Here is a 57671-nt window from a genome sequence, read left to right on the forward strand (position 1 = left end):
TTGCTCTACCAACTGAGCTACGGGCCCTCAAGGTTGGTGAAGCGCGTTTTAATGGCACAGGCGGCATCGGTCAACACCTGTTTTCCATATTTTGGCTCTTTTTGCGCATTCAGCCCCAAAAACGCGAAAGCCGCCCCATGAAGGGACGGCTTTCGGTTGCGATACTTCAAATATCGCGATTATTGCGCGTCGGCAGCAACCTGCATTTTGACGATCTGATCCGGGTCGGCAACGCTGCCATTGGCCCAGGGCGCACCCTTTTTGATCATGTCGACATATTCCATGCCCTCAGTCACTTCGCCCCAGATGGTGTACTGGCCATCAAGGTGCGGTGCATCGGCAAAGACGATGAAGAACTGGGAATCCGCACTGTTCGGATTGGCCGAACGCGCCATGGAAACGGTGCCGCGAACGTGACGTTCATTTGAGAACTCGGCATCAAGTTTCTGGCCGGAACCACCGGTTCCGTTGCCTTTGGGATCACCGGTCTGCGCCATGAAACCTTCGATCACACGATGGAATTTCAGCCCATCGTAAAAGCCTTCACGGGTGAGTTCCTTGATCCGGGCAACATGTTTCGGTGCCAGATCCGGGCGAAGCTGGATCACAACGCGGCCATCTTTCAGGTCAAGATAAAGCGTGTTTTCCAGATCCTGAGCGACAGCGTCGTTTCCATTGGACATGGTGATAAATCCTAGTACGAGAGCGATAATTGAAAATAGACGAAAAAGACGCATGGCCTGCGTTATTCCTTTTCTTCTGCCAGCTTTTCGTGCAGCCGTTTCAGCACGTTTGCCGGCACAAATTCAGTGACATTCCCGCCCAGACGGGCGATTTCCTTCACAAAACGCGAAGAGACAAACTGTTGTTTGTCCGATGCCATCAAAAAGACGGTTTCAACTTCCGGCGACAGCCGGGCGTTCATCCCGGCCATCTGGAATTCATACTCAAAGTCCGATACCGCCCGAAGACCACGGATAATCGTGCTGGATCCGTTTTCCTGGGCAAACTGCATCAGAAGCGATGAAAATGGCTTAACTGAGGTACGGGCGGCAACTTCACCGCCCGCAGCCTTGAGTGCACCTTCAACCAGTGCACAGCGTTCATCGACCCCGAACATCGGACCTTTGCCGGCGTTGATCGCAACGCCGACAATCAGTTGATCGACGATCCGGGTCGCACGACGAATGATATCCATATGCCCCTGGGTTACCGGATCAAAGGTGCCCGGATAAATCCCGATACGCGATACGGTAGAAGACGTTTCAGTCATCGAACTTCCCGTTATTCGTCGCGGTCCGCTTCATCAGATGCCGGTGCCTCAGCCGCATCTTCATCAGATGCCTCCGGGGCCTGGTCGGCGGTTTCAACGGCACCTTCGGCACCCTCGATCACACCTTCCTCGCCATCGATGATCTCATCATCTTCATCACCAAGGTTTGACAGACGTTCGACTGCGACGACCTGTTCGTCTTCGGCAGTACGGAACAGCGTCACACCCTGGGTCTTACGCCCGGCAATACGGATGTCATGGGTCGGCATACGGATGACCTTGCCACCATTGGTGACCATCATCAGCTCGTCGCCTTCTTCGATCACGAAGGACGCAGCGACGTTACCGTTACGTTCCGACATCTCGATATTGGCAAAGCCCTGACCACCACGGCCGGTCACACGATATTCATAGGCAGACGTCCGTTTGCCATAACCGTTTTCCGTGACCGACAGGATCATCTGATCGCCAGCGAGAATTTCCTGATAGCGTTCTTCGGACAGCAGTTCGAGCGGAAGGTTATCAGCCGTGATTTCCTCGCGACGCAACTTGCCGGTGATAGAAAGGTATTCACCGCGCTCTTCCATCGAAACATGGTTGCCAAACAGAACCGACATCGCGATGACTTCGTCCTGATCGGCCAGACGGATGCCACGCACACCAACCGAATTACGGCCGGTAAAGACGCGTACGTCACCGACACGGAAACGAATGCACTTGCCCTGACGGGTTGTCAGAAGGATGTCGTCATCATCGGTACAGGTCTGAACCGCGATCAGCTTGTCACCACGTTCTTCTTCAAGCTTCATGGCGATCTTGCCGTTTGATTTCACATTCACGAAATCGGCAAGGCTGTTACGGCGGACGTTACCGGTCGAGGTGGCAAACATCACATGCAGGTTCGGCCATTCTTCCTCATCGGGAAGCGGCAAGACCGTGGTGATATATTCGCCTTCTGACAGCGGCAACAGGTTCACAAGCGCCTTGCCGCGCGATTGCGGCGTCCCCATCGGCAGGCGCCAGACCTTCATCTTGTAGACCATCCCCTCGGAGCTGAAGAACAGAACCGGGGTGTGGGTATTGGCAACAAACAGCTTGGATACGAAATCTTCCTCGCGGGTTGCCATGCCCGAACGGCCTTTACCACCGCGACGCTGTGCGCGATAGGTCGACAGCGGAACACGCTGGATATAGCCGCTGTGCGACACGGTCACGACCATGTCTTCACGGGCAATCAGGTCTTCGATGTCATGTTCGAATTCTGCTTCCTGAATTTCGCTGCGACGCGGGTCGGCGAATTCATTGCGCATTTCGGTCAGTTCATCCTTGAGGATCGTCAGCTTGCGCTCACGCGAGGCAAGGATATCAAGGAAGTCCTTGATCTTCTCACCCAACTCGGTCAATTCGCCCGCGATCTTGTCGCGTTCGAGACCGGTCAGGCGATGCAGACGCAGTTCAAGGATTGCACGTGCCTGTGCTTCGGACAGGCGATACATGCCATCAGTTGAACCAACCTGGTTCGGATCGGCAATCAGTTCGATCAGCGGAACGATATCGCCCGCTGCCCAATCACGTTCCATCAGCTGTTCACGCGCAACAGTCGGATCGGCTGCATTACGGATCAGTTTGATAACTTCGTCGATATTCGATACCGCAATACCCAGACCCACCACGACATGGGCACGATCACGCGCCTTTTTCAGAAGGTGGATGGTACGACGGGTAATGACTTCTTCGCGGAATTCGACGAAGGCCTGAATGATTTCCTTCAGGTTCATCAGTTCCGGCTTGCCACGGTTCAGCGCCAGCATGTTGACACCGAACGAGGTCTGAAGCGCAGTAAAGCGGAACAGCTGGTTCAGGACGACGTCGGCATTGGCATCACGCTTAAGCTCGATCACCATGCGCACGCCCGAACGGTCAGACTCGTCACGCAGATCGGAAATGCCTTCAAGCTTCTTGTCACGGACCAGTTCGGCGATCTTTTCCATCAGGGTGGCCTTGTTCACCTGATAGGGAACTTCGGTCACGATGATGGCTTCGCGGTTGGCACGGATTTCCTCGACATGGGTACGTGCCCGCATGACGACAGAACCACGACCGGTCTTGAATGCCGAATGGATGCCCGAACGGCCAAGGATAAGGCCACCGGTCGGGAAATCCGGACCGTGGACAAATTCCATCAGACCTTCGACGGAAATATTGGGATCATCGACATAGGCCATGCAGCCATCAATGACTTCGCCAAGGTTGTGCGGCGGAATGTTGGTTGCCATACCAACCGCAATACCACCGGCACCGTTGACCAGCATGTTGGGGAAACGGGCCGGGATAACGGACGGTTCCTTGGTGGTTTCGTCATAGTTATCGCGGAAATCAATCGTATCCTTGTCGATATCATCCAGAAGGAAGTGCGCGGCCTTGGCCATGCGGGCCTCGGTGTAACGCATGGCGGCGGCCTTGTCGCCATCCATGGACCCGAAGTTGCCCTGCCCGTCAATCAGTTGCAGGCGCATAGAGAAATTCTGCGCCATACGGACCATGGCATCGTAAATCGCGCTGTCGCCGTGCGGGTGATATTTACCCATCACGTCCCCGACCACACGGGCCGATTTGCGGAACGGCTTGTTATATTCAAACCCGTTCTCGTGCATGGCGTACAGAATACGACGATGTACCGGCTTCAAACCGTCTCGGACGTCAGGCAGTGCGCGGCTGACGATCACGCTCATCGCGTAATCGAGGTAGCTGCGGCGCATTTCTTGTTCGATGGAAACCGGGAAGATATCGCGGTTCTCGGGATTGGTCTCTTTGGTGGACAAAGGCCGTGACCTCTTAAACGCTTGATCAGAAATGATTCAATCGGCGTGACATACACCTATTTGAAGGCACATGCCGGACCAGAAAGGCGGAAAGTATCAGGTTTGTCCCGCACAAACAATATTGACAAATCCTATCGCGCAAGGTTGGGCAATAAAGTTCAAAATTTCGCGAAAATTCGCGGTTTTTCCAACTTATAAAACCGTCACTTTCCGCCCGATTTGTCGCCTTTGGGAACTTCCATCACCGGTGTCATCGGATCAGACTTCAAAACCGGCCCATCAACATCCTTCGGTTTGCGGCCAAAACGCATCTGTGATGCGGCAATCCCGCCCAGAATGACCGCCAGGGCAATCAATGCGTTGGGCTGGGGCACTTCGCCCAGCACAATAAAACTGATGACCACACCAACGGCTGGCACCAGATAATTGTTAAACACAAGGAAGCTGGCCCCGGCCACCGCAATCAGTTGCAAAATCAGGAACATGGCAATGCCAGTCGGAAACATGCCGAGATACATGATGGCAAGTGCCCCTTCAGGGTCCCAATCCATTGTCCAGGGCTGATCGACAATCAGGGTAAAGGGCATCAGCATCAAGGCGGCAAATGTCAGGATCACGGCCGTCGATCCGATGCGTGGCTGATCACGCAGATTGCGCGCGACAAGCGATGAGATCGCATAACCGATTGCTGCAACCAGAATGGCCAACTGAAACAGGAATTCTCCCCCCAGCCCGGAAAGTGTTTCCGGCCCGACCAGAACAATCACGCCAATCGTTCCCAAAATCACCCCGACGACCTTGCCGGTCGAAAGCTTTTCATCATGGGTAAAGAAATGCGCCAGCACCACCGTGGTTAGTGGCACGGTCGACATCAGGATCGCAGCCAATCCGGCATCGACCTGTGTTTCGCCAAAACTGATCAAAAAGAACGGAATGGCATTGCCAATCAGCGCCACCATAAAGGTCGAAATCCAGGCACCCCGCCCCTTGGGCAGTTCGGATTTACGAATAGCTGCGAAACACCACAGGACAAGGGCGGCAAAGGACAGACGGCCACAGGCCACCACCAGCGGCGAATAGGCATGCACGCCGATTTTGATGAAGGTGAACGAACTTCCCCACATCAAAGCCAGCAGCAACAGCAAGCCGTATTCACGAATTCCCGGACGTTTCATTTTATCAGCCCATTTTTGCCATACTTATTGGGCCTTATCGCGATCACGAACAGACCAGATCAAGCGTTAAGACCCATACGCTTTTTAATCAAGGAAATACCTTTTCACAGATTTTGCCCCAATAACAGCACGCTGCAGGCCGCTGAATGCAGTTTGCGAAATTCTCGCATAGATGCCCTGCCTTAAGGCAGATCAAAGCGTTTCAGAGATAAAAATGAAAAAAAGTCACCATCGACTATAGAATATTTGTTGCGAATGAATTGCAATTGCATTACATTACGCATAACAAAAAAATCGGGATATGAGATGATGAGTTATGTTGATCAGGAATTGACGGTCGAAGACATGCTTGCCGACCCGATCGTTCAGACATTAATGCGCTATGACGGCGTCTCTGCCAGTGATGTTCGTCACACGATCGAGCAGGTAAATCAGAATCGGCCAGAAAATCCGGTTGAGGACGCACATGCCGACGCATGGGCAACGACCAATCCGGTTAAACCAGGGCTACACAACACGGCGGCGTAACGCACCTGCCCACCTTGGCCGGTGCTATCGGGTGTTCAACGCCCAGTCATATTCATAGTCGGCGATATCAAATTCCGTGATATCGCCCAGAGCTTTCGTCAGCTCCGGCCCGGCGAATTTCCTCAGATGCGCGATGAATTCCGCATCGCTTTTCCCGAAATCATCCCGATACCAGTCATACAAGCTTGAAAGCACAAGGCCGCCATCGGCATTGATGCGCACCGCACGCGGATGATTGATGAAATCACGCGCCGCCTGATCAAGCTGCGCTTCCAGTTTGTCCGCATCAAAGACATCCGGTGCCAATGCCGGGCAACCGATGGAGGCACAATTGACGACATAATGAATGCGTGCATCGCGCCAGATCGGGCGCAGGATGCGGTGTTCGATATCATTGAGGCTAAGCGTCCTGCCCTCGACCGTGATCAGCTTCTTGCCCCATGGGCCAGAAGACAGCAACGATGAAAACAGCCCCGGCGAGATATCGATATCGCGGATGCTTTCGACCGGATAATGGTCCAGAACCACCTTAACGGTCAGCGCATTATACAGGTTCACCCAATAGGCAAATTGTTGATCGCGGTTAAGCGCATCGACGTTGACCTTGGTCATGGCATCAACATAACCCGCGACCATCCCTGCCCCGCCATCACGACTGGCCGCTGCATAATCAAAGCTGGTCACCCCCGGCTCATGATGGGTGACATAGCGATCCAGCACCGACTGCCAATCGCCATGGTCAATCTCGACCGAACTTTGTGGGTCATGGGCCTGCCAATCCAGCCATAAATCGGCATCCGGCGCAGCGTGCACGGGGCGCACCGGTACAACAACCGCGACAGCAATCAGCAAAAAAGACAGGGCAACACTTAACGCACGCATGATCACCAAACCAGATTTCAACAGATTTGATCCCACCTTACCCGCTGCGGGCGAAACTGGCGCATCAAACCAGCGTGATCACTATCATATCGCCCTATCATCCCCTTGATCGGCTTATATACATCTAACCCCAAGTTGGGTTATACTGCGCGTTATGATACAGGCAGGTGCAATACAGGTTATCCCCGGCAGTGGCGGGCAACTTGGTCAGATTATTGCCACACGCGCCCTGCTCGGCTCCGGGAGCCAACCGCCGACCAACGGGTCGGGCGGAACAGTTGCGTCTGCGCCGCAAACACTGCCGGCCGCCGTGGCACTTGTCCCGCTTTCGAGCACCATCGCCGCCACACAAGCTCCGGCAACCGGGCCTTCGGCACGGACCGAACAAGCAAACCCGTCGCAATCCTCCAGCACAGGCGACCGCCAACCGGCACCGCCACCATCACCGGCGCCTGCGCAATCCGCACCGGTCAACAGTGCGGCCTCGGTGGTTACGATCATCCAACAGCTTGATCCGCGCGATATCAATGGTGCCGCGCCAGACGATGCGAACACCCAAAGCCCGACACAGCGCCAGCAGGAAGAACGCGAAGCCACCCCGGAAAATGCACGTCAACCCACCTCAAACCCGGCCCTCCTGACCGCGTCGGAGCGCGAGATTGTGCGCGAACTCAGTGCCCGTGATGCGATTGTCCGGACAGAGGAAGAAAGCCACCAAACACTTGCCGGGGCCAATGCCGGCATGATCAGCTATAGCTATACCGCAGGCCCCGACGGGCGGCTTTATGCCACCGGCGGCAAAGTCAGCATCCGCCCCATTCAGGGGCTTGATGGTGTGGCCGCCATCGCCAATCAGGCTGCCATATCGCGTGCGGCATCGGTGCCCGGAAGTTCGGCGGCTGATTTCAATGTCGCCAAAGGCGCATCAAAGAACATCTCGGCAATGATCGCCTCACAAGCCAGTGCCGCGGCAGAAAGCTATCGCATGGCCCTTGGCCTTAATGCTGCGCCGGGCAAAGTCGATCTCAGCGGCTAGGCAGATCCCGCTCCGTCATTCCTGCGCAGAGCCTGTACCCGCGAAGGCGGGTACGGGAATCCATTATCAGCCATGACATAGAGATTCCAGCCCGACGCTCTGCGCCGTCCGGAATGACCAACATCCATGAAAAAAGCGGCCCCAATGGAGCCGCTTTTATTGTGTCGTGCGGTTACGCTTAGGCGTAATGCCAGAACACATCAAAGCCCGGACTAAACACCGTTACCGGACCTTCGCCGGTTTCGATCTTCTCGGCGAACTTGGCCGGTTCCGCCCGTTTTTCCAGCGTGATCTGATCGCCATTGATCGGCAGGCCGTAATATTGCGGCCCATGTATCGACGCAAAGCCTTCAAGCTTGTCGAGCGCCCCTTCTTCCTCAAACACATGCGCCAAAAGCTGCACAGTGTTATTGGCGGTAAATATCCCGGCACAGCCACACGGGCTTTCCTTGCGCTCGTCGGTATGTGGTGCTGAGTCTGTGCCCAGGAAGAAGCGCACATCACCCGATGTGGCCGCCGCCCGCAGCGCCAGGCGGTGCTTTTCACGCTTGGCCACCGGCAGGCAATACATATGTGGATGAATGCCGCCGACCAGAATGGCGTTGCGGTTAATGATCAAGTGGTGCGTCGTGATCGTCGCGCCCAAATTCTTGTCATTGGCTTTGACATACTCGACACCGTCTTCGGTGGTGATGTGCTCCATCACCACACGCAGTTCCGGCAACCGCTTGCGCAGCGGATCGAGAACCCGGTCGATAAACACCGCTTCACGGTCAAAGATATCGATTTCCGGATCGGTGACTTCGCCGTGTACACACAGCGGAATACCAAGCTCGGCCATCCGCTCCAGTGCTGGCATGGCATTATCGAAATTGCGCACACCACTGTCCGAGTTGGTCGTCGCCCCGGCCGGATAAAGCTTCAGTGCCGTGATCACCCCGGCCTTGTAACCTTCCTCGATATCATCTGGATTGCTACCCTCGGTCAGATACAACGTCATCAGCGGCGTAAAATCATGACCCGACGGGATGGCGGCCGTAATCCGGTCGCGATAGGCCACGGCATCGGCGGTCTTGACCACCGGCGGCACCAGATTGGGCATGATGATCGCACGGGCAAAATGCTCCGACGTCTCGCCAATCACACCTTTCAACATCTCGCCATCACGCAAATGCAAATGCCAGTCATCAGGACGGCGAAGGGTAATGCGATTGGTCGACATGCGGCGATCTCCTGGCAAGCAATGAACCCGTTTGGGAAATATGGAGCGTTACCTAGCAGATTGACCACCGGTTGGAAATGTCAAACTCCGCACCACGCTGTGCCCTGATCAAATGTTTCACAGCAAAGACGCTAGCACGTCAGCGGTACGTCCACATTTAATAAAGCAGGAGAACCGACTGTGGCCTATTATACAATTACAAACACCGACAACCTGAAAATCGTCATCTCGCTTACTGACGACGAAGTCGAAGCCATTCCGAACCTAGACGAAGGCGAAAAACTCGATCTAGCAAATGGCGGGAACATTACCCGCCAAACAGACGACGACGAGTATTACTACAATAAGGACAACAAGAATAATTTCTTTGACCGCGACACATTCAACGCAGCGATTGAACCGCAAGATAGCAGCGATTAGAGCGATTAGGTTGCTTACGCGAGCCAAACTGCATTTCAGACACTTAGAAGAAGCAAAAGGGCTAGGCATTTCTGCCTGTCATTTTTAGATGCTCTGTGCCGCAGTCATCAGGCCAGCGAAAGCACCGGCCCCTCAAGCAGATCCATCAGTTGCCCAAAATATCCGCCAGATCGTGCGGGCGACGTCGGATCAGAGGTGATGGCCACCGCAAGGTCCTTTTCCGGATGTGCCGCGATGATCTGGCCGCCATAGCCGCGTGCGATGACGAAGCCGCTGCGGCTCAGGAACCAGCCATAGCCATACGCGAGCCCCGAATAAGGTGATCGCGTGTGGGCTTGGGTTGATTGGTCTATCCAGTCGGCCGGAATGATCTGGTCGCCATCGAACCGGCCTTGATCCCGCATCAGGGTCGCAATGCGCAACATCCCGCGCGGGGTCATTGCCATCTGGTTCCCGCCGAAATAATAGCCTTGCGGGTCCTGTGTCCAAGATGGAATTTCAATGCCGAGCGGCCGACCAAGGACATCGCGCGCTTGTTCCAGCAGGCTTTTTCTTGTCGCAACCGTCAGCACGGCACCAAGGATATGCGTCGTACCGGTGGAATAGATCATCCGCCCTCCCGGGCTAGCGACCATCGGCCGGCGCAGCGCAAAGGACACCCAGTTATCGGAATTGACCCAAGCGCCGTAGTTACGCCCTGATGTGCCCTCAAGCCCCGCCCGGAGCGTCACCAGATCTTCGATGGTCAGATCTTCCACACCGGGGGTGGCATCGCTTGGAATGATAGACGGCGCGATTTCACCGATGGTGGCGTTGACTGAGGGAATTGCGCCTTCCGCGATCGCGTTGCCCGTCAGCAGGCCGATGATGCTTTTCGAGCAGGACTTGATGTTCGCAACCCGATCCAGGCCCGGCCCGCGCGGTGCTTCGGCAACAATGATATCGTCACCGCGCTGAACCATGATTGCATGAAGCTGGGACATATTCGCAATTCGCGACCGGATGTCTGAGGGCGTTTGCGCGAAGGCCCTGCCCGCAAAAGGAACGGCTGCAGCACCCAGAAGGGTCACTGAGAAGGCACGGCGGGTCAGCATCGGAAGGGGTCTTTCGCTCGTCATATCTATCTGTCCTTGGCGGTCGGGATCACATGCACACTCAACCTTCCAGCCAAGCAAGCCAGAAGACGCATCTGTTATCTGGAATTAATTCGTCAGGAATGTGACATCGGATCACAATCGGGAAAGCCCCCGGTCAGGAGCCAGGGTCAGGTGCTAGACACTTACGGCAATATCCGAAAATGCTTCACCAGCAAGTCTTTGCGCAAAAGCACGCTCCAGCCCCTGCTCAAACCCGCGCGTGTAGCCTTCGGTATCAAATAGCGCTTTGGTCTGGCGATTGGCGGCAAGTTTGGTGCGGATATCGGACAGCATGTCGGGATTTTGCGCGAGCTTGAGGATGAGTTCCTCATAGGCCGCGGGTGTATCCGTGATCAGTTCCGGCAGGCCGACAGCCGACAGCAGGCTGGCCGCAACACGGGCGGCGAACTGTTTGCCGGCCAGTGTCACCACCGGCAATCCGGCCCAAAGCGCGTCGCTGGCGGTCGTATGGGCGTTGACATTGAAGGTATCGATAAACAGATCGGCATGACGCAAGCGCGCCAGATGTTTGGATTGCGGCATATAGCCGGCAAAGATCAGACGGTCACCCGAGATACCCTGCTTTTCCGCCGCCGCACTCAGGTTCGCCTTGGCGACATCATTATTGCACCAAAGCCAGAGCACGCTGCCCTCCACCTTCGCCATCACCCGCATCCAGATGGCAAATTCGGTTGGCATGATTTTGTAATTGTTGTTGAGACAACAAAACACAATGCCATCTTCGGGCAGGCCAAGCTCGGCCCGTGTCATCGCCTTTGTCGAAATTTCGCGGGTATTGTCATTGGGCTGATAACAGTCGGGAAGATAGATGATCTTCTCGTGATAACCGCCGCGCTGTTCGGGCGGAATGACCACCGGGTCGGCAACGATATAGTCGATGAAATCGCATCCAAGCGTGCCGGGATAGCCAAGATAACTGATTTGCAGTGGTGCCAGACGGGCGGCAAACGGCTCCAGCCGGCTGTCGCGGGTATAGCCCTTTAGATCAATGGCGATATCAAGGTTTTGCGCCCGCGCAAGCGTGATCAGATCACTGTCGGACATATCGCGCACATCAAAGAACTGATCAACGTTATCAAGCACCTGATCACGCTGCGCACCATCCTTGTTCTTGCCATAGCTGAACACGAAGATTTCGAACTTTGATCTGTCATGATGGCGCAAAATGCCTGCCATCAGAAACATGGTCGCATGATCATGAAAATCGGCCGAGAAATAGCCAAGCCGGATTCTGCGGCCCTCTGGCGACGTTGGCTTGATCGTTGAAACCGGGGCTGCTGGCGGCAACAGGCTTTTGGCAAAGTTGCGCGACCGGGCAAGCTGATGCGCCGGATTATCTTCAAACGGCAAAAGCGGAAATGGCAGGGCCGCATCGCCCGTGATGCCAAGCTGAGTGGCATGTTGCGCAAACAGATCACAGGCCCGCCAGTCGCACAGGTGGCTTTGGTCGCGCAGTTGTTCGACCATGGCCGGGACGTAGCCCGGCTTGACCGCAAGTGCGCGTTGATAGGCCTCGACCGCCTCTGGCAGGGATTTAAGGGCGGCCATGGTTTGACCAAGCCCGTACCAGGCCTCGGCCAATTTCGGTTGAAGCTTAAGCGTCTTGAAATATTGCTGCTTCGCGTCCTCAAGCAGGTCACGTTCGCGCAGCGTATTGGCAAGGTTATAGTGCGCGTCGACATAGTCGGGTTTGCGCGCAATCGCATTCAGGTAACAGGCTTGCGCCTCTGCAAGCTTGCCGGCACTCTTAAGGATATTGCCAAGATTGTTATGCGCCTCGGCGAAATCGGGGGTGCGCGCGATCACCGCGCGATAGCATTCCTCTGCCTCATCCAGTTTGCCCAGACGTTCCAGAATGACCCCAAGGTTGCTTTTGGCCGCCACCATATCGGGCTGTAGGCGGACAACGTTTCGCAAGGCCTGCTCGGCATCGGAAAGCAGGTTCAGATTGCTGCTGACTGCGGCGCGGAAGTTCCAAAGCTTGCCGGAATTGCCATACTGGCCCAGAAGCTGGCCTGTCATGGCGTGCACATCTTGCAAACGACCGGCCTGATAAGCTTGCGAAAGTTTGGCAAAAACCTCCGCCGGTGGTTCGGTCGCACCGGACGCAGCCCCCTTTACAGGCGCCGCAACCTTGACCGGACCGCTGAGTTCGGCAAGGGCCGTTTTGACCCGCTCGTTTTTGGGATAATCGGCAAGGATGGCTTCGTACAGTGCGCGCGCCTCGGCCATTTCGCCTTTGCGCATATGCGCCTTTGCGCGCTTCATTGCCTGATCAACTTTGAGCTTCGCCATGGCGCCCCATATCGCCCCGAACATTGATATTTTCGGGCAGTCTAGTCGATCACCCGCCAAAGGCAACCGGGGCAGCGGCAAAAAGGCGCGCAAAAGACAAAAGGCCAGGCATTTCTGCCTGACCTTTTCACAAATGGGGCGAGTGATGGGACTTGAACCCACGGCCCCCAGTGCCACAAACTGGTGCTCTAACCACCTGAGCTACACCCGCCATCGTGTGGCGCGGTTTATATGGCCCGAGGCCCCCAACGTCAAGCGCATATTTTCAATTTTTTAGCCCGATTTCCGCCAAGTTGTTCAAAGCACCGATTTTTGCGGGCTTGAGCATTCTGTGACGATCAAACACGCAGCATTGATAACACAAATCCCGCCTCCTACCCGTCAGAGCAACTTGCATGTGAAGACAAATGACTTAATTAGTTCAGTTCAATAACAGGCTATTGCCGCAAATGCAGGTTACCAAGACACCATATATAAAGGGTTGCTTGCCTGTCTTGGCATGGAAACGGCCAAATAATAGAAAAACAGACGGAGTATCGGAATGAAGTGGGGCATCCTTAGCACCGCCAAGATCGGCACGGAAAAGGTCATCCCGGCCATGCAGGAAAGCGATCAGCTTGAAATCCTGGCGATTGCCGGTCGTGATCTTGAAAAGACCCGTGAGGTCGCAGAAAACATGCGCATTCCGCGCGCCTATGGTTCGTATGAAGAACTGCTGGCTGATCCGTCAATCGAGGCGATCTATAATCCCCTGCCCAACCATTTGCATGTCGAATGGACGATCAAGGCGCTTGAGGCCGGAAAGCATGTGCTGTGTGAAAAGCCGATCGGCCTTGATACCGAAGATGCCAAACGCCTGATTAGCGCCCGCGACAAAAGCGGCAAGCAGGTGCTTGAGGCCTTTATGGTCCGCCATCATCCGCAATGGCTTGAAGCGCGCAAGATCGTTGAAAGTGGTCAGATCGGCACGCTCACCACGGTGCAAAGCATCTTTACCTATTTCAATGCCGATCCGAACAATGTCCGCAATAAAAAGGACATTGGCGGCGGCGGATTGCTTGATATCGGGTGCTATTGCATTGTCGGACCGCGCTTTATCACCGGCAAGGAACCCGTCCGCGTGGTGTCGCTGATGGACAAGGACCCGAAATTCGGAACCGACCGTTTGGTATCTGGCATGCTTGATTTCGGATCCGGCCTGCAGGCAAGCTTTGTTTGCGGCACCCAGTCGGCCGCCGTACAGCGTGTGCATATTCTGGGCACCGAGGGCCGGATTGAAATCCTGATGCCGTTCAATCCTGTGCCGGAAAACGAAGCCCTGATTCGCGTCGCGGGCCAGAAACAACCAGGCTTTGACGAAGCACGCGAAATCAAATTTCCGATTTGTAACCACTACACCCTGCAGGGTGAGGCAGCCACCGCGATATTTGCCGGCGAAAGCCCGGTCGATTATCCGATTGAAGACGCAATTGCCAATATGCAGATTTTGGATGCGTTTGCCCGCTCTGCCAAAACCGGCAGCTGGGAAATGGTCAAATCCTGATCATTCTTCTTACCGATATTCAACTGCACAAAAGCCGGGGAAACCCGGCTTTTTCTTTGCGCACTCAAGCGCCGGCAAACATGGCGGATTTGGCCTTAAGCCTCGGAAACATAAAATCATTGAAGGCCCGAACGCGCGGAACCGCCCGGAGATCGCGGTGCATCAGCATCCAAAGATCATTATCAAGCCCCTCAATCGCATCACCAAGGACCGCGATATTGTCAAATGCCTCGGCAAGAAACATCGGCAGCACCGCATAACCCGCCCCGGCATTGACCAGCCGCGCCACATTCAAAAGTGAATTGCTGCGCATCGCGACATGCTGATCGTGAAAATGTTTGTCGCGCCACTGGGCGGCCTTGATATGGGCAAGGCTTTCATCACAGGTGATCCATGGTCCGCCGCCATTTTTGGGATCACCCATGCCCTTTGCCGCACAAACCACCGACCGGATCGGGGCAATTTGCCGCCCGACCAGATTTTCATTGGGTGCATTGCTGGGCCGGATGGCGATATCGGCATCATGGCGGTTAAGATCATAAAACCGGTTGTCGGTCACGACCTGCACGGTGATTTCTGGATAGGCCTGCGCAAACGCCGCAAGATCATCTGCCAGCACGGCATGAAGCAACGTATCGGTTGTGGTCAGGCGTAGCGTGCCGGTTGGCCGGATATCCTGTCCGGCCAGGGTTCGGGCAAGTATGGCCATTTCGGCTTCAAGCTTTTCCGCGGTTTCGATGGCCGCCAATCCCGCTGGCGTTGGTTGATAGTCACCCTGTTGCCGCTCAAACAGCTTGGTACCGATGCGACTTTCAATATCAGCCATGCGGCGAAACAGCGTGGAATGGTGAATGCCGGTCTGTCTGGCCGCCTGCGTGATGCTGCGCGCCCACCCCACCGCCAGCACCAGTTTCAAATCATCCCATTCCAGCATGTGCAATCCTCCGAACGCGCCTTCTGCTCATTCGCATTATTGCACATACTATTTGGATTTTCGCAAATTTACTTCGCACATACACACATCAATACTGATCCCATCAACCAACGATATTCCTGATGGAGATTGGAAAATGACCAGAACTATTACCCGTGACGAGCTTAAGGCCGCCCTTGGCACCGCCACTGCCCCGACCCTGATCGAAGCACTTCCGGCGCGGTATTATGTTGATGCCCACCTGCCCGGTGCGATCAACATTCCACATGATGCGATTGATGAGGGCATCAAACAGATCCTGCCCGATCTGGATGCACCGATTGTTGTCTATTGCGCCAGCGGCCCGTGCAAGAATTCCGGCATTGCCCAGATGGCGCTGACCAAGCTTGGCTACAGCAATGTGCGCGATTATCACGAAGGCAAGAATGGCTGGCGCGAGGCGGGCCTGCCGCTTCAGGGACAGGGCACACTTGAACAAACAGCCTGACACTATCGCCCTCGCGCAACCAAAACGGGCCGACATTTCCATGTCGGCCCGATGTTCTTTCAAATGCCTTGTTTTGCGCCCACGGCTTACTTGGCAAACGCCTTTTTCATGCGCGCAATCGCCTCGGCCATTTTGGCTTCGTCCTTGCAGAAGCAGAACCGCACAAAGTTGCGCACACCGCCATCTTCACCCTGATAGAAGGCCGATACCGGAATGGCGACCACGCCGGCTTCCTTGATCATGATCTGGCAGAACTCGACATCATCGCAATCATAGCCAAGCGGGCGGAAATCGCAGGTGATGAAATAGGTGCCTTGCGAATCAAGCACGTCAAACCCGACTTCCTTAAGCCCCTTCATCAGGTAATCACGCTTGGCCTGCATTTCGGCGGTGAAGTTTTCGAAATAGGCATCATCCTTGTTAAGCCCATAGGCCACACCATGTTGCAGATCGGGTGCGACGGTAAAGACAAGGAACTGATGCGCCTTCTTGATCGGCTCCATCAGCTTTGCACAAGCCGTGATATAGCCAATCTTCCAGCCGGTCAGCGAGAAGGTCTTGCCCGCCGATCCGATGCGCACGGTGCGTTCATGCATGCCCGGGAACGTCATCAACGGTTTGTGCTTGCGCCCGTCAAAGACCAGATGCTCATAAACCTCGTCACACAGCGCAATCACATCATGCTTGATGCACAGATCGGCAATGAATTGCAGCTCATCATCGCCATAAACCTTCGAGCACGGGTTCTGCGGTGAATTCAGCAGGATCAGCTTGGTTTTTTCCGAAAAGGCCGCCGCCAGTTCTTCACGTGGCAGCTCCCAGTGCGGCGGGGTGACGCGCACCAGCTTGGGAATACCGCCCGCCAGCTTCACCATCGGAAGGTAGCTGTCATAAAGCGGCTCGATCAGGATGACTTCATCACCTGGTGCGACCAGACCAAGGATCACGTCAGCCAACCCCTCGGTCGCACCGACGGAAACCAGCACTTCTTTTTTCGGATCAACCTCGATGCCATAAAACCGTTTATTGTGATCGGCAACGGCCTGAAGCAGTTCGGGCACACCGGCCAGCGGCGGATACTGGTTGGACAGTTCCATCAATGCCCTGGCGGCGGCTTCGCGAATATCAGCCGGGCCATCTTCATCCGGCGCACCCTGCCCCAGATTGATGGCCTTATGTTTCTGGGCCAGTTCGTTCATCACTTCGAAGATCGTGATCCCGCCCGAAGCGAAAAGCGGATTGCCGACGAATTCGGTCATGAGGCGTCCTTTATATTATGGTCGTTCACCGGATGGTGGCCCCCGGTCGTATCATGGTCAGTCGAGTCCCGGTCATCAGGCATATTTTTTGTGCCCGACAACACCCTTGCATAGCAAATCCTGTCGCATGATGGCCCCGGAATGGCAAGCCCGGAGAGGTTTGAACGGGCCTGCCTGCCCTTCAAACAGGGTGTTTGCATATTTTTTGAACATCTTGCCTAAAACACAGTCACCAGCAAACCAGAAAATCTTAAAAATTTCATGGGTTTTGCTGGGTTTTCGCACAGAGAATCCTTAGAATGCCGTTGCCGGTGAAAACTGGCATGGTCCGTGCAATAGTCAGCGGGCGAAGCATTACGCTTTACAGAGTTCAACGCAACTCTCGCCAAAAAGCAGAGGGCGCTAATGAAAAAAATTGAAGCCATCATCAAGCCGTTCAAGCTTGACGAGGTAAAAGAGGCCCTTCAAGAGATTGGTCTCAAAGGGATTACCGTCACCGAAGCCAAAGGTTTCGGACGTCAGAAAGGTCATACGGAGCTGTATCGCGGCGCCGAGTACGTTGTGGACTTTCTGCCGAAGGTAAAGCTGGAAATCGTCGTCGAGGACACGCTGGTAGAGCGTGCGATTGAGGCAATCCAGCAAGCCGCTCATACCGGGCGTATCGGCGACGGTAAAATTTTCGTTTCCTCACTTGAGGACGCGATCCGTATTCGTACTGGTGAACGGGGTAACGACGCGATCTGATCGGTCACGCCTTTCGTTGAACACCATACGGTAACTGTTTATGAGTTTTAAAGGGTTGCATCATGTCTGACGCTGCTTCTGTACTTAATCTGATCAAAGAAAAAGGCATCCAGTTTGTCGATCTGCGCTTTACCGATACCAAAGGTAAATGGCAGCACACCGCACAGGATATCTGCACCATCGACGAAGACGTCTTTGTTGACGGCATCATGTTCGACGGTTCGTCGATTTCCGGTTGGAAAGAAATCAACGAATCCGACATGATCCTGATGCCGGATCCGTCGACCGCCGTTGTTGATCCGTTCACCGCGCAGCCGACCCTGATCCTTGTTTGTGACGTTATCGAACCGGCCACCGGCCAGGGTTACGAGCGTTGCCCGCGTTCGACCGCGAAACGCGCACTGGCATACATGAAGTCCGCTGGTATCGGCGACACCGCATATTTCGGCGCAGAGCCGGAATTCTTCATGTTCGACGACGTTCGCTGGAGCACCTCGCAGGAGAGCATGGCTTACGCACTTGACTCCGAAGAAGGTCCGTACAACACCGGCACCGAATTCGAAGGCGGCAACCGCGGCCACCGTCCGGGTCCGAAGGGTGGTTACTTCCCGGTACCGCCGGTTGACTCGGCAAACGACATCCGTGCCGAAATGGTCAACTACATCAACGAAATGGGCGTGCGTTGCGAAAAGCACCACCACGAAGTTGCACCGTCGCAGCACGAATTGGGTATCGCTTTCGGCACCCTGATCGAACATGCTGACGCGGTTCAGGTTTACAAATACTGCATCCACATGGTTGCTCACCAGTATGGCAAAACCGCAACCTTCATGCCGAAACCAATCTTCGGTGACAACGGCTCGGGCATGCACACCCACCAGTCGATCTGGCACGAAGGCAAGCCGCTGTTTGCTGGCAATGGCTATGCTGACCTTTCTGAAACCGCTCTGTACTACATCGGCGGTATCATCAAGCACGCCAAAGCACTGAACGCCTTCACCAACCCGACGACCAACTCCTACAAGCGTCTGGTCCCGGGCTTCGAAGCACCGGTTCTGCTGGCATATTCTGCCCGTAACCGTTCTGCTTCCTGCCGTATCCCGTACACCGCGTCTCCGAAAGGCAAACGCGTTGAGATCCGCTTCCCGGATGCCCTTGCCAACCCGTATCTCGCATTCTCTGCAATGCTGATGGCTGGCCTTGACGGCATCGAGAACAAGATCCACCCGGGCGAAGCAATGGACAAAAACCTCTATGACCTTCCGCCGGAAGAGCTCAAAGAAGTTCCGACCGTTTGCCGTTCGCTGCACGAAGCTCTCGACAGCCTCGACGCAGATCGCGAATTCCTGAAAAAAGGCGATGTGATGACCGACGACCTGATCGACGCATACATCGCCCTGAAGATGGAAGAAGTCGTTCGTTTCGAACAGGCTCCGCACCCGGTCGAATTCGACATGTACTACAGCGGCTAATCTTCCATCCGGAAGACAATGCTTACGCGAAACGCCCGGCCGATTGGCCGGGCGTTTTTCGTTTCACCGTCCCCGCCCTAACAGTTTGCTTACCCCTTTGCCGCTAAGCTTGACCTCACCTTTCGCATCGGGATTAAATCAGCTTCATGACCAAGGCAGCACCACCATCGAGTTTCGCCGAAAAGCGCAACCGTCAAAAGGCTGACAAACTGATCCAGGCGGCGCAAAGCGCCCTTGCATCAGGCAACGCCGCAGATGCGAAGGCACGCGCACAGCAGGCGCTGTCAACCGCGCCAGGCTACGGTCCCGCCTTGATGATGATGGCTCAGGTCCATCGCGCAACGGGCAATCTGAACAAAGCCGCACAGCTGCTGCAATCCGCCTGCAATCTGCCTGACAGTAAAATTGACTATTTCCGTGAACTTGCCGGCATTTTTGCCAGTGCAGGCCGGTATGATCTCGTTCAGCAAATCCTGTTTGCCGCGATCCGGAAATTCCCGACCCATGGACAGACCTATAGCGACCTTGGCGTTTACCTTATTCAGGCAGAACACATCACCCAAGGCATCACCATCCTTGAAAAGGCTGTCAGCTTTAGCCCCGATAACTGGCGTGCCCTGAACAACCTTGGCTCAGCCCTTCTCAAGGTCGGGCGCGAAAAAGAAGCACTGGAATACCTTGCCCGGGCGGAAGAGATCGGCCCGGATGATCCGGAACGCCGAACAAGCAATCTGCTACAACTCGGCGAAGCAAAACGTCACATGGGCGATCTGGAAGGTGCGCAGGAATGCTTCCGGAAAGTCATCGCCCAAAACCCTAAATCAGGGCGTGCTTGGCATGATCTGGCCGACGTCATGAAGTTCGAGCCCGACAGTCCCGAAATCAAGATGATGGTCGATATCCTCAACGATGCTGACTTCGTGCTGCAAAAGGTTGATCGGGAGATGATCGGCTTTGCACTTGGCAAGGCCTATATCGACAGCAAAGACCCAAAGCAGGCCATCCACCATCTTGATGCCGCCAATGCCTTGCGCCGTCAGGACTTCGCTGAAAACACGCCGACGCAAAAGGCCTATGATTCAAAGATCGCTTGCGGGCGGGTGCGCGCGATTGCCGATTACTTTCCGGCGGAGCTGTTCAAAGACCTGCCGCAACAAGACGACAACGGCCCAGCTCATGCCTTTATCGTTGGCATGCCACGCTGTGGCAGCACGCTGATCGAGCAAATACTAGGCAGCCATCCAGAAACATTGGCAACGGGTGAGTTGCGGACATTCCCGAAATTCAAGGATCGCCTGTTTGGCACACTTTTCCCCAATCAGCCGGAAGACCATGACAAAATCCGCAATTCTGCGCTGCTTGCGGAACTCGCGAAGTCCTATCGCGAAGAAGTCAACGCGATGTATCCGCCCACCCCGGCGACAAAGCTGATCATCGACAAGATGCTGGGGAATTTTTCGTGGGTTGGGTTGATCCTGCTTTCCGTGCCCGGTGCCAAGATCATTCATTGTCGCCGCAATCCGGTCGACACCTGTCTGTCTTGCTATTCCAAGCGTTTTGCCAATCTGCAGGTCTATACCTGCAACCAGACAGAACTGGGCGAGTTTTATCGCGCCTATGAGGACCTGATGGCGCATTGGCGCGCCGTGCTGCCAAAGGATCGGTTTATCGAGATCAATTACGAAGATCTGGTCACCAATATCGAGCCCGAAGCCCGCAGGCTGATCGACTTTCTTGGCCTGCCCTGGGATGACGCGATGCTGGATTTCCACAAGACGGAGCGCTCGGTCCGGACTGCGAGTGCGGCACAGGTCCGACAGGGCCTTTATCAGACCAGTGTTGAACGCTGGAAACCCTATGCACCCTATATCAAACAGCTGTTGAAAGCCCTGGGCATCAAACCCGATTGAGCCAAGCACGCTGACACTTCGTGGAGAACAATTCCTGCCGGCTCAGTCGTCAGTATGCAGATCGGGTTCCATATCCGGAGCATAGAGGCGATATTGCGCCTTGCCTGCTGCCTTGGCTTCATACATCGCCTTGTCAGCACGGCGGAGTTGCTCGCTCATATCGCAATTTCCGCCATCAAACACAGCCAAGCCGATCGAGGCAGAAATATCGCAATCATGTCCTTCCCAGACAAATGGACGGCTCATTTCGGCAAGAATGGCTTCTGCTGCCTCCGCCATTTCCTTTTCTGCGCCCTTGTTTAAGAACAGCAAGGTAAACTCGTCCCCGCCCAGCCGCGCAACCTCTTCTGCACGGCGGGCGGCACGTTTCAGGCGCTTGCCGGTTTCAACCAGCACCCAGTCCCCCGCAGCGTGACCTTGTGTGTCGTTCAGCCGTTTGAAACCATCAAGATCAAGGATAAAGATCGCGGCGGGCGTATCGGTTCCGCGCAACACGGTTTCACACTGGTCAAGTTTCTGCATGAAGCGCGCACGGTTGGCCAACCCGGTCAGTTCATCATTATTGGCCTTGTTCTGCAATTCGCGCGCGGCGTGCTTTTGCTTGGTGATGTCGCTGGTCCACCAAAGCACGCTTTCCTCGCCCTGGAACGAAAGCGGTTCGATGGATGTTTTAAGCCAGCGCGCCTCGGGCATATCAGATCGGCGCAGCCGGATCTCGACATCCTGAAGTTCGCCCAGCGCATCCATATCCTCGAGCGATTTCTCGCGATAACGTTCGGAAAGAAGTATGGAATCCGTTGCTTTGCTTTCGTCTTCAATTCCGAGCATTTTGGAAAATGTGCTGTTGAAGAATTTGAAAACGCCGCTTTCGCGGTTGGAAATCCCGACCCCGATCGGTGCACTTTCAAGCAAACCTGTCAGACGCTGGGATGCCTCGGCGACCTCGGCCTGCGCCTTTTTAAGGCTGGTCACGTCAATCAATGATCCGATGGTGCCCGCAATCGCGCCACTTGGGCCCCTGAGGGTGGCGGCGGCAAACAGGGCCGTGCATTCCTTGTCATCAATCGCAAAGGTAATCTCGTCACGTACCTGCCCCTCGGCATCGCGTAACGGTGCCTCAAGTTCACCGACGGTTTTGGCAAGTGATTTGGGGGCAAAATCCGCCATTCTCTTGCCAATCGCCGTTTCGACATCCGTACCAAACAGTTCGGCAAAGGCACCGTTGCAGCGGGTCAGAACCCCTTCGCGGTTTTTGAGATAAACCGGGGTTGGCAAAACATCGATCAGGTGCTGAATGAACGTCTTGTGTTCTGACAGTGCCTTGGCAAGTTCCTGGGCCCGTCCGGCATCACGCAGTACCAGCGCGAATGTTCCGGACGGTCCGACATCGCAATGCCAGTTAAACGGCGTTTTGCCCAGACGAAAGGCCGGAAGTTCGGCATGTTTGCCCGAAGAAATCGATGCAAGGGCGTTACGAACTGCGGCCACCGCGTCGCCATCGGTAAATTCACCATTTTTGGCAAGATAGGCCAGAAGCTGTTTGACCTCTGTGCCTTTGCGCAAAACAGATTTTGCATCGCCAAGCTGCTTTTCCGCAGCCGCGTTGACATAGACGACGGTAAGGCCATCCGGATCAAGAAAAATAAGACTGTCGCGTGACAACGCCGCAGTTGCCACAACATCCGCACTGACTGACAAGACACCCGGCGCGCTGCAAAGCAGCGCTCTCCCTTTATTCGTGTTTTATGTGATGTCCCAGATCAGACCTTTTAAGACGGCCTTGTGTATTTATATGCGCAACCCATTGCATATACTGGAGAATAAGTCATTATTTTTTTGAATAGCAGGACATCAAACACGGGTGCAGGTGAGAATATCGTTATTTTTTCGCCGGAAGATCGATGTAACCGCGATCAATGCAGTGTTCGAGTTCCTTGGCCACGGCCAGCATTTCCTGAAAGCTTTCTCTCAGATGCTTGAGCTTTGCCAGCTCGTCCACCGTCGGGTGCTCCTCCGCGCGATCATCGCAAAGATGAAAGGCAAATTTCAGATAATCCGCCCGAAGCCGTGCAACGGTGATCATCAGCGGCACAGCATTTTCAACCGACATGTCCGGAATGGCCGGGCTGATGATTTCGTGATTGATCTCACGCAGGACATGCTCCATGCCCATCATGAAACGGCTTTTGCTGCGCGTCGGATCCTCTGTCATGACTGATACTCCTGCACCATAGGGATCTGAATAATTACACCAGTATCCATCCGGAAAGTAAAAACTCCTATAACAACTTACCACTCATGGTCGCATTTGTGACCACAGCCCGGCCGACTTTCCATGATCTCACCTTGCAGGTGGGCGCAAGGCGGGCTAGAGGTTAAGACAATAATTGTTCACATATGGGAATGCGAAGATGGAAGCGCGTGTAAAGTGGCTTGAAAACCTGACCTTCACCGGAATGAGTGGCACCGGACATGGTGTCGTCATGGATGGCGACAGGGATAACGGATTTGGCCCGAGCCCAATGGAGATGCTTCTGCTTGGTATCGGTGGCTGTTCGTCGATTGACGTTGTTCATATCCTTAAGAAGGGTCGGGAAAACGTTCTTGATGTCGAAACCGACGTTAAGGCCGAGCGTGCAGAAACCGACCCGAAGGTCTTCACCAAAATCCACCTGCACTTCAAGGTAAAGGGTGAAAACCTTAATGAAACCAAGGTCGGTCGCGCTGTCGAGCTTTCGGCAGAAAAATACTGCTCGGCATCCATCATGCTTTCAAAGGCCGCAGAGGTCACGCACAGCTGGGAACTGGTGGAATAATCCGGTTACTCATAGCGGTGATACTGATGAAAAAGCGATCTGTTAACAGATCGCTTTTTTGTTTCTCGCACCATGTGACTTCCCGCGTTAACATCTTCTGACAACAATAGAAAAACCACGTCCAATCCCGGGAACCGAACGGAGCAATCATCATGGGTACGTCCCGCATATTTCAGACTGGTTTGGCATCCCTTGCCCTGCTGGGACTTTTGACGACAGGTGCCTGCGCAAAGTCAACCGACCCGCTTTCGCCATCCGGTGCCGCGATTGCTCCGCCCGCCGAAGGATTGCCGTTTGAAGATTATGTCCGCTCCACACGCCAGCAACTCCGCGACGTCCTTACCGCGACACGATTTGCGCATGCAGAAAAACCGTTTGGCATCCATACCCTTGATCAGGTTGTCGATATGCGTGCGCCTTATGCGCTTGGACCGGTGAGCAACACCTGCACTACCGACGAAACCGACCCTGCGCAGGGAAATGGTGTTGGCTTTTTGATGGTACATGGCCTGACCGACAGCCCTTACTGGTTAAGTGACATCCGTGATGATCTTCGCCAACGCCTTCCCTGTGCGACGTTTCACGGTGTTCTTCTTCCGGGGCATGGCACCGTGCCGGGCGATCTGCTTGATGTCGAATATGAAGACTGGCTTGAAACCGTTCGTTTCGGCATGAACAGCTTTGGGGATGAAATCGATCACATCGTCCCGATGGGATTTTCGACCGGGGCCGCCCTGATTGGGCGGGTCTATAGCGAACAACAGGCCAAGAGCGATCTGATCAAAGCACTGGTTATGCTGTCGCCCGGTCTTGCCGCCAAAAGCGAACAGGCCTGGCTTACCCCCTATGTCCGATATGTCAAAGACTGGGTCGGTGAGGGTGAGAATAACGATCCCGGCAAATATGGTTCGATGGCGATGAACGCGGCAGCGGAGTTTTATCTGCTGACCAAGCCCTTTGGCCAAGGAAAGCTGGCCGATTTCAATGTCCCGGTTTTCGGCGTTGTCAGTTCGGACGATCAGACCATCAATCCCGACCTGATGCGTGACTTCTTCTGCAACAAGGTCACCAGCCCGCAAAAACACCTGATCTGGTATCAGGGCAAAATCAACCCGCCAAGTGGGAGCGCAACCTGCGACGGCATTGAAATTGTCCGCTCGGAAGACGACGAAATGCGGACACTCAACCATGCCCACACCGCAATTACCATGAGCCCCAAGGATCCCATTTATGGCCTTGATGGCGCGGTCCCCGATTGCGGACATTATGACGACGAGACTGCCCGATCAAACTGCCAGTCCGGCACGGATGTCCTGTATGGCGAACGCAATCTTTTTGACGACGCGCCCCCCGGCACAATGCGTCGTGGCACATTCAATCCCGATTTCCCCGGTATGATGGATAAAATGGCCGCCTTCATCGCAAAGGCAATCACCGCGCAGGATTAGGAACTGAAGCCGCCCCATGACTTTTGCGACCGACATTTTCGAAACACGGGACGGGATAAATCTGCGCTTTGGTGTTCAGACGCCCAAAAACGCGCGCCAGCATGTCCTGATCCTGCAGGGGCGCGGGGAATATATTGAACGTTACCAGGAAACGGCGGACGAGCTTGCCGAACGTGGTTTTGGCTGTGTGACCTTTGATTTTCGCGGCCACGGTGGGTCGTCCCGCGAAACGAATGATCCGGTGTTGGGGTATGTCCATGATGTTGCGCAATATATCGCCGATACACGCCATGTTATTGACCATGTCAAAAACGCCCACGGAATTGCCTGCCCGCTTCTGATAACGCACTCGACCGGTGGGCTGGTTGCGATGACGATGATGCTCGATCAACCGGATCTGTGGGAAAGCGTGGTGATGGTCGCGCCATTTTTTGGACTGGGCGGCCCTGACTGGTTGTCATTGGCGGCGCAATTTGTCGCCGACAGTATGTGTCGGTATGGATTTGACAAACAGTACCTGCCTGGTCAACGCAAACTAAGCCCGCTTGCCGGGTTTGAGGCTGAAAACATTCTGACTTCCGATCCGGTCCGCCATGCGCGAAATGTTGCTATCTTGCAAAGCAGCCCGAACCTTGTGGTCGGTGGCGTTTCTGCTGGCTGGCTTGATGCCTGTTTCAAGGCGCAAGCATCCCTGACCACCCGGATTGAACAGATGAAGTCCGGCATATGGTCCCTGCCCCCCATCACCATTGTTCTGGCCGGGAACGATCAGGTTGTTTCCAACCAGACGACGGAAGATCTGTTTGGCAACGTACCGTCGATCACCATTGCGGAGATCCCCGAAGCCCGCCACGAAATTCTTCAGGAACGTGACATTTATCGAAACAGGTTCTGGCAAATTTTTGATGCGCACATCGCGCGCACGCAAAAAAGTGAATCCGGGAGACCTGGGCGGTGATTTGAATGAGTTTTAACCTTAGAGCTTTGCCAGAAGTTTCGCCTTGGTCGCCTCATCAACAAAGGCCGCTTCAATCGCGGTACGGGTCAAACCGCTGAGCTCTTCGGGGCTAAAACCGAACACCTCCTCGGCACGCTGATATTCGGCCGCAAGCGAGGTAAAGAAAAACGGCGGATCGTCCGAGCCAAGGGTCACCTTGACCCCCGCGTCGTAGAATTTGCGCAAGGGGTGGGATGTGTAATCCGGGAACACCGACAGGGCGATATTCGATCCCGGACACACTTCCAGAACGATATCGCGTTTGACCAGTGTTTCGACCAGTTTGGGATCTTCGATTGACCGCACCCCGTGGCCGATCCGTGTCACAGGAAGTTTTTCAATCGCATCCCAGACACTTTGCGGTCCTTCGACCTCACCGGCATGGGTGGTACAGCCAAGACCGGCATCGCGGGCGATCTTGAACGCCGGATAGAAATCTTCCTGCGTGAACATGCTTTCATTGCCGCCCATGCCAAAACCGACAATGTACGGGTGACGACAATCAACCGTTTCACGCGCGACCTTGACCGCCACACCCGGCCCAACGTGGCGCACACAGGTCATGATAATCCGGCCAATGATCCCGGTTTCCTTTTCGGCACGGTCAATACCATCAACGACTGCCTCAAGATGCGCGTCAAATGACAATCCACAACTGGCCGCATGGGTCGGCGAACAGAAAATCTCGACATAAAGCGTGCCGACCTTTGCCTGCTCTACCAGATAGGAACAGGTCAGATCGGAATAATCCTGCTTGGTGCGGATGGCGGCACTCGCCTTGTCAAAACTGTTGAGGAACTCGGGAAAATCACGCCAGATATAACGGTCCTGCGCATCATAGATATGATCGGGCAATGTCAGACCATTGCGCTTGGCAAAGCTGCGGACAAGCGATGGCGTCATCGCCCCTTCAAGATGCAGGTGCAGTTCTGCCTTTGGAATGGTCGTGTACATCGCGGTGCTCCCGGTTTGTCGGCATCATCTTTACCGATACCTTCTAACCCAAACCAACCCGTTTGGTCACGCAGCAACCGCACGGCGCGATGATTTGCGCGCAGCACTCCATTGCTGAACATACGGATCATCGGCCAAGGATGCCAACGGCCCGATAAACGGCTCAAACCGTTGCCATTTCTCGACGGAGTCCTGATTGATCGGGCGACGAACCTGGATCATGCTGGCCGTCGCAGCAACTTTGCCGGCACGATAAAATTCAAGACATCCCGGATGCCAATCCAGTCCGCAATGGGCCAGATAATCCTGTGCAACAGCTTCCGGATCAGAAACCAGGTCTTCGTACGAAAGATCGTACAACTGGCCATTGTGATCCGCTTCAAAACTGGCATTCATCAGTCCGACATAACCGCGGTAGTAATCTGCCAATTCGCCGAGATCATCGGAATACCGCATCGGTATCGAGAACGGTGTCGTGTAGATCGATAGACAGGTCGCAAGTGGATGGCGATGGGTGTGAATGATCGGTGCATCGGGAAAGACGCGCCGGATCATCTCAACACGCAGGAAATTGGCTGGTGTCTTGTTGGTGACAAACCGTTTTTCGGGCGCATAGGCCTTGAGTGCCGCAAGATACTGTTTGCGAATTTTCTTCGCTGCCTTGGCATCGATGCGCGCCAATTGATCAGAAATCTGGCCACGTCCGACCACATCAATCACCGCCTTGGCAAAGTCGCCGATTTCGCCGGCGGCATGCACATCAGGATGGGCGCCAAGAATACGCTCGGTCAGGGTTGTTCCGGATCGCGGCATCCCGACGATGAAGATCGGGCGCGGGCCATCTTCGTTTTCTGAGCTGACATCTTCCAAAACCGGCACCGATCCCGCCATATCACGCAAACGCGCAAGTTCCATGAGTTCGCGCGGCATATCAAACGGCCGCTCCGACCGGTTTGCACTATGCCCCAACCGATATAAATCAAAGGCCTCTTTCATGTTGCCTTTCATTTCCTCGATCTTTGCCCGCGCAAAGGCCGCCTTGTAACGCTCACCTTTTGCTATATCCGCCTTATCAAGCATTGCATCAAGAACACCGCAGGCACCTTCGGGCATGGATTGCGGGCGCATAAAGGAAATGATCAGGTATGGCTGAGCACTGAAGGAAGGATCCAGTTCAATGATTCGATGGCAGGCCGCAACAGCCTTTTCAGCCTCACCCGCCAAGGCATATGAAGATGCCAACAACATTCGAACTGACATGTTTTCGGCGTTGCGTGCGACATACTCTTCAAGCAAATCAAATGCCTGTGCATGCTGTTCCTGATGCAGATAAATGCGTGCGAGCAAAGACTGACTATCTTCAAACTTGGGGTTTTCGGGGGTGATAGCACGCAAAATTTCAATCGCTTCCGACAAGCTTGGCGCTACGCTTAGCCCTGGACTCTTGTAAACCTCTGCTTGGAATAATACGTCGGCCAACACATAGGGCAACAAATCGTTCTGCGGCGCAGCATGAATACGCTTTCTGACTGCGGCTTCCAATGAGCCAAAGTCATTTGTCTGATATGCATATCGAAGAAAATTTTGGGCCACGGGGCCCCAGTACCGATCATCCAGCGAGAGAGAATTAAACAGTTTCTTCAATCGTCTACCAGCGTTCGCAAGATAAGTACCGTGCAACTCGCTGACTGCTGTCATGATTTCGATATCAGTTCTTTTCGGATGCAAACGCAACAGCCGCGCACCGATTTTGGCCGCCCTGTCAAATTGGCCGACTGACATTGCCTGCTTCATTTCGTGCGCAATGTCTTTATTTGACTGCGTCATTCATCTGTCCTTGGATGCGTAATTGTTGTTCTACGCCCCCTCCCCAAGTACAGAGCGACTATAGGTCATTTACAGGATAGTGCACAGCACAAACATTGATGAATTTACGTAAAATCACGTAAACGTGACCAATATGTGACACAGGATTTGGCTATCGACTCACTCAACGGGAAGTTGGTGCTTGTCCTTAGGCGACTTCAAGCTTGCCGAAGCCAGAATGGCGCCGCCAACGATCAAGATGCAGCCGGCGATAATAGCCGGCGTTGCAATCGCCTTGCCGAACGCAATCAACAAGCAGGTGCTGAGCAGCGGCGCACCGTAGGCCAGAACACCGAGGATCTGAATATCACCGTGTTTGGTGCCATGGTCCCAGACGAAGAATGCGGCCCCGACCGGGCCCAGTCCGAGCCCGAGAATAGCAAGCCATTGTCTGGCGTTCGGCGTTACCCAGTCTTCGATCATGCCATGCGTAACAAGGCCGAGAATGGCCGCACCTGCGCAAAACCCGCAGACTGCCCCCACCGGAACATTTCGATAGCGCCGGTTCACGACCGAGTAGCCTGACCACAGCAGGGAACAGACAATTGCCGCGCCATATCCCAGCGCAAATGCCGGATCAAAGGTCAGGGCTTGCCCTTTACCCACCAGAAGAACGGCACCAAACAACCCCAGAACAGCACCCCCGATATGCTGCCATTTCAAGCGTTCACCGGGCAAAAGTGTAGAAAACAAAACAATCAGCAGCGGCCAGAGATAGGCAATCAGACTGGCCTCAACCGCCGGGGCGTTTGCCAGCGCGACAAAATAGAAAAAGTGATAGCCAAAAAGCCCCGCCACACCAAGCGCCCAGGCACCAAGTGGTTGACGCAAGGCGCGAACCACATCACCCCCACGGAACGTGATCCAGAGCGCACTGAAAATGCTGGCAATACCAAAGCACAAACTGACCAATTGAAACGGCGGGATGTCGGCCACTTCGGTCGTGAACAGGGCAAGCATGGCCCAAAGAATTACGGCAACCGAACCGATCAAGGTTGCCTTACGTTTTTCATCCATCGCGCCCATCCCGGTTTGCTGATTTTACAAACCGGAACATGCACCTGTTTGACACCAAGGTCTTTGCCCAAACTCCGGAAGTTCGCGACAAGTACTTGGTGGGAAGTATGGGCCCTAAAAGGCCGTCGGATCGCGGCGGATCGATCTGGGCGCGCAGCCAAACCGGCGGGAAAACGCACGCGAAAAGGCGCTTTGATCGGCAAATCCGACCGCATTTGCCAGATCGGACATCGAAAGGCGAATTTCGGGATCACGCAAAAGCGCCATGGCCATTTGCAGGCGTTGCTCGGTCAGCCAGCGCATCGGGCTTGTCCCGATATATTTCTGAAAGGCACTAAACAGGCTGCTCTCCGATTGGGCGGCAATGGTCGCCATGTCGCTAATCGTGATGTCTTCGCCCAACCGGGCCTCCGCCCATGCCATGGTGCGGAGGAGCCTTGATGGCAGTGCCGCCATGCCAAAGGTATTCCCGCCACAGCTCTGACGGCTACGCAATAAAAGCGCTTTCAGGCAATCGAGCATATCAGTTTGGGATTCTTGATCGTGTAGCGGTGCGATTGCCTGCAACAGCGCGACCAGCCCCCTCTGATGCCCCAGCCCCACTTCAAGATACGTCGCAGCACTTCCATGGCGATGCCAAAGCGCCTCAAGACCGGTGCGATGGGCCAGATCGGCATCGACATCAAGCACAAGGAACCGGTTAAGTCCCTCGGCACGGTAGGCATGAGTTTTGCCCGCCTCGACAAAGGCCAGTTGGCGACCGCACACTTCACCCCCACGCCCTTCAACCTCCATCTCAAGCTTGCCGAGCTCGGAAATGATGATCTGGTGGAAATCGCCGTGGCTATGGCTTTGTGCTTCGGGGCGGTATTGCCGCATGCTGTACTGCATCGGATCCTCGGTCTCGCAGATTGACGGGCAAACAATATCAGCGCTTTTCGCAATGATAAATCCCTTCGCGCAGCGTCTTGATTGATCGCCTGCGGCAAACATCGCCGTACAGGATAAAGTGCCGTACAAATGTATTGATCGACGCAGGATTTATTGTCACTGCGCACCATATGTTACAGTATGTTAATCAGAAGAATTGCCGATCAGGAAAAGCCAACGGCGCTACTAAGGACCAGACGGGGAGATTGAGGTGACCTATTGTGAAAAATGTGATGCGGTTCCTGAAATCGCACCTGCAAACGGGACACTCTTTCTCTGGCCGCCAGTTGCCCATACCACGGGCAAAATCCTGGCCGGTGCGAAATCAATCGGCATAGAGGTCGAAAAAACACCGTCTGTCGCAACCCTATCCATCCATTACACCCGTCCGGGTCTGCGAGCGCTGATTGATGCCATATCAGGCAATCTCCTTCCCGAAGAACTGTCTGACACCAAGGCATTGATCATGCCCGGCGTTCAGCGCCCCGAAATCGATGACATCGCCCAGATTACAAGCCTTGGCGCGATCCGGGCGGCAATCGGCGCAGAATGGCTGGGCGATCTGTTGCGCGACAACCGGTTGAATTCGGTATTTCAGCCGATTTTTGACATCAATGACCTTGGCAAACCCTATGCCCATGAATGCCTTGTGCGCGGCGAAAGTGCGACCGGCGATGTAATCAATCCGGGCCAGCTTTTTGATGCGGCCCAGTCCGCGACCCTGCTGTTTCAGCTTGATCGCGCAGCACGTGCGGCCAATGTCCGCAATGCCCACAAGGCTGGCGTGAAAGGCAACCTGTTTATCAATTTCACGCCGAGCTCGATCTATGATCCGGATTCTTGCCTGCGTTCGACCATCGAAGTCGTCGAGGAGTGCAATCTTGATCGCAGCAATGTTGTGTTCGAGGTGATTGAAACCGAAAAGGTCCGCAGCACGGCACATCTGAGCGCCATCCTTCAGTCCTATCGTGATTCGGGTTTCCGGGTTGCGCTTGATGATGTTGGATCAGGCTATTCGACGCTGAACATGTTGCCGGAACTGCGTCCCGACATCATCAAGATCGACCGCGAACTGGTGGATCACGTCGATCATGACAAATTCAAACAGGCGATTGTCAGCAAGCTGATCGCGCTGGCCAAGCAGCTTGATATCGAAGTCATCGCCGAAGGCATCGAGCGTGAGGAAGAACTCGATTTCCTGCGTGATCACGATGTTGACTATGTGCAGGGCTTCCTTCTTGGCCGCCCTGCCCCAACACCGTTTGCTGCCAAGGCAGGCTAACCACGCCCGAAACGCCTAAACCCGGGCCATATCAGCCAGTTCACGGCCGACCATCCGCTTGTAACTTGCCACGATCTCTTTGCCCTCACCGCGGGGAACGGCAATGGCAAGGCGCATGGTGGCTTCGCCGGAATACATGATCAGCAAACACCGTGCGGCGATTGTTTTGAAATCACCATCATTGTCGCGCACCCGCAGGATTGCCTTGGCCAGAAGGTCTGCATTTGTCCGGCTCACTTCCATTTCCATGTCGCGCAGCGTCTTGTCGGCTTGCGTTCCGGTCCAGATATCGCAAATCACCGGTTCGGCCAAGAACAGCTCGTAATAGGTGTCAATCAACCGATCAAAGGCGGCGAGTAAGGCATCTGGCGAGTTTATCTCTGCCAGTGCCTCTTCGATGCAATGCAGGGATTCGGCATTATAGCGATCAGCAAGCGCATGAACGATCGATGCCTTATCGGGGAAATACTGATAGAGCGAGCCGATGGAAATTCCCGCCTTTTCCGCGACCTCCCCCATCTTGATGGCATCACTGCCTTGGGCTGAAATCAGCTCGCAGGCGACTTTCAGGATGGTGTCGACCCGTTCACGGCTTCTTTTTTGGGTCGGTGCGCGGCGCATTTTTTTCACGTTATCAGACAACGCGTTAGATCCTTTATCCTCGAAATATCCCGGCATCGAGACCCGGGTTTCACAGGCTTGTGATGGGCCAAAGCTCTTGACGATCAAAATATGAGGATTTATCACATTTGGCAAATGTGAGGATTCCTCACATTTCGAAAAACCCATTCAGGAGCCAATTTGATGCCAACCAATCCCCGCTTTCTTGTTCTGGGCGCGACGGCGAAAACCGGCCGCCGCGTTACCGAAAAGCTCATTGCCCTTGGTCATGATGTGCGCGCTGTTTCACGCAGCACGACACCCGCCTTTGACTGGACCGATCCAACGACATGGGATGATGCCCTGCGTGATCGCGATGCGGTCTATGTGACGTTCCAGCCCGATCTTGCCGTTCCAGGATCAGATGAGATTATCGCAAGCTTTGCCAAGCGCGCGCTGATGCATGGCGCAAAACGCATTGTGATGTTATCTGGCCGCGGTGAAGAAGCCGCCCACCGTGCCGAAGACGCCATGCGCCATTCCGGGGCGGATGCGACGGTGCTGCGTGCCAACTGGTTCTTCCAGAATTTCAACGAAGACCTGTTCCTGCCTTATATCCAGCAAGGTACCCTCGCCCTGCCTGCGGGTGACACGCCCGAACCGTTTGTTGATGCCAATGACATTGCCGAATGCGCGGTTGCCTGCCTGCTTGATAAAGGCCATATCGGCAAGACCTATGAGCTTTCCGGGCCGAGTGCTGTCACCTTTGCCGATGTGACTAAAATGATTTCCAGTGTTGCCAACCACCCGGTCAGTTTCGTGGCCATCACCGTTGATGAATTGGATGCCGGACTTGAAGCAGACGGTATGCCCGACGAAGTCCGTGGCCTGATCCGCTATCTGTTTTCCGAAGTTCTTGATGGCCGCAACAGCCAACCGACCAGCGATGTATATGAAATTCTCGGCCGTCAGCCCAACAGCCTGCGCAACTTCGTCGAAGAAACCGCGAAAACCGGTATCTGGGATGTTGCCAAACGCGCCTGATACAACGCAAACGGCGCGCAGCAATCATGTAGCGCGCCGTTTGGTTTATTTAATGCCTGCTTGCCGGACGGCTACATCTGCCGCCAAGCAAAGATCAGGAAAACAGTGTTTTGTTTTCTTCAATGATCTGGGGCAGACGTTCCATGGTGCCTGAAAGGTGCTTGCGCATCTCCAGGCTCGCCAACGCGCCATCACCGGACTGGACGGCGTCAATAATCGCCTTGTGACCTTCAAGCACCGAGACCATTTTGCCCGCACGTGGCAGATCAAGGGTTCGCACACGCGCCAAATGACCACTGCGTGCGGTGATCTGCAAATGCAGGTTTGACTGGTTTACCCCGTTAAACAAAGCCGCGTGGAAGGTTTCATCAAGCTGTTTGAACAGGTCGATCTGTTCGATATCGCCAACCAGTGCTTCCTGCATTTTGACAATGCCCTTGGCCTTGACGACAGCTGGGGAGTCCTTCGCCTCGGCCAATTGGCGGACGACCTCGCACTCCGCAGCAACCCTGAGGAAATGTTCCTCGCGGATGCGGGCAACATCGATCTTGGTCACCACAGTACGCGACTGCGGATAGGACACCACCAGCCCATCTTGTTCAAGGCGCAAAATGGCTTCTCGTACGGGGGATTGGCTGACATTAAAGCTTTCAGCCAGTTCCGCCCGGACAAGGGTAGTTTCCGGTAGCAGGGACAGAGAAACAATCTGGTTACGGACTTCTTCATAGACCAGCGCAGATGCCGGAACATGCATGCTGGTCTTCACCGATCCGTCATGCATCGAAATCAGTCCGCCCGTCGATGTGTTCATGTTTTTGTGTCTCCCTGGCATTTGCCTACATGCCCCTGTTGGACTGAAATTGTCATTACATCAATGTATTGGGCAACAGCAATGTCAAAGCGGGTATTGCTGCCAGCAGAACGAAGAACAGCGCCATGGCAACAAAGAACGGAATGGATGCACGTGTGTATTCCCCGGTCTTAACCCCCAAAATGCCGCAGACCGTAAACATGATCACGCCGACTGGCGGCGTCAAACCGCCAAAGTTGATCAGGGTGACAATCAGAATACCCATATGCACCGGATCATAACCGGCACTGACCAGAACCGGCATGACGATCGGGGTGACCAGAAGGATGTTGGCCGCACCTTCAAGGAACATGCCACTGACCACCAGCACCCCGACAACAAGGATCAGGATCGCGGTTCTGTTTTCGGTCAATGTGGTGACAAATTCGGTGATCTGTTGCGGCGCGCGTTCAATCGTCATGGCATAGCCAAGCACTGCTGCCATGATGATCAGCAACATCACCATGCCAAGATCAGAGATCGAGCCAAAGATGGCTTCCTTGAGCCGGGCAAAGTTCAGCTCGCGATAGACAAACAACCCGACGGCCAGCGCATAGAACACCAGAAACGCCCCGGCCTCTGTCGCGGTAAAGATACCAAAGCGGAACCCGACGATCAGGATAACCGGAAAGGCCAGTGCCCAGATGCTTTCAAAGAAGCTGGCCGTCAGTTCCTTGGCCTTGGGAAGTTCCGGCAGATCCGGCGTATAGCCGTTTTTGCGCGCAACAAGCCAGGATGTGATCATCAAAACGATGGTCAGGAAAATGCCCGGCAACACACCGGCCAGGAACAGCCGCCCGATGGAAACTTCGTTGACAAAGCCAAACAGGATCAAGCCGATGCTGGGCGGGATGGTTGCGGTAATGATAGAACCAAAGGCCAGAACCGCCGCCGTGTTCGCCTTGGAATAGCCTTTCTTGATCATGCTGGGCCCAAGGAGGCGGGCCTCCATCGAGGCATCGGCAACGGCTGATCCCGAAATACCACCCATCATGAAACTCAGCACAATTGAAACCTGTGCCAGACCACCTGCCATCCAGCCGGTCAGAAGACTTGCAAACTTAACAAGGCGATGGGTGATCCCCGTCACGTTCATCAAATTGCCTGCCAGAATAAAGAACGGCACGGCCAGAAGCGGGAAGCTTTGTGTTGCAGTGACCATTTTCTGGATCACAACCGTCGGCGGCATCGCACCCGTCATGACAAAGACCGGAATGGAGGCAAGGCCAAGTGCAAAGGCAACCGGCATCCCGCAGACGAGGAAGACTGTGAATAAACCTGCAATCAACAACAGCATCAGTTGATCTCCCTGTTGCGAATGCGTCGAATAAGTTGGGCAACCATGGTTCGGATCATCAACAGAATGCCGACAACCATCGAAGCATGAATATAAGAAGCATTAATCTGCGCGGCCCCGACCAGGCGCGGGTGCATCAAAATCATGTTTGTCCACGCATAGTTCAAAAGGAACGCAAGAAATCCGATAATCACCAGAATATTGATGATTTCCACCCATGCGCTTGCCCGTTTGGACAGGATTTCACGCAATATCTGAAGACCGAAATGCCGGTCTTCCTGCATGGCAATGTCGGCAGCCAACATGCAAAGCCAGGCAAAGATCAGTTGCGCCATCTCGACTGACCAGATGATCGGCGATCCCATGGCGCGCGCCACAGAGGCCACCGCCACAAGAATGACCACAGCGACAAGCAATATGCCGCCACAGGCAAACTCAATCCGCTTGAGCATCAATTCAATTTCCATTGTGAAGTTTGAAGTGCGTTGCCCGGTGTAAAAGCAACGCACTTTCGCTAGGCTACCAGAAGACTTGTGGTCTTAGCGACCAAGAACCTTGTTAACAACAGCGGCTTCTGCTTCAAGCTCGAGCATCTGGTAAACCGGTTTGACGGCTTCCTTGAACGGTGCCAGATCAACTTCGCTGACCTCAACGCCACTTGCAGCAACGTCTTCAAGCGCCTTTTCGCCGAGTTCAATGGTCAGGGCCGAGGCATAGCGACCATTTTCCACGGCCAGGTCACGAACGATTTTCTGGTTTTCCGGTGAAATTTCGTCCCAGGCTTCGGCACCGACAACCAGGGCGGTGACAAGCTGGATATGGCCGGTTTTGGTGACGTTCTTGATCACTTCATAAAGCTTGGCGTTCCAGATCGCGGTCGGCTGTGCTTCGGCGGCGTCAATCGTGCCAAGCTGAAGGGCACTGTAGACTTCGCCCCAGGCAATCGGGGTCGGTTCTGCACCCATCGCACGGATGGTTTCAATCCAGACCGGTGCACCGATGGTACGCATACGAACACCCGAAAGGTCGGCCGGGCTTGAAATCGGCTTTTGCGTCAGGGCATGGCGCGCGCCCTGATACCAGTTCGAGGCAATCATCACGAGGCCGGATTTTTCGCGCAGTTCTTCACCCCAGGAAATGTATTCATCCGAAAGGGCGAATTTGTCGGCCTGTTCATAGGTATCAAACAGGAACGGTGCCGACATGATCGCAAGCGACGGCACGAAGCTCGACAAGCGGGCGACATCGGTCACGGTGCCGACAGCAGCGCCCGCACGGGCCTGATCGATCATTTCAGTGGTGTCACCAAGCTGCGAGTTGTGGAAAATCTCGATCTCCACATCGCCGTTGGTTGCCTTTTCCACATCCGTTTTAAACTTTTCAAGTCCCTGTCCCATCGGATCATTCGGGGCCAGAACGGTCCCGATCCGAAGGGTTGTTGCCGCGTTTGCCGGCATGACGGCGGCCAGTGCGCCTGCGACGACTGCACACAGTCCGAGTGATTTCATAGTGAGTTTCATTAGAGACATCCTCCCGATGGATTGGCTTTTACCAAAATTGATATTTTAGTTGCTTTGAAATTCTAGGTATCTCGCCTCTATCTTGTCAACGAATTTCTCAAGCCTGTAACTTTGTTTATTTTCAATAACTTGATTGAAAATCACCCCCTTGCCATCGGGCAACTTGTCAGTGATCGGACAATGATGGCCGCAGACAAACGCGCCTGAATGCACGCCAATTAGACACCCTGCTCAGCGGGCGCGTTCAGAGGACGCGACAGCAAAAAGCCGCCTGATCAGATGGTTTGATCAGACGGCCAATAGAAAGACGGGGGATGTTATTTTATTGGGAAATGCTGCGATATTTCGCAGGTGTCAGCCCGGTAAAGCGGCTAAACCGCGTGGTCAGATGGGCCTGACTGGAAAAGCCGGTCTCAAGTGCGATTTCGGCAACCGGCGCGCTGCCATCACGCAGCATATGCATTGCGCGTTCGATCCGGCGGCGCAGAACGAATTGATGTGGCGCTTCACCCACGGTTTTGCGGAACATGCGGGCAAAGTGATAGGCCGACAAATCAGCAACCTCTGCCAGTTCTTCAATGGTTAGCGGCTGGTCAAGGTTGGCATCGACAAAATCAAATACCCGACGTTTGATCACCGGCGACAACCCGCCGCGGACCTTGAAACCAAGATCACGGCGCGTTGAGTAACTGCGCAGCATATGGCCCATCAAAAGCTGTCCGGCATTCGACATCGCCATCCGATCGGCGGGCACATCCCAATCAAGCGGCAGCATTGCTTGCCGCACAGTCTGTTCGATCAGCGGATCAAGGAAAAACGTCTTTTCCGGGACTTCGACCGCATTGGGTTCAATGTCAAAGGCCTCGACCACGGCGCGTTCCCAGGCGGCATGCGGAATATAAACGTGAAACAGCTCCACCTCGCCATGCACCAGCCAGTCCGATGTCAGATAGGCCGGCATCAAACAACACCGACCGGGGCCACCGCCACTCATCGGGTCTGCGCCGATCTTGCGCTGAATGCCCGTACCGCCATTGACATAGAGGCTGATGGTGTGGTGATCAGGATCGGTATAGCGGGTCAGGACATCTGCCTTGCGCCGCCAGTGGGCCGCCGAGATGCTTTCGCCGAAATCACCCGCGCGCAACAGGTTCGCATCCCCAATCAATTGATTGAAGACTTCAAACTTCTGATAGCGCCCGTTGGGCTGAAAGGCTGATGCGGTCTCTGCCATTTTCTGTTCCTGACATGAAGACCACATCATCGCATTGTGTTTTGGATTTGCAAAGCAATGCGCATGCAACCCTGACCTGTTTTGCGCAAGAATGTGAAAACGCCGCCCTTCCGCGTAACGATCAAATGTCGAAATGCCGCAACCAAATCCGCGCCCGGTCCGCATCCCGCGCTTCGTAGGCGGCAAGGACCTGATCCAGATCATCAAATTCCGGCATTTTCATCCGCCCTGCCAGCGCCGTCAGTCGCATGGTGTACCATGCCGTAATGCCGCCAGCCGGCGCATGATCAAAACGGGGAAAGACCGGATCATGGTAATCATCGCGTTGCCAGATATGTGGCAGTGCGGGCTCAATTACCAAGGCACGCGCCAGTCCGACGATATCAATGACGCCGCTATTCAGCGCCTGCTCTGCCTGTGCACGGGTCTTGAAGCCACCGGTCAACATCAGGGGCTTGGTGGTAACCTTGCGGGCCCGCTTGGCAAAATTCATGAAATAAGGCCCGCCGCCAGCACCGTCAGAGGCCGCCTTTGCCCCCGGAAAATAAGTAACGCCACTGATATCGATCAGATCGATTTTGGTTTGATCAAGCGCGGTAACGACGGCCAGTGCATCATCTTCGCTTAGGCCACCTTCCAACTGATCGGTGGCATTCAGTTTGACCGCCACGACGAAACCGTGCCCGACGGCTGCGCGCACGGCACCAATGGTTTCAAGAAGCAACCGCATGCGATTGGCAATCGACCCGCCATAGTCGTCGCGTCGCCTGTTAAACAGCGGTGAAAGGAACTGGTTAAGCAAGAAGCCATGGGCCGCGTGAATTTGCACCCCGCCAAACCCGGCCTGCTCAGCAAGCTTGGCGGTTCTTGCAAACCGGGCCGGGATTTTACGGATTTCATCATCGGTCAGTGCAGCACATTTCAGCCCCGGAAGATCAAGCGCACTCGGCCCCTTTGGCGTGCTGGTCGGGGCAAAGGCAAGTGCCCCGGCATGCCCCAGTTGTAGCCAAAGGTTACTGCCCTTTGCCGCACCCTGCCGGGCAAGCGCACGGAACCGATTAAGGTCGGCATTGTCATCGAGCACAAGATTACCGGGCTTCTCGGCATATCCCGGTTGCGCCTGTACTTCACCGATGATCGACACCCCCACCCCACCCTCGGCCCAGCGGCGGTAAAGCCGGTTCTGGGCTTTGGTCGGGTGGCCGGTGCCATCGCCAAGCGAGTCCGACATTGCCGATTTCGCAATCCGGTTCTTGAGGATGACACCACTTGGCAGCTCCAATGGTCTGAATAATGGGTTTTCCAAGATCAGTGATCCTTGCGCGACGGGGATGGCCAATTCAAAACCAGTCCCGACAGGACATCCCCCGGTTCGGTGATGTAGGTGCCATGATTGCGTCGGCTTTCATGCAGTTCCGCCGCACTTAAATGAGATTTGTTGGGTGCGGTGGGGACAGCACGCGAAGATTTGGCGACGATGGCCTTCTGGATCGCGCGTTCATTTTGCCAGGCTTCAATGGCGGCACGCAGGTGACCGACAAGGCCCAGCGGGGCATGTTCGAAAGATGTGATCGCTTTCATGATGAGAATCTCCAATCTGTGTTTATCCAAGATTGAGGATTCCTCATTGATTAATCAAACGAGAAGATCTAATCTCATCTATTAGAAAATCTCACAACATAAGTTTCGCGCTATTACTGCGAAACGCACCCATCGCGTTCCTTTTACCAAGAGGCCGATCATGAATTCTCCGACAAGCGTTGTTCACAATCTTGATCTCGATCTTGCCCGGACGTTTGTCGCGATCTGCGAGACTGGCAATTTTTCACGCGCAGCCGAAAAGGTTCATCGCAGTGCGTCGGCGATCAGCCTTCAGGTCAAAAAGCTTGAAACCATGGTCGGGCGGGAATTGTTCAAACGCGAAACCCGCAAGGTCACCATGACCGAGGATGGCGAGGTTTTGCTGGGTTATGCACGGCGTTTGCTTAAACTTAATGACGAGGCGATGTCGCATTTCCATGCCCCGGAATTTGCCGGCACCGTGCGGCTGGGTGTGCCCAATGACACCGGCATCGTTGCCATTCCCGAAATCCTCAAACGGTTTGCGCAAACCCATCCGCATGTTGATATCGACGTCAATCTGGGTCCGACCCGCACCCTGCGTCAGGCCATCCATAAAGGCGATCTGGATATCGCAGTCTTCAGTTTTGATGCGGAGCTTGATCGCCAACCGCCCATCCATGCTGAACCGCTGGTCTGGCTGGGGGCGCGTCATGGCAGTGCGATTGACAAACGCCCCCTGCCGGTATCGATGGCCGAACCCGGTTGTTACTGGCGGACCATGGCACTGAAGGCGCTTGATGATGCCGGGGTAAATTACCGCATCGCCTATACTAGCGAGTTTTGCCAGGCACAGATTGCCGCCGTGCGCGCCGATCTGGCGATTGCGCCGCTTCCGATCAGTGTCATTTCAGATGATCTTGTGCATCTTGGCCCGTCGCACGGCCTGCCGGAAATCGGCGAATATCGCATGACCCTGGCCAAGCGTGATGGTCATGGCGCGGTCGAGGAGGCATTGGCCGAACATGTAATTGCCGGGTTCCGCAAGATTTCCGAACGCGGCATGCGGGTGTTTGCCTGATCACCTAGGCATCAAAGCCCCCTGTTGTGCCCCATATAGGGCAGTCATTGCCCGCCGTGACATCACGAAACTCACGCAATCACAGGTGTGAACTCAGCCACACCTGTGTTCGCCCATATGGTCGCAAAACCTGCCGCCACCCGCCCCATATGCAAGAGCGATTTTGTAACTTAAAGTTAAGAAACTGGAAACGCGTTGTGTTTTCTGTATACTGCCCCACGAATATAAAGGCCCAATAAAACAGGGAAGGCTACACTATGGGAAAACTCTCTACCCTCCTCTTCTCGGCAGCCCTTTCGACGGCTGTCGTCGCAGGCGCATCTGCACAGGAACAGGTAAAGATCGGCATGCTGCAAGGCTTCACCGGCCCGACGGAATCACTCGTCAAGCCGATGGCACTTGGCGGCGAATTGGCCATTAAGGAAGTTTCCGACAGCGGCCTGCTGCTTGGCGGGCGTGAAGTTGTTTCGGTACGCGGTGACAGTACCTGTATCGACGCAGCAGCAGCCACCGCGGCGGCTGATCGTCTTGTGACGTCTGATGGCGTTCACGGCATTAACGGTGCGACCTGCTCTGGCGCGACCACGGCCATCCTGAACAACGTTGTCCGCGCAAACGGCATCGTGATGATTTCGCCGTCGGCAACCTCGCCGGCGCTGAGCGAAATCGAAGATGACGGTTACTTCTTCCGTACCGCACCGTCGGACGCACGTCAGGGCCAGATCATTGCTGAAATCCTTGATCGTCGCGGCATCAAATCGGCTGCGCTGACCTATACCAACAACGACTATGGCAAGGGTCTTGCTGACGCCATTCAGGCGGCATACGAAGCAAAAGGCGGCAAAATCACCGCCGTTGCAGCCCATGAAGATGGCAAGGCCGACTATTCTGCTGAAATCGGCACACTGGCATCTGCCGGTGGTGAAGTTCTGATTGTTGCCGGTTACCTTGACCAAGGCGGCAAAGGCATCATCCAGGCATCGCTTGATACCGGTGCGTTCGACAAGTTCGTCCTGCCGGACGGCATGGTTGGTGAAGCGCTGACCGATAACTTCGGTGATATGCTTGATGGCTCGATCGGCACCAACCCGGGTACTGACAGCCCGGGCGCGTCCATGCTGGCCGAACTGGCATCAGGCAAGGGCTTCAAGGGTGATGACCCTTATGTCCCCGAAGCATATGATGCATCTGCCCTGCTTCTGCTGGCCATGCAGTCGGCTGGTTCGACGGATAGTGCTGTCTACAAAGACCATATCCTGAAAGTTGCCAATGCACCGGGTGAGAAAATCTATCCGGGTGAACTGGCCAAGGCGCTTCAGATCCTCGCCGATGGTGGTGACATCGACTATGTCGGTGGTACCGCGCTCGAACTGATCGAGCCGGGCGAGTCCGCTGGTAGCTTCCGTGAAACGGAAATCAAGGGCGGCAAGTGGGAAACGGAGATGTACCACTAAGCCGATCATCCTTTGATCGCTAACGACGCTGGAACTGTCAGAGACTTCGGTTTCTGGCAGTTCCTCTATTACCGGGCTGTCACTGCAATATTTGGTTGATCTCCCCGGTACAGAACGCATGACAAGGGTCAAAAACTCCCAATGATACGGGTCGAAAACATCGCCAAGAATTTCGGCGGCATTCAGGCAGTCGATGGCGTATCGCTATCCATTGAAAAAGGCTCCATCACCGGCCTGATCGGGCCGAATGGTGCCGGTAAAACAACATTGTTCAATATTATTGCGGGCGTCTTTCCGCCGTCTTCGGGGAAAATATTCCTTGATGACGAAGACGTAACCCACCTTGAACCGCACGAACTTTTCCACAAGGGCCTTTTGCGAACCTTCCAGATTGCGCACGAATTCTCGACACTGAGTGTGCTGGACAATCTGATGGTGGTTCCGGGCAACCAGCCGGGCGAACAATTGCGCCATAGCTGGTTTAACTATTCCCGCGTCAAAGAAATCGAAGCCCAAAACTACGAGCGCGCGCTTGAGGTGATCGATTTCCTTGAGATTGACCATATCAAGCATGAGTTGGCGGGCAATCTTTCCGGCGGGCAGAAAAAACTGCTGGAACTGGGCCGCACCATGATGGTCGAACCCAAGATCGTCTTTCTTGATGAAGTTGGTGCCGGCGTGAACCGTACGCTGCTTAATACCATTGCGACCTCGATAAAGCGCCTCAATGAAGAGCGCGACTATACCTTCTGCCTGATCGAACATGACATGGATTTCATTGCCAGCCTGTGTGATCCCGTGATCGTCATGGCCGAGGGCAAGGTCCTGACCCAGGGTACGATCGAAGAGGTCAAGAATAACGAGGAGGTCATCGAGGCCTATCTCGGCACAGGTCGCAAGCATGAACGGAAGGTGCCGTCATGAGTTTCTTAAGCGCAACCGGCATGACCGGCGGCTATGGCGGCAGTGATATCCTTCATGACTGCACGATTACCGTTGAAAAGGGCGAGATCGCCGTTGTTGTCGGCCCCAATGGTGCCGGTAAATCAACCGCGATGAAGGCAGTGTTCGGCATGCTGAACCTGCGTGAAGGGTCGGTGGTTCTGGATGGCAAGGATATTACCAACCTCGCCCCGCAGGAACGCGTGCCCGAGGGCATGGGCTTTGTGCCCCAGAACCGCAACGTCTTCGTTTCGATGACGGTCGAGGAAAACCTCGATATGGGGGCCTTCATCCGCAAGGACGACAAGATCGAGGAAACCAAACAACAGATTTTCGATCTGTTCCCGATCCTTGGCGAAAAACGCAATCAGCCCGCAGGCGAGCTTTCCGGTGGTCAACGCCAGCAAGTGGCGGTTGGCCGGGCACTTATGACCCAGCCAAAGCTGCTTATGCTCGATGAGCCGACCGCGGGTGTTTCGCCCATCGTGATGGATGAATTGTTCGACAAGATCGTGGAAGTCGCCAGAACCGGCGTCGCCATTCTGATGGTTGAACAAAATGCCCGTCAGGCGCTTGAGATCGCCGATCACGGGTTTGTCCTGGTGCAGGGACGCAACCGGTTCACCGATACGGGCGAAGCCCTTCTCGCCAACGAAGAAGTTCGCCGCTCCTTCCTGGGCGGCTAAGTGGGGACTTGAATGGAAATTCTTAACGCACTCGCGCTGTTTACCAATTTTGTGGTCGTTCCGGCGACTGCCTATGGTGCACAGCTCGCCCTTGGGGCGCTTGGCGTCACACTTATTTTCGGCATCCTGCGCTTTGCGAACTTTGCGCATGGCGAGTTGATGTCATTTGGCACCATGATCACGATTTTGGTCACTTGGTTCCTGCAAAATATGGGCGTTTCTATCGACCCCTTCCCGACCGCCCTTCTGGCGTTGCCGATCGGGGTACTCGCCGCCATCAGCATGGCGCTTGTCATGGATCGGATGGTGTTTCGCTTTTATCGCAAGCAGCGCTCAAACCCGATTGTCTTTGCCATTGTTTCGGTCGGCGTGATGTTCCTGATTGCCGGCATTATCCGTATCGTCATCGGCCCGGCCGATCAAAGCTTTGCCGACGGGGAGCGTTTTATCATTGGCGCGATTGATTCACGCCGTGCACTTGGCCTTGATGAAGGTATTGCGATCAAGCAAAGCCAGTTGATCACGGTTGTTGTCACGGCCATTGTCGTTGCCTGGCTGTTCTGGTTCTTGCAGAAAACCCGGTCGGGCAAGGCCATGCGCGCCTATTCCGATGACGAGGATCTGGCGCTGCTGTCGGGGATCAACCCGGAACGTGTGGTGATGATCTGCTGGATTATTGCCGCGGCACTGGCGGCCATTGCCGGCACGCTGTATGGCCTTGATAAGACCTACAAGCCGTTCATCTTCTTGCAAATTCTGCTTCCGATCTTTGCAGCCACCATTCTGGGCGGCATCGGGCAACCGGTCGGCGCGATTTTGGGCGCGTTCATTGTTGCCTTCTCCGAGGTGACGGTGACCTATGCCTTCAAGAAGTTCCTGACCTATCTTGGCCCGACGGATTGGGCGCCGGACGGGCTCGTGCAACTTCTGTCGACGGACTACAAGTTTGCAGTCTCCTTCATCATTCTGGTCGCGGTTCTTCTGATCCGGCCAACCGGTATTATTCGTGGGAAAGTGATATGACGAAGAGAGTTGCGCTCCTATATGGCCTGATGTGCCTGGTGTTGATCGCGATCGGCTTTCTTCAAAGCTGGAATGTCGCCTTTGGCATCTTCAATCTTTGTGTGATTTCTGCGGTGATGGCGCTCGGCGTCAATATGCAGTGGGGCTATGCCGGCCTGTTTAATGTCGGTGTGATGGGCTTTACAGCCCTTGGTGGCTTGACCGCCGTTCTGGTCTCGATGCCTCCTGTGGGCGAAGCCTGGGCTGCTGCTGGCGGGGATATTGCCCTTTCCTTGCTGAGCCTTGCTGCGACCATTGTTGCAGTCATTTACGCCCGCCGCTTTGTTCACCCGGCATTGAAGCTTCCGGTCACGCTTGTTCTTTTGCTGGCGGGCTACTTCCTGATCGGGGTGTTCTTTGGTCCGGCGACCGATGCGATTGAAAGCATCGACCCGGCGCTCAGCGGTTATCTTGGTGGTGCGGGCTTACCCGTTCTTGTCGCCTGGCCGCTTGCCGGTTTGGTGGCCGCTGGTGGCGGTTGGCTGATCGGGCGGATCGCGCTTGGCCTGCGGGCCGATTATCTGGCGATTGCCACCCTAGGCATTTCCGAGATCATCATTGCGATCATCAAGTACGAAGAATGGCTGTCGCGCGGGGTCAAGAACGTCACCGGCATTCCACGCCCGGTGCCCTATGAAGTCGACCTGATCGAAAGCGAATGGTTCATCAGCCTGGCCAACTTCTTTGGTGCAACCGAGATTTCCGATGCCGCCAGCCTGTTTGTCAAACTGTGCTATGCGGTGCTGTTTGTCATCGTGCTTGCGATCATAATGTGGTTTGCCGAACGCGCATTGAAGTCGCCGTGGGGCCGCATGATGCGTGCCATTCGTGACAACCGCGATGCGGCAGCCGCGATGGGCAAGGATGTCAAACGTCGTCACCTTCAGACCTTTGTTCTGGGCTGTGCGGTGTGCGGGATTGCCGGTGCGATGCTAACTACGCTTGATGGTCAGTTAACGCCAACCAGTTACATTCCGCTGCGCTACACCTTCCTGATCTGGGTGATGGTGATCCTCGGTGGGTCTGGCAACAACTGGGGCTCGATCCTGGGTGGCTTTATCATCTGGTTCCTTTGGGTCGAGGCAGAGCCGTTTGGCAACTGGTTCATGTCAACGATCACCGCCCCGCTTGGCGAAGGATCGGAGCTTGCCCAGCACCTGGTCGCCGGTGCGGCCTATATGCGCTATCTGATGATGGGGGCGATCCTTTTGATCGTTATGCGGTTTGCGCCAAAGGGACTGATCCCCGAGGCCACCAACCGATCAACAGCAATGACGCGGTCTTCCTGACCAAACATTCAAAAGCGGGGCGGATACAATGCAGTATCCGCCCCGTTTTTTTATGCGGCGAACCCTCCGCAAAAATCCGAAAATACCGCAAGAACGTGAAAGCCACGCGAGGCTGACTGTGGCCTATTATTGGTTTGCGGATATGCCCCATATATTCGCAAAAGCCCTGATTGGTCCCCGCGCGCTGCCAACCTGCGTGACCAGTTCTGCATCACCCGTCACCCTTCGTGCCACCGCCCCTCGCGCACGTGCTGTTTTGAAAGCCCCGATGATGACAGCCCTCTTATTCGTGATCGTCACCGCCTGCTGGGGATTTACCTGGTATGCGATCAAACTTCAGATCGGACCAATCCCGGTTGAAATCTCGATCTTTTATCGCTTTGCGCTGGCCGCGGTCGTTTTGTGCGGCTTCCTGTTGATAACGCGCAAATGGCGCCCTGTGCCATGGCACGCGCATCCATGGATCGTGCTTTTGGGCTGCGGGCTGTTTGGCATCAACTTTATCCTGATGTATTCGGCGACCGGCTATATCGCCAGCGGCATTGTCGCGGTGATTTTCACCACCTCGACCATTTTCAATGCGCTGGGCAACTGGGCCTTTTACGGCAATCGCCCGGGCCTGCGCTTTGTCTTTGGTGCGGCATTCGGGCTTGCTGGCATCGCCTGTCTGTTTGCCAACCAGATCTATGCCCTGTCGCACAACGCCAATGCCATCACCGGCATGCTGCTTGCGCTTGGCGGCACGGCGGTGTTTAGCTGTGGCAATATGGTGTCGGTTAAACTCAACCGCATGGGCATTCCCAACCGTGATGCGGTCGCGCGTGGCATGATTTATGGCACGGTGTTGCTGTTCATCTTTGCCCTATTCAAGGGCCAGACGCCGGTCATGCCGACCGATCCAGTTTATATCGGTGGTTTGCTGTATCTCGCCATTCCCGGATCGGTCGTAGCGTTTATCGCCTATCTCGCACTGGTTAACCGTGTCGGTGCCGGACGTGCAGCCTATGTCACCGTGCTGTTCCCGGTTGTCGCATTGACGGTCTCAACCTTCCTCGAAGGTTACGTCTGGACCCCGATTGGCGCGACCGGCCTTGCGATGGTGTTGCTTGGTAACATCACGATCTTTGCGCGGCTTCCGAAATTCATTGGTATGAGGAATAAAACCCTCGCGGCGGAATAGGACACCTGGTTGTCTGATGATTAAAACGGGGCCGCTTGGGCCCCGTTTTTTGATCCCACCTTCAGGTCCGAAACTGGCGAGCAGCCAAAAAACAATCCGCCTAATCTTCGTTGGTCACCAACAGATCGACGGAGCCCCCCATGTTGCCCCATGAAAACACCACACGTTTGATATCGCTTGATATGGAACTGTCTTCCCGCCCGAAACATCGCGGCATTGATGGCCCAAGAAACCTCTCTGCCGCAGGTGGCTTACATCCCAAACAACTGCCCACCCAGCCGATGGACCGCGTCAGCTGGTTGATGCTGGTCTCGCTATCGGTCCTGTGGGGCGGATCGTTTTTCTTTACCGAAATCGCGCTTGTCGATCTGCCGCCCCTGACGCTTGTGCTGTGCCGGGTGTCGATTGCGACCATGGTTCTGTGGTGGGTGGTGTTGTTGCGCGATATTGCCATCCCGCGTGATCCGAAATTCTGGGCGGGCGTTGCCGTCATGGGCGGGCTTAACAACCTGATACCGTTTTGCCTGATTGTCTGGAGTCAGACACAAATCACCAGCAGCCTTGCCGCAATCCTGAATGCCACCACCCCGCTTTTCAACCTTTTGATCGCCCATATCACGACAGACACAGAAAAGCTGACACTGCGCAAAACCATCGGTGTCCTGATCGGGTTTGGCGGCGTGATCGTGATTTTTGGTCTGCCGACATCTGGCAACACGATGGGCCTGCTTGCGCCGGGTGCCGTTTTGCTTGCCGCCTTCACTTACGGCTGCGCCGGGGTATTTGGCAGACGTTTTGCCTCCACCCCGCCAATCCTGACCGCGGCCGGCATGACCAGCGCGTCGAGCCTCATGCTCCTGCCGTTGTCAGTCATCATTGATCTGCCCTGGCACCTGCCCGTTCCCACCACCAGCACCATCCTTGCCGTGCTGGGCTTTGCCACACTCAGCACGGCGCTGGCCTATATCCTCTATTTCGCCATCCTCAAACGTGCCGGGGCAAGTAACCTTCTGCTGGTTACCTTCCTAATCCCGGTCAGTGCGATTTTGCTGGGGGTTGGGTTCCTTGGCGAGGTCCTTTTGGCGCAGCACATGATCGGAATGGCAGTTATCGGGTTTGGTTTGCTTGTTATTGACGGGCGGATTTTATCTCGCCCCAAGCCAGCTCAGCCCGTCACGCCAACCAAATAAGAAAGGCCGGAATTTTCCGGCCTTTCTTTATGCATCAGTGATCAAAATATTCGGCAGTCTGCATATCCTTGATCAGGCCAATCTCACGCGGCAGCCAACCAAGCACCTGCTGCGTGCGACCGCTGGAGGCACAGCAATCAAGCTCGGCAAAATGGCTGAACCAGCCAAAATAGTCCTTTGCATGTTCACGCGATAAGGACTTGAACGGCAGACCAAGACCGACACTGATCGTATGGGCGATGTCGGCGAAGGCAACGCCTTCCTCCCCCACGGCATGATAGGCCGGTTGGCTGGCGTGGTCTTCGATGGCAAGACGATAGGCACGTGCTGCATCCAAACGATGCACCGCAGGCCACAGGTTATCGCCATCCTCGATACAGGCAACAAAGCCCTTTTCGCGCGCCAGATTGATCAGAAGCGGCACAAAACCATGATCACCCGCCCCGTGGACCGACGGCGGCAAGCGCATCACCGATGCATTGACACCCTTGGCGACAATGTTTGCCACGGCTTCTTCGGTGGCCTTGCGCGGGATATCGGCGGTTACCGTATCGCTTTCGACCACCGGGCGGTCCGCACGCAACAGCCCAATGCCAGATGTGACAATCATCGGGCGGTTTGATCCGGCCAGAACCGATCCCATCGCCTCGATGACATGGCGGTCCTTTTCACAACTTTCGACAAAGCGGGTGAAATCATGATTAAAGCCGGTATGGATCACCGCATCACAGGATGCCGCCCCGCCTTGAAGACTGCCAAGGTCATCCAGATCACCGCGAAAGACGGTCGCGCCGACGGCAGCCAGTTTTTCGGCCCCGGTATCGCTGCGCGTCAGGCCGAGCACCGAATGCCCATGATCAAGAAGCTCCTTCACCACAGCTGATCCGACAAAGCCCGTCGCACCCGTTACAAAAACACGCATAGTCACTCCATCCCAATATCTGCAAAACAACCGGACCGCATCGCGTCCTGTTACGGCCACAATATCGCTTGCCATCTGGACGAACTATACGCATCAGTCCATGATATATTTTCATTCGTCCAGAAACAGGCCGCTATATGGATCCGCTCCACTCACACGTAGACCTGCCCCAAGGCTGTTATAGCCTCCTCAGCCGCAAGGCGCCGCTTGATCGCTGCTAACATGTGGTGAAACTTGGGAATTCCGCGGAACGACCAGATCGAGCGCTATGTTTGCGTGGCAGTGCCGCCGGTTCTTGGGAAGACAGATCCACAGCACTGGGTCAGCCCAGGTGCAAGCGGTTCCTTGAAAAACTTCGCCGGCAGGCTAGCGATCACCTTCTGCTGACCGCAGCCATCCGAACCTGCTGATGCGGGGAATTAAATCGAACACAAAAAAAGACCGCCACGATGGCGATCCCGATTAACTTCCGCATGGAATATCTCCGATTATTTTAAGTGAATTGGGGTCCTGTACCCATAGGCGAGCGAACCCGGAACGGGTATGCCGTCCAGTGATATGCCGTACCCGCCGTCGAAATCTTCTGATGTAATAGAAATCCCCATGCTTATTCGCGATTCTTTCCGCTTTGACACAGAGATACCACGCCAATAGTTCAATACGGAGACTGCTTTGATGTAGTGTCCACCACCCATGCCTCCGAATATCCCGTATGTGCCTGGCTCTGGATGTGAGTTGGCGATTACTGTCTCAGTGATCCGCCCTCTTTCTGATGGCGTGGCAATGTTGATACCAACGCCCTCACCTACTGCTCCGTCTGGAAAATCTGACTGTTCATAAATTTCAGTTATGAGAACGGACGAGACTTTGCAGTCGTCCCCATTGATCTGAACACCAAAAGCATAGCGTTCATCTGACACGCCAGAAGTACCTGATATTACGCCGCCTTTTATCGTAATATCGTTGGCTGAGGCCCAAACGCCCATATATCGATTTCTGATGTAGTTAACGCCATCGGATACCGACCCAGATCCTTCCAGCTTTGCCCCGACCCTGAACCCGGATATCTTGCCTGTCTTCTTAGTGTCATATAAGCGGGAGCCAGCCCCCATAAGCTTGACGCCGTAGTCCCATTCGTTCCCCTTGTTTGAAGAGCGTATCGCATGCCCATTCAAATCAAGATGCGCAGATTCCGTGAAAATGAGTCCGTCACCAGACGCGACATTAATATCTGACGTCAAAATATAGCTGCCACTGCCATAAATTCCGCTTTTGTCAATTTCTCGGATGGCAGGCTCGCAACCAGAAAGGAAAAGCAGCCAGAAACAAGTCAAAATGAATTGGCGCAAGGTTCATTTTCTCGTTAGTGATGTGAATTATGTAGCTTACCCTGACACACCTTTAAATAGCAAATCCATCCGCTTAGATTCCAGTGACCAAGGCCAAAAAGGCGGCGTGTCTAGTGAATCCAGATGAGTTAGCGTCGGATGCAACATGGCTGGTGGTAATTGGCGTTAGTGTAACAGAAAGAGGATTGGCGAATACAGACCGTCTGAAATTTGGTGAATGTCTAAGCAATATGTTGAAGCAATCAAACCGCTCGTTTTGTCCAAGGCGAAGTTTAAACTATAAGAGATTGCAGTCCTTTCGTAGGACATATCGACGCCATTTCCTGTGCTAAACTAAGGCAAAGCGGAGATGGCTTGTTGCTTCTCACCTATTACCTTATTGATCAGCATGATCAAAACAGACTTTTACGAGCAAGAATTATTCGGACTGATCATCTGCAAGATTATATGTTACTTTTCTGACCGGTGTAGACTTAGACTTGTACGTCGCCAAATAGAACAGGTTTCTGATCCTTTCCCGCTTTGGCTCCCAAGTTCCCGAGTTCACGTTTTTAGCAACGCTTACCATACCATCACTACCAGTCGACGTTGACTCTGGATCAGCCCCTGTGACCAGCCCTACCACCGAACGCTAATGATCAAGAAGCTCCTTCACCACAGCTGATCCGACAAAGCCCGTCGCACCCTTTACAAAAACACGCATAGTTACTCCATCCCAATATCTGCAAAAACTACGTGCCCGCATCGCGGCCCGTTGCGGCCACAATATCGCTTGCCTTCTGGACGAACTATACGTATCAGTCCATGATATATTTTCATTCGTCCAGAAACAGGCCGCTATATGGATCCGCTTTCCGATATCCTGTCCCTGCTCCGCCCCGACAATTACCTGTCGGCCGGATTTGACATTGCCGCACCCTGGGCGATCCAGTTCCCCGATCAGGGGCAAAACATCAAAACCGCCGCCGTGGTTGAGGGTGACTGCTGGATCTCGGTGGATGGGGTACCGGACCCCGTGCATCTGCAAACAGGCGACTGCGTCTTGTTGCCGCACGGCAAAGCGTTCTTGATGGGAAGCGACCTTGATGTATCGCCGATGCTGGCCGGAACAACGTTCAAGCCAAGCGGCTATGGTGTCATTCGCACACTGAATGGTGGCGGGGATTGCGTGGTGGCCAGCAGCCGGTTTGGCCTTCACGGGCCACAGGCCGACTTGTTGCTGGCGATGTTGCCGCCACTTGTGGTCATTCGTAATCGCGATGAAAGCGAAGCACTTCGCCATTGCATTGAACGCACCATGACTGAGATGCGCAAAAACGATCCAGGCAGCAAACTGGTGTTGCAACATCTCGCGCACATGATGCTGATCCAGGTGTTGCGCATGTACATGAATGACGACGCCAAGGGGGTTGGCTGGTTCTTCGCCCTTGCCGACCCGCAAATCAGCAAGGCCATATCAGCCATTCATGCCGATCCGGCCCAAAACTGGACTGTGGAAAGCCTTGCAAAATGCTCAGGCATGTCCCGGTCCGCCTTCGCCGCCAAGTTCAAGGAACGCGTTGGCGAAAGCCCGATGGGCTATTTGATCCGTTGGCGGATGATGCTGGCCGGCGAAAGACTGACCACATCGCGCGAACCGATATCCCAAATCTCGCTCAGTCTGGGATATGAGTCCGAGAGTGCCTTTAGCACAGCGTTTAAGCGCGTGATGGGTTGCGCACCAAGAAGCTATTGCAAGGAAGTCTTGCCCCGGCAAGACGTCAAAATGACTTGAACACCCAAAGCACAAAGCACTGAGACCAAACGAGCCCCGCATCGCAGAATTTTGTTGGTGGGAGAAATATGCGTCGCACCTTACTGAAAAGATCAGGACGGATCGTACAGCGCTCAACATCACTGGCAGTCGCTATTTTCTGGCACTTGAATGATCAAATACACTTCATCTGAGCGCAAAAAACACCATTTAAACAAATGCCGCAATATTCCGAGCAACCTTTAGCCGACTGCACGATTTCAGGTAACTTCTTGAGATCATTTAATAAGAAAAGGGGCAAAGTTGGATATTCATCAAGAGTTTTTCGGAACAGAAAGCAGCATTGCTCTGATGAAGAGGAGTGCGGCTCTTTGGTCACTGATAAAGGACGATCCGAGATTTGCATATTACGGTCGGACGGTCGCCCTGTCCGATATACAGACCGACACCGCCGACATACTTGCATCTGTCGCCTCTTTGCTTGGCGCATCGGTTGCCTATTATTTCCCCAAATTCAAGGCAGATAAACTGTTCGCAGAACTGAAGGCGCGCGGATTTTCGTGCGACCGCCATGAACATTATTGGGGTGGTGAAGCCGCCTACGAGGCCAGCCGTCAAGTCCTTGATAAATATGACCTGCCAAGCGACCTGTCGATTGTAGCACTCGACAAAATGTCGCCGAATGAGCTGGTCGCTGATGTTGCAGCACTTTGCCAATCCTGTGACGTCATGCCTGTGCCGGGCGCCGTCATGCGGGGTCAAAGCAGGCGCGGCATAAACTTGGTTGCCATTGACGCGGCTGGCGTACCGGTTGCGAGTGCATCTTCGTTCGTGATGCATCATGCGTCCGGAGCACGGCCAAACGATGTATTTTGGGGCATGCTTGCCACGCGTGAGGACAGACGGGGCGAAAAGATCGGCTTAATTCTTGGTGCCAAGGCAATCATTCATATGTGGGAAAAAGAAGCCGCACGAGGTTTCATGACCGGCGTTCGCCTTGATAACCCCTCCTCGCAGGCGCTGTGCAACAAGCTGGGCGTAACGGACTCTGATTGGATCTATGCCTCTTGCATCAACAATGAAGTTCTCGGCCGAGCCAGTGTAACCAAGTAACCCATTTCGGTTGTCGCTGATCCAGGTTCATAACAAACCTACCTAACGCTTGTCCGGGCAGCCCCGAAACGAAACAAGCCCCACACCAAGGGATGCAGGGCTTGTTTAATTGGTAGCCGAGGAGGGACTTGAACCCCCGACACGCGGATTATGATTCCGCTGCTCTAACCAGCTGAGCTACTCGGCCACAAGGAATTTTGTGGTGTTCCGGTGCGCTTGGAACGAGGCGGTTTTTAAGTCAGGGAGCCGTCCCCGTCAAGCGCCTTTTTGACGATTTTGTCAAAAAACATCTTAGTAAAACCCCTGGTGAAACTGGCGGGCGAGGAACATGCGCCCTCGCCCGTCCTATTCGTTAATCGGGCAATCCCGATCAGGCGGCACTTGCCGTGTTGCCGATCAGCTCTTCGCGGGTGATCCAGCCACCGCCAAGCACGCGTTCGCCCTGATAAAACACACCGGCCTGCCCCGGTGCGATGCCGAACTGGGCATCGTGCAGTTCAATGCGGGCCTCGCCGGATGCTTCGGGGTAGACGGTTGCCGTGGTCGGCTGCATGGCCGAGCGCAGTTTGACTTCGACCTCAACCCCGTTTTCATCGATCTGATCGCCATCAAGCCAGTTAAGTTCGCGGACATAGACCAGTTTCTTGGCTAGGGCCGCCTTCGGCCCGACAATGACCTGACGCTTTTCAGGCGAGAGTTTGACGACATAAAGTGGTTCTGCCGTACCCCCGATATTAAGGCCACGCCGCTGCCCGACCGTGTAATGGATCAGGCCGCGATGATCGCCGAGCACATTGCCATCAAGATCAACGATCTCGCCGGGTTCGCCTGCCTCGGGACGCAGCTTTTCGACCAGACGGGCATATTTGCCATCCGGGACAAAGCAGATGTCCTGACTGTCGGGCTTGTCAGCGACTTCAAGGCCAAACTTGGCGGCAAGCGCACGGGTTTCCGCCTTGCTCATCAAATGGCCCAACGGGAAGCGCAGGAAATCAAGCTGTTCCTGGGTCGTGGTGAACAGGAAGTAGCTTTGATCGCGGTTGGGATCGGCGGCACGGTGCAGTTCGGCCCGGCCATTGGCACCCAGTTTCCGCTGCACATAATGGCCGGTCGCCATGCAATCGGCACCCAGGTCATAAGACGTTTCAAGCAGATCGCGGAACTTGACGGTCTGATTGCATTTCACACACGGGATCGGGGTTTCGCCGCGCATGTAGCTGTCGGCGAAATCATCGATCACTTCTTCGCGGAAGCGTGATTCGTAATCGAGCACGTAATAGGGAATGTCGATATCCTCGGCCACTTTGCGCGCATCATAAATATCGCGCCCGGCACAGCAGGACTTCGCACGGGTGGGCGCATTGGCCCCCATATCATAAAGCTGAAGCGTGATGCCTACCACGTCATAGCCTTCTGATTTCAGAAGGGCTGCAACGGCAGAGCTATCAACCCCGCCCGACATGGCAACAACCACGCGGGTATCTTGCGGGGCTTTATCAAAGCCAAGAGAGTTCATGTTTCTCACCCATCCGTGGGTCAAGGCCACGGCGACAAGAGGTTAATCCAAAATGGCAACGGGCGGCGCACACGCCACCCGCAAAATATCGTTCGGGCTTATATAGGCGATCTTGGCCTATTTTGCCAGATCAAGTCCCATCTGCCAAAAATCGGCTTCAAGGCGGCTTGCCATGGTAAAGGTTTCCACCAGCCCTTCGAGGCGGCGATGCCCGCCGCGCGTGGCAACTGTGTGTTCAAGCAATTCGATCTCGGCCTTTGCCACGTCCTGGAATTCATCGGACGCATACATTTCAATCCATGCCCGGTAGGGATTGCCGTCAAGCACAGTATCAGAACTTGCCATCAAGCGGTTTGCGATTTCGGCATAGCCCACCATACAGGGCATCAGGGCCACCTGCAGGTCCACTACATCGCCCTGATGACCACGATCAAGCACATAGCGGGTATAGGTGATGCACGCCCGTGCCTCGGACTCTGCGATGATATCGGCCTCCGACAGCCCCCAGCCTTTGCAGAAGTCCAGATGCAGGCTCATTTCCATATCAAGGATGGCATGCACTGTGCCGGAAAACTGGCGCATGGCATGCAGGTCTTCGGCCTTATAGGCCGCCAGCGCATAGGCGCGCGCAAACTGGATCAGGAACAGGTAATCCTGAATGAGGTAATGCTTGAACGCGGCCTCGGGCAAGGTGCCGTTGCCAAGTTGCTTGACGAAGTCATGACAGACATAGCTTTGCCAGGCTTCGGGTGCGCAGGTGCGCAATTTGCCAAACAGACTGTCGACGGGGATGATGTCGGTGAAGGTGGCGGGTTTGCTCATTCTGGTCCCTTCCCTGTTTACTCATGGTGGCTCAAACAAGAACGGACCAGCCCGCGTGTTGCAGGCTGGTCCGCATTTTCGTGATCAGGGTGCAGGCCGTTTGGCGCACATCACACTCATCGAAATCAGTCGTCGCGCTCGTCGATCCAGGCCATCTGGATGGCTTCAAGAATCTTCTCGTTCGACTTCGAAGGATCGTCTTCAAAACCTTCAAGCTCGGTGACCCATTTATGCAGGTCGGTAAAGCGAAGGTTGAGGTTATCCTTGTCCGGATGGGCTTCCTCAAGCTCGATCGCGATGTCCTGAATGTCTGTCCAACGCATATCCGTCTCCTTTGACACCGGGCGGCAATGCGCCCGGTCAGCAGAAGGTGAAACTTACTTGTCGACCATCATGTTGCGGGTCGCGGACGGCAGTTTGACACGCAGACCGTCGAGCTCGTCGCTCATGATGATCTGGCAGCCAAGACGCGAGGTCTCGGTCAGGCCAAAGGCAAGGTCAAGCATGTCTTCTTCGTCTTCGGACGGTTCATCAAGCTTGTCAAACCAGTCATCTTCAAGAATGACGTGGCAGGTCGAACATGCCAGCGAACCTTCGCAAGCACCTTCAAGGTCAATGCCGTTCTTGTGGGCAGCTTCCAGAACAGACAGGCCGTCGGCGACTTCGAATTCCTTTTCGGTGCCATCCGGCTCGACAAAAACGATCTTAGGCATTTGTGCCTTTCTCCTCGGTAATACT

The 57671-nt window shown here is 54.8% G+C and carries 53 protein-coding genes and 2 tRNA genes; 23 read left to right on the forward strand and 32 right to left on the reverse strand.

What is annotated here, in order from left to right:
• Positions 1–179 precede the first annotated feature (179 nt).
• From TH4_RS19075 to TH4_RS19090, 4 genes are all read right to left on the reverse strand, one after another.
• Positions 180–683 carry a peptidylprolyl isomerase gene (locus TH4_RS19075; RefSeq protein ID WP_063088087.1) on the reverse strand — a complete coding sequence of 168 codons (504 nt, stop codon included), beginning with the start codon at positions 681–683 and terminating at the stop codon, positions 180–182.
• Between the two features lie 62 nt (positions 684–745).
• The gene (coaD, locus tag TH4_RS19080) at positions 746–1273 is read right to left on the reverse strand and encodes a pantetheine-phosphate adenylyltransferase (RefSeq protein WP_008890703.1); all 528 of its coding nucleotides are present in this window, start codon (positions 1271–1273) and stop codon (positions 746–748) included.
• Between the two features lie 11 nt (positions 1274–1284).
• Entirely contained in the window at positions 1285–4095 is a 2811-nt protein-coding gene (gene gyrA / locus TH4_RS19085) for a DNA gyrase subunit A (protein WP_064782382.1), read from the reverse strand.
• A 203-nt stretch (positions 4096–4298) separates the two neighbouring features.
• Positions 4299–5270: a DMT family transporter gene (locus TH4_RS19090; RefSeq protein ID WP_064782383.1), complete on the reverse strand. Its 972-nt coding sequence runs from the start codon at positions 5268–5270 to the stop codon at positions 4299–4301.
• Positions 5271–5576: 306 nt separating this feature from the next.
• On the opposite strand from TH4_RS19090, the gene TH4_RS19095 reads away from it, so the two are divergent.
• Complete coding sequence (locus TH4_RS19095; RefSeq protein ID WP_157097812.1) at positions 5577–5798, forward strand: hypothetical protein; 222 nt, start codon at positions 5577–5579, stop codon at positions 5796–5798.
• A gap of 24 nt (positions 5799–5822) precedes the next feature.
• Here TH4_RS19095 and TH4_RS19100 read toward each other — a convergent pair whose 3' ends face one another.
• Entirely contained in the window at positions 5823–6701 is an 879-nt protein-coding gene (locus TH4_RS19100; protein ID WP_245228013.1) for a DUF547 domain-containing protein, read from the reverse strand.
• Between the two features lie 133 nt (positions 6702–6834).
• On the opposite strand from TH4_RS19100, the gene TH4_RS19105 reads away from it, so the two are divergent.
• Positions 6835–7716 carry a putative metalloprotease CJM1_0395 family protein gene (locus TH4_RS19105; RefSeq protein ID WP_064782384.1) on the forward strand — a complete coding sequence of 294 codons (882 nt, stop codon included), beginning with the start codon at positions 6835–6837 and terminating at the stop codon, positions 7714–7716.
• Between the two features lie 178 nt (positions 7717–7894).
• Here TH4_RS19105 and pyrC read toward each other — a convergent pair whose 3' ends face one another.
• Positions 7895–8938, reverse strand: coding sequence for a dihydroorotase (pyrC, locus tag TH4_RS19110; RefSeq protein ID WP_064782385.1), 1044 nt, complete (start codon positions 8936–8938; stop codon positions 7895–7897).
• A 180-nt stretch (positions 8939–9118) separates the two neighbouring features.
• Here pyrC and TH4_RS19115 point away from each other — a divergent pair, with 180 nt between their 5' ends.
• A complete protein-coding gene (locus tag TH4_RS19115; RefSeq protein WP_064782386.1) occupies positions 9119–9358 on the forward strand; it encodes a hypothetical protein in 240 nt (79 codons plus the stop codon).
• 107 nt (positions 9359–9465) lie between these two features.
• On the opposite strand, the gene TH4_RS19120 is transcribed toward TH4_RS19115, so the two are convergent.
• From TH4_RS19120 to TH4_RS19130, 3 genes are all read right to left on the reverse strand, one after another.
• A complete protein-coding gene (locus TH4_RS19120; RefSeq protein WP_245228015.1) occupies positions 9466–10476 on the reverse strand; it encodes a serine hydrolase domain-containing protein in 1011 nt (336 codons plus the stop codon).
• Positions 10477–10629: 153 nt separating this feature from the next.
• Positions 10630–12810 carry an O-linked N-acetylglucosamine transferase family protein gene (locus TH4_RS19125; protein WP_167351240.1) on the reverse strand — a complete coding sequence of 727 codons (2181 nt, stop codon included), beginning with the start codon at positions 12808–12810 and terminating at the stop codon, positions 10630–10632.
• Between the two features lie 134 nt (positions 12811–12944).
• Positions 12945–13021, reverse strand: a tRNA-His gene (locus TH4_RS19130).
• Positions 13022–13351: 330 nt separating this feature from the next.
• Between TH4_RS19130 and TH4_RS19135 the strand changes: the two genes are divergently transcribed.
• Positions 13352–14353, forward strand: coding sequence for a Gfo/Idh/MocA family protein (locus tag TH4_RS19135; protein WP_064782388.1), 1002 nt, complete (start codon positions 13352–13354; stop codon positions 14351–14353).
• A 64-nt stretch (positions 14354–14417) separates the two neighbouring features.
• Here TH4_RS19135 and TH4_RS19140 read toward each other — a convergent pair whose 3' ends face one another.
• Entirely contained in the window at positions 14418–15287 is an 870-nt protein-coding gene (locus tag TH4_RS19140; protein WP_064782389.1) for a LysR family transcriptional regulator, read from the reverse strand.
• Between the two features lie 136 nt (positions 15288–15423).
• Between TH4_RS19140 and TH4_RS19145 the strand changes: the two genes are divergently transcribed.
• Positions 15424–15774, forward strand: coding sequence for a rhodanese-like domain-containing protein (locus TH4_RS19145; protein ID WP_064782390.1), 351 nt, complete (start codon positions 15424–15426; stop codon positions 15772–15774).
• Between the two features lie 86 nt (positions 15775–15860).
• On the opposite strand, the gene TH4_RS19150 is transcribed toward TH4_RS19145, so the two are convergent.
• Positions 15861–17033 carry an aminotransferase gene (locus TH4_RS19150; RefSeq protein ID WP_064782391.1) on the reverse strand — a complete coding sequence of 391 codons (1173 nt, stop codon included), beginning with the start codon at positions 17031–17033 and terminating at the stop codon, positions 15861–15863.
• A 405-nt stretch (positions 17034–17438) separates the two neighbouring features.
• Here TH4_RS19150 and TH4_RS19160 point away from each other — a divergent pair, with 405 nt between their 5' ends.
• The 3 genes from TH4_RS19160 (at position 17439) to TH4_RS19170 (ending at position 21159) form a co-directional block, all read left to right on the forward strand.
• Positions 17439–17777, forward strand: coding sequence for a P-II family nitrogen regulator (locus TH4_RS19160; RefSeq protein WP_007091888.1), 339 nt, complete (start codon positions 17439–17441; stop codon positions 17775–17777).
• A gap of 62 nt (positions 17778–17839) precedes the next feature.
• The gene (glnA, locus tag TH4_RS19165; RefSeq protein ID WP_008890688.1) at positions 17840–19249 is read left to right on the forward strand and encodes a type I glutamate--ammonia ligase; all 1410 of its coding nucleotides are present in this window, start codon (positions 17840–17842) and stop codon (positions 19247–19249) included.
• Positions 19250–19395: 146 nt separating this feature from the next.
• On the forward strand, positions 19396–21159 hold the full coding sequence (locus tag TH4_RS19170) for a tetratricopeptide repeat-containing sulfotransferase family protein (protein WP_064782393.1): 1764 nt from the start codon (positions 19396–19398) through the stop codon (positions 21157–21159).
• A gap of 42 nt (positions 21160–21201) precedes the next feature.
• Here TH4_RS19170 and TH4_RS19175 read toward each other — a convergent pair whose 3' ends face one another.
• The gene (locus tag TH4_RS19175; protein WP_209272276.1) at positions 21202–22857 is read right to left on the reverse strand and encodes a sensor domain-containing diguanylate cyclase; all 1656 of its coding nucleotides are present in this window, start codon (positions 22855–22857) and stop codon (positions 21202–21204) included.
• Positions 22858–23038: 181 nt separating this feature from the next.
• Positions 23039–23371, reverse strand: a complete 333-nt coding sequence (locus TH4_RS19180; RefSeq protein WP_008890686.1) for a hypothetical protein — start codon at positions 23369–23371, stop codon at positions 23039–23041.
• 199 nt (positions 23372–23570) lie between these two features.
• Here TH4_RS19180 and TH4_RS19185 point away from each other — a divergent pair, with 199 nt between their 5' ends.
• The 3 genes from TH4_RS19185 (at position 23571) to TH4_RS19195 (ending at position 26381) form a co-directional block, all read left to right on the forward strand.
• The gene (locus tag TH4_RS19185; protein WP_063088127.1) at positions 23571–23975 is read left to right on the forward strand and encodes an OsmC family protein; all 405 of its coding nucleotides are present in this window, start codon (positions 23571–23573) and stop codon (positions 23973–23975) included.
• Positions 23976–24127: 152 nt separating this feature from the next.
• On the forward strand, positions 24128–25423 hold the full coding sequence (locus tag TH4_RS19190; protein WP_064782394.1) for an alpha/beta hydrolase: 1296 nt from the start codon (positions 24128–24130) through the stop codon (positions 25421–25423).
• Between the two features lie 16 nt (positions 25424–25439).
• Entirely contained in the window at positions 25440–26381 is a 942-nt protein-coding gene (locus TH4_RS19195) for an alpha/beta fold hydrolase (RefSeq protein ID WP_064782395.1), read from the forward strand.
• An 18-nt stretch (positions 26382–26399) separates the two neighbouring features.
• On the opposite strand, the gene TH4_RS19200 is transcribed toward TH4_RS19195, so the two are convergent.
• From TH4_RS19200 to TH4_RS19215, 4 genes are all read right to left on the reverse strand, one after another.
• Entirely contained in the window at positions 26400–27374 is a 975-nt protein-coding gene (locus TH4_RS19200; protein WP_064782396.1) for an adenosine deaminase, read from the reverse strand.
• Between the two features lie 66 nt (positions 27375–27440).
• Positions 27441–28769, reverse strand: coding sequence for a tetratricopeptide repeat-containing sulfotransferase family protein (locus TH4_RS19205; RefSeq protein WP_167351241.1), 1329 nt, complete (start codon positions 28767–28769; stop codon positions 27441–27443).
• Between the two features lie 591 nt (positions 28770–29360).
• Positions 29361–30257 carry an aromatic amino acid exporter YddG gene (yddG, locus tag TH4_RS19210; RefSeq protein ID WP_064782433.1) on the reverse strand — a complete coding sequence of 299 codons (897 nt, stop codon included), beginning with the start codon at positions 30255–30257 and terminating at the stop codon, positions 29361–29363.
• 114 nt (positions 30258–30371) lie between these two features.
• Entirely contained in the window at positions 30372–31148 is a 777-nt protein-coding gene (locus TH4_RS19215; RefSeq protein ID WP_245228017.1) for an AraC family transcriptional regulator, read from the reverse strand.
• 250 nt (positions 31149–31398) lie between these two features.
• Here TH4_RS19215 and TH4_RS19220 point away from each other — a divergent pair, with 250 nt between their 5' ends.
• Positions 31399–32469, forward strand: coding sequence for an EAL domain-containing protein (locus TH4_RS19220; RefSeq protein WP_064782399.1), 1071 nt, complete (start codon positions 31399–31401; stop codon positions 32467–32469).
• A gap of 15 nt (positions 32470–32484) precedes the next feature.
• Here TH4_RS19220 and TH4_RS19225 read toward each other — a convergent pair whose 3' ends face one another.
• Positions 32485–33111 carry a TetR/AcrR family transcriptional regulator gene (locus TH4_RS19225; protein WP_157097814.1) on the reverse strand — a complete coding sequence of 209 codons (627 nt, stop codon included), beginning with the start codon at positions 33109–33111 and terminating at the stop codon, positions 32485–32487.
• A 162-nt stretch (positions 33112–33273) separates the two neighbouring features.
• Here TH4_RS19225 and TH4_RS19230 point away from each other — a divergent pair, with 162 nt between their 5' ends.
• Positions 33274–34113 carry an NAD(P)H-binding protein gene (locus TH4_RS19230; RefSeq protein WP_064782400.1) on the forward strand — a complete coding sequence of 280 codons (840 nt, stop codon included), beginning with the start codon at positions 33274–33276 and terminating at the stop codon, positions 34111–34113.
• 94 nt (positions 34114–34207) lie between these two features.
• Here the strand turns inward: TH4_RS19230 and TH4_RS19235 are convergent, their stop codons facing one another.
• From TH4_RS19235 to TH4_RS19265, 7 genes are all read right to left on the reverse strand, one after another.
• A complete protein-coding gene (locus tag TH4_RS19235; RefSeq protein ID WP_008890675.1) occupies positions 34208–34924 on the reverse strand; it encodes a GntR family transcriptional regulator in 717 nt (238 codons plus the stop codon).
• Positions 34925–34979: 55 nt separating this feature from the next.
• Complete coding sequence (locus TH4_RS19240) at positions 34980–36260, reverse strand: TRAP transporter large permease (RefSeq protein ID WP_008890674.1); 1281 nt, start codon at positions 36258–36260, stop codon at positions 34980–34982.
• Positions 36260–36712, reverse strand: coding sequence for a TRAP transporter small permease (locus tag TH4_RS19245; protein ID WP_120226337.1), 453 nt, complete (start codon positions 36710–36712; stop codon positions 36260–36262). Before TH4_RS19245 ends, TH4_RS19240 begins: the two co-directional genes overlap by 1 nt.
• A gap of 87 nt (positions 36713–36799) precedes the next feature.
• Positions 36800–37780 (reverse strand): C4-dicarboxylate TRAP transporter substrate-binding protein, encoded by a 981-nt coding sequence (locus TH4_RS19250; RefSeq protein WP_063088149.1) that lies wholly within the window; start codon positions 37778–37780, stop codon positions 36800–36802.
• Between the two features lie 322 nt (positions 37781–38102).
• On the reverse strand, positions 38103–39014 hold the full coding sequence (locus TH4_RS19255; RefSeq protein WP_083997202.1) for an AraC family transcriptional regulator: 912 nt from the start codon (positions 39012–39014) through the stop codon (positions 38103–38105).
• A gap of 121 nt (positions 39015–39135) precedes the next feature.
• Positions 39136–40320, reverse strand: a complete 1185-nt coding sequence (locus TH4_RS19260; RefSeq protein WP_064782403.1) for an NADH:flavin oxidoreductase/NADH oxidase family protein — start codon at positions 40318–40320, stop codon at positions 39136–39138.
• Between the two features lie 2 nt (positions 40321–40322).
• Complete coding sequence (locus TH4_RS19265) at positions 40323–40595, reverse strand: hypothetical protein (protein WP_064782404.1); 273 nt, start codon at positions 40593–40595, stop codon at positions 40323–40325.
• 160 nt (positions 40596–40755) lie between these two features.
• Here TH4_RS19265 and TH4_RS19270 point away from each other — a divergent pair, with 160 nt between their 5' ends.
• The 8 genes from TH4_RS19270 to TH4_RS19305 all read left to right on the forward strand — a co-directional run bounded on the left by TH4_RS19270 (position 40756) and on the right by TH4_RS19305 (position 49458).
• Entirely contained in the window at positions 40756–41655 is a 900-nt protein-coding gene (locus TH4_RS19270; RefSeq protein WP_063088155.1) for a LysR substrate-binding domain-containing protein, read from the forward strand.
• A gap of 257 nt (positions 41656–41912) precedes the next feature.
• Positions 41913–43109, forward strand: a complete 1197-nt coding sequence (locus TH4_RS19275) for an ABC transporter substrate-binding protein (RefSeq protein WP_008890666.1) — start codon at positions 41913–41915, stop codon at positions 43107–43109.
• Positions 43110–43250: 141 nt separating this feature from the next.
• Complete coding sequence (locus TH4_RS19280; RefSeq protein WP_064782405.1) at positions 43251–44033, forward strand: ABC transporter ATP-binding protein; 783 nt, start codon at positions 43251–43253, stop codon at positions 44031–44033.
• Entirely contained in the window at positions 44030–44737 is a 708-nt protein-coding gene (locus tag TH4_RS19285; protein WP_008890664.1) for an ABC transporter ATP-binding protein, read from the forward strand. Before TH4_RS19280 ends, TH4_RS19285 begins: the two co-directional genes overlap by 4 nt.
• A 12-nt stretch (positions 44738–44749) precedes the next feature.
• On the forward strand, positions 44750–45760 hold the full coding sequence (locus tag TH4_RS19290; protein ID WP_064782406.1) for a branched-chain amino acid ABC transporter permease: 1011 nt from the start codon (positions 44750–44752) through the stop codon (positions 45758–45760).
• Positions 45757–47088 carry a branched-chain amino acid ABC transporter permease gene (locus TH4_RS19295; protein ID WP_064782407.1) on the forward strand — a complete coding sequence of 444 codons (1332 nt, stop codon included), beginning with the start codon at positions 45757–45759 and terminating at the stop codon, positions 47086–47088. Before TH4_RS19290 ends, TH4_RS19295 begins: the two co-directional genes overlap by 4 nt.
• Positions 47089–47356: 268 nt before the next feature.
• Positions 47357–48268: a DMT family transporter gene (locus TH4_RS19300; protein WP_245228019.1), complete on the forward strand. Its 912-nt coding sequence runs from the start codon at positions 47357–47359 to the stop codon at positions 48266–48268.
• 140 nt (positions 48269–48408) lie between these two features.
• Complete coding sequence (locus tag TH4_RS19305; RefSeq protein ID WP_083997199.1) at positions 48409–49458, forward strand: DMT family transporter; 1050 nt, start codon at positions 48409–48411, stop codon at positions 49456–49458.
• A gap of 34 nt (positions 49459–49492) precedes the next feature.
• Here TH4_RS19305 and TH4_RS19310 read toward each other — a convergent pair whose 3' ends face one another.
• A complete protein-coding gene (locus TH4_RS19310; protein ID WP_064782408.1) occupies positions 49493–50380 on the reverse strand; it encodes an SDR family oxidoreductase in 888 nt (295 codons plus the stop codon).
• 488 nt (positions 50381–50868) lie between these two features.
• Positions 50869–51729, reverse strand: a complete 861-nt coding sequence (locus TH4_RS19315; protein WP_064782409.1) for a hypothetical protein — start codon at positions 51727–51729, stop codon at positions 50869–50871.
• Between the two features lie 841 nt (positions 51730–52570).
• Between TH4_RS19315 and TH4_RS19320 the strand changes: the two genes are divergently transcribed.
• Together TH4_RS19320 and TH4_RS19325 are read left to right on the forward strand one after the other, a co-directional pair.
• Positions 52571–53503, forward strand: a complete 933-nt coding sequence (locus TH4_RS19320; protein ID WP_064782410.1) for an AraC family transcriptional regulator — start codon at positions 52571–52573, stop codon at positions 53501–53503.
• A 282-nt stretch (positions 53504–53785) separates the two neighbouring features.
• On the forward strand, positions 53786–54595 hold the full coding sequence (locus tag TH4_RS19325) for a hypothetical protein (RefSeq protein ID WP_064782411.1): 810 nt from the start codon (positions 53786–53788) through the stop codon (positions 54593–54595).
• Positions 54596–54705: 110 nt separating this feature from the next.
• Here TH4_RS19325 and TH4_RS19330 read toward each other — a convergent pair.
• The 5 genes from TH4_RS19330 to TH4_RS19350 all read right to left on the reverse strand — a co-directional run bounded on the left by TH4_RS19330 (position 54706) and on the right by TH4_RS19350 (position 57646).
• Positions 54706–54782, reverse strand: a tRNA-Met gene (locus tag TH4_RS19330).
• A gap of 183 nt (positions 54783–54965) precedes the next feature.
• The gene (gene mnmA, locus TH4_RS19335; protein WP_064782412.1) at positions 54966–56111 is read right to left on the reverse strand and encodes a tRNA 2-thiouridine(34) synthase MnmA; all 1146 of its coding nucleotides are present in this window, start codon (positions 56109–56111) and stop codon (positions 54966–54968) included.
• Positions 56112–56228: 117 nt separating this feature from the next.
• Positions 56229–56933 carry a thiaminase II gene (gene tenA, locus TH4_RS19340; protein WP_064782413.1) on the reverse strand — a complete coding sequence of 235 codons (705 nt, stop codon included), beginning with the start codon at positions 56931–56933 and terminating at the stop codon, positions 56229–56231.
• A 125-nt stretch (positions 56934–57058) separates the two neighbouring features.
• Complete coding sequence (gene iscX / locus TH4_RS19345; protein WP_008890653.1) at positions 57059–57256, reverse strand: Fe-S cluster assembly protein IscX; 198 nt, start codon at positions 57254–57256, stop codon at positions 57059–57061.
• Positions 57257–57310: 54 nt separating this feature from the next.
• On the reverse strand, positions 57311–57646 hold the full coding sequence (locus tag TH4_RS19350; RefSeq protein ID WP_008890652.1) for a ferredoxin family 2Fe-2S iron-sulfur cluster binding protein: 336 nt from the start codon (positions 57644–57646) through the stop codon (positions 57311–57313).
• Positions 57647–57671 lie beyond the last annotated feature (25 nt).

This window comes from Thalassospira tepidiphila MCCC 1A03514 (assembly GCF_001662875.1).
In the GTDB taxonomy this organism is placed as follows: domain Bacteria; phylum Pseudomonadota; class Alphaproteobacteria; order Rhodospirillales; family Thalassospiraceae; genus Thalassospira; species Thalassospira tepidiphila.

Excerpts from the sequence above, each read along its gene's own strand:
- TH4_RS19075 (WP_063088087.1), bottom strand. The coding sequence starts at position 683 with ATGTCCAATGGAAACGACGCTGTCGCTCAGGATCTGGAAAACACGCTT.
- coaD (WP_008890703.1), bottom strand. The coding sequence starts at position 1,273 with ATGACTGAAACGTCTTCTACCGTATCGCGTATCGGGATTTATCCGGGC.
- TH4_RS19090 (WP_064782383.1), bottom strand. The coding sequence starts at position 5,270 with ATGAAACGTCCGGGAATTCGTGAATACGGCTTGCTGTTGCTGCTGGCT.
- TH4_RS19095 (WP_157097812.1), top strand. The coding sequence starts at position 5,577 with ATGATGAGTTATGTTGATCAGGAATTGACGGTCGAAGACATGCTTGCC.
- TH4_RS19105 (WP_064782384.1), top strand. The coding sequence starts at position 6,835 with ATGATACAGGCAGGTGCAATACAGGTTATCCCCGGCAGTGGCGGGCAA.
- pyrC (WP_064782385.1), bottom strand. The coding sequence starts at position 8,938 with ATGTCGACCAATCGCATTACCCTTCGCCGTCCTGATGACTGGCATTTG.
- TH4_RS19120 (WP_245228015.1), bottom strand. The coding sequence starts at position 10,476 with ATGACGAGCGAAAGACCCCTTCCGATGCTGACCCGCCGTGCCTTCTCA.
- TH4_RS19125 (WP_167351240.1), bottom strand. The coding sequence starts at position 12,810 with ATGGCGAAGCTCAAAGTTGATCAGGCAATGAAGCGCGCAAAGGCGCAT.
- TH4_RS19135 (WP_064782388.1), top strand. The coding sequence starts at position 13,352 with ATGAAGTGGGGCATCCTTAGCACCGCCAAGATCGGCACGGAAAAGGTC.
- TH4_RS19140 (WP_064782389.1), bottom strand. The coding sequence starts at position 15,287 with ATGCTGGAATGGGATGATTTGAAACTGGTGCTGGCGGTGGGGTGGGCG.
- TH4_RS19145 (WP_064782390.1), top strand. The coding sequence starts at position 15,424 with ATGACCAGAACTATTACCCGTGACGAGCTTAAGGCCGCCCTTGGCACC.
- TH4_RS19150 (WP_064782391.1), bottom strand. The coding sequence starts at position 17,033 with ATGACCGAATTCGTCGGCAATCCGCTTTTCGCTTCGGGCGGGATCACG.
- TH4_RS19160 (WP_007091888.1), top strand. The coding sequence starts at position 17,439 with ATGAAAAAAATTGAAGCCATCATCAAGCCGTTCAAGCTTGACGAGGTA.
- glnA (WP_008890688.1), top strand. The coding sequence starts at position 17,840 with ATGTCTGACGCTGCTTCTGTACTTAATCTGATCAAAGAAAAAGGCATC.
- TH4_RS19170 (WP_064782393.1), top strand. The coding sequence starts at position 19,396 with ATGACCAAGGCAGCACCACCATCGAGTTTCGCCGAAAAGCGCAACCGT.
- TH4_RS19180 (WP_008890686.1), bottom strand. The coding sequence starts at position 23,371 with ATGACAGAGGATCCGACGCGCAGCAAAAGCCGTTTCATGATGGGCATG.
- TH4_RS19185 (WP_063088127.1), top strand. The coding sequence starts at position 23,571 with ATGGAAGCGCGTGTAAAGTGGCTTGAAAACCTGACCTTCACCGGAATG.
- TH4_RS19190 (WP_064782394.1), top strand. The coding sequence starts at position 24,128 with ATGGGTACGTCCCGCATATTTCAGACTGGTTTGGCATCCCTTGCCCTG.
- TH4_RS19195 (WP_064782395.1), top strand. The coding sequence starts at position 25,440 with ATGACTTTTGCGACCGACATTTTCGAAACACGGGACGGGATAAATCTG.
- TH4_RS19200 (WP_064782396.1), bottom strand. The coding sequence starts at position 27,374 with ATGTACACGACCATTCCAAAGGCAGAACTGCACCTGCATCTTGAAGGG.
- yddG (WP_064782433.1), bottom strand. The coding sequence starts at position 30,257 with ATGGATGAAAAACGTAAGGCAACCTTGATCGGTTCGGTTGCCGTAATT.
- TH4_RS19215 (WP_245228017.1), bottom strand. The coding sequence starts at position 31,148 with ATGCAGTACAGCATGCGGCAATACCGCCCCGAAGCACAAAGCCATAGC.
- TH4_RS19230 (WP_064782400.1), top strand. The coding sequence starts at position 33,274 with ATGCCAACCAATCCCCGCTTTCTTGTTCTGGGCGCGACGGCGAAAACC.
- TH4_RS19235 (WP_008890675.1), bottom strand. The coding sequence starts at position 34,924 with ATGAACACATCGACGGGCGGACTGATTTCGATGCATGACGGATCGGTG.
- TH4_RS19240 (WP_008890674.1), bottom strand. The coding sequence starts at position 36,260 with ATGCTGTTGTTGATTGCAGGTTTATTCACAGTCTTCCTCGTCTGCGGG.
- TH4_RS19245 (WP_120226337.1), bottom strand. The coding sequence starts at position 36,712 with ATGCTCAAGCGGATTGAGTTTGCCTGTGGCGGCATATTGCTTGTCGCT.
- TH4_RS19250 (WP_063088149.1), bottom strand. The coding sequence starts at position 37,780 with ATGAAACTCACTATGAAATCACTCGGACTGTGTGCAGTCGTCGCAGGC.
- TH4_RS19255 (WP_083997202.1), bottom strand. The coding sequence starts at position 39,014 with ATGGCAGAGACCGCATCAGCCTTTCAGCCCAACGGGCGCTATCAGAAG.
- TH4_RS19265 (WP_064782404.1), bottom strand. The coding sequence starts at position 40,595 with ATGAAAGCGATCACATCTTTCGAACATGCCCCGCTGGGCCTTGTCGGT.
- TH4_RS19270 (WP_063088155.1), top strand. The coding sequence starts at position 40,756 with ATGAATTCTCCGACAAGCGTTGTTCACAATCTTGATCTCGATCTTGCC.
- TH4_RS19275 (WP_008890666.1), top strand. The coding sequence starts at position 41,913 with ATGGGAAAACTCTCTACCCTCCTCTTCTCGGCAGCCCTTTCGACGGCT.
- TH4_RS19280 (WP_064782405.1), top strand. The coding sequence starts at position 43,251 with ATGATACGGGTCGAAAACATCGCCAAGAATTTCGGCGGCATTCAGGCA.
- TH4_RS19285 (WP_008890664.1), top strand. The coding sequence starts at position 44,030 with ATGAGTTTCTTAAGCGCAACCGGCATGACCGGCGGCTATGGCGGCAGT.
- TH4_RS19290 (WP_064782406.1), top strand. The coding sequence starts at position 44,750 with ATGGAAATTCTTAACGCACTCGCGCTGTTTACCAATTTTGTGGTCGTT.
- TH4_RS19295 (WP_064782407.1), top strand. The coding sequence starts at position 45,757 with ATGACGAAGAGAGTTGCGCTCCTATATGGCCTGATGTGCCTGGTGTTG.
- TH4_RS19300 (WP_245228019.1), top strand. The coding sequence starts at position 47,357 with ATGATGACAGCCCTCTTATTCGTGATCGTCACCGCCTGCTGGGGATTT.
- TH4_RS19305 (WP_083997199.1), top strand. The coding sequence starts at position 48,409 with ATGTTGCCCCATGAAAACACCACACGTTTGATATCGCTTGATATGGAA.
- TH4_RS19310 (WP_064782408.1), bottom strand. The coding sequence starts at position 50,380 with ATGCGTGTTTTTGTAACGGGTGCGACGGGCTTTGTCGGATCAGCTGTG.
- TH4_RS19320 (WP_064782410.1), top strand. The coding sequence starts at position 52,571 with ATGGATCCGCTTTCCGATATCCTGTCCCTGCTCCGCCCCGACAATTAC.
- mnmA (WP_064782412.1), bottom strand. The coding sequence starts at position 56,111 with ATGAACTCTCTTGGCTTTGATAAAGCCCCGCAAGATACCCGCGTGGTT.
- tenA (WP_064782413.1), bottom strand. The coding sequence starts at position 56,933 with ATGAGCAAACCCGCCACCTTCACCGACATCATCCCCGTCGACAGTCTG.
- iscX (WP_008890653.1), bottom strand. The coding sequence starts at position 57,256 with ATGCGTTGGACAGACATTCAGGACATCGCGATCGAGCTTGAGGAAGCC.
- TH4_RS19350 (WP_008890652.1), bottom strand. The coding sequence starts at position 57,646 with ATGCCTAAGATCGTTTTTGTCGAGCCGGATGGCACCGAAAAGGAATTC.